This window comes from Lysobacter capsici (assembly GCF_018732085.1).
Classification (GTDB): Bacteria; Pseudomonadota; Gammaproteobacteria; order Xanthomonadales; family Xanthomonadaceae; genus Lysobacter; species Lysobacter capsici_A.
Genome location: NZ_CP076103.1, coordinates 5,448,569 through 5,506,239, shown reverse-complemented (window position 1 = coordinate 5,506,239; position 57,671 = coordinate 5,448,569). Strand labels below are relative to the sequence as shown.

The window sequence follows — 57,671 nt, the reverse complement described above, 5'->3', positions numbered from 1 at the left end:
GCGACTTGACGGCCGCAAGGCGGCATGTGGAGGTCGCCTTGCAGTACGACGGAGAGAGCCATTTCGCGGACAGGTTCGAATATTTGCGAACCCGCGTCATCGGCGCGGAGATTTTTGCACTCGGTGGCGATACCGCTCGGGCGCACGCCTTGCTGGCTCAGGCGATCCCGGCATTGGAGCGCGGTGCATTGCCGACCGAATCCACCCTGGTCCACGCACGCGCCCTGATGGCCCGGCTCAATCATGAAAAGGTCGCGACAAGCGGCGCGGCACGGCGTTGATGCGCAATGGGCGGCCGTGCCTGGCAACGGGAATGACCGGCATCGGCCGACCACCGGTCGACACGAGCATGGTTTCGATCTGTCGGAACGTTCGATCCTCCATGGTTTGGAAAAGTGCCGCAGAATACAAGCGGCAAGCGCCGTGGCGGGCGCGCGGGGTGCGTCCAACCGATGGCTGGGCGGCGGTGAACGGGGATGTGCTGGTCGGGGCGCCGATCGTTGCGCGAGAGCGGCCACCGTTTCGCCGCAGGACGGGCGCGACTCGGCGACGCGCCGGTTCATCGCGCTGCTTGCCCGGTTACAGTGCCGATCGAATCCAAACCAGTTCAACCACAGGACGACCCACGTGACAGATGCACCCGCCGAGGCGACACGCCTGGAAACACCGCGCTCGACCGGCGAGTCGCCGCGCCTGCCCGGACTCGATCTGCTGCGGGCGATCGCCGTGATCTGGGTGATGCTGTTTCATTCCTACCTGGTCGGCGGCCTGGGCGAGGACTACGCCTGGTTATCGCGCTACGGTTGGATGGGGGTCGACCTGTTCTTCGTGCTGAGCGGCTACCTAATCGGCTCGCAGGTGCTGGCGCCGCTCGCGCGCGGCGAGCGCCTGTCCTTCGGCGGCTTCTATCTGCGTCGCGCGTTCCGCATCCTGCCGGCGTTCCTGGCGGTGTTGGCGATCTATCTGTGGGTACCGGGATTCCGCGAAGCGCCGGGCATGGAGCCGGCGTGGACGTTCCTGAGCTTCACCCTCAATCTGCTGATCGACTACGGCCGCAACCAGGCGTTCTCGCATGCCTGGTCGCTATGCGTCGAAGAGCATTTCTATCTGTTGTTCCCGCTGTTGGCATGGTGGTTGACGCGTCGGCCTTCCAAGGCGGCGTTCATCGCGATCTGCATCGGCGTGGTGCTGGCCGGCGTGGCCTTGCGCGCCGGTGTCTGGCTGCACGATGCCTCGGTCGAAGGACCGGTCGGCACGGCGCAGCGCAACTGGTTCGTCGAGGACATTTATTACCCGACCTGGAACCGGCTCGACGGCTTGCTCGCCGGCGTGATGCTGGCGACCCTCAAGGCGTTCCGACCACGCGCCTGGCAGCGCGCGCAGGCGCACGCCAACACCGCGCTGTTGCTCGGACTGGGCGTGGTCGCGCTTGCGTTGTGGCTGTTTCGCGTTCGCACCGGCCTGCTCGGCAATGCGATCGGCTGGCCGGTGCTGTCGGCCGGGCTGGCCTTGCTGGTGTTCGCCGGCGCGAGCCGCGGCGGTTGGATCGGGCGTTGGGCGATTCCCGGCGCCGGTTGGCTGGCGGCCGCCTCGTACAGCCTGTACCTGGTGCACAAGGCGATGTTCCATGTGGTCGACGAGGCGTTCGGCGAAGCGTTGGCCGGGCGCGGCGTCGTCGCGTTCGCCGTCTATGGCGCCGCCGCATTGGCCGCCGCCGCGATGCTGCACTACGGCGTGGAGCGGCCGTTCCTGCGGCTGCGCGATCGCATGCTTGCCGGCAAGCGCATGCGAACGGGCAGCGATCGGCATGGCGATCAAGCGACTTCAGTGATGGCCGCCCCGGGTTGCGCGCCGGATCGTACGCTGTAATTCTGGCCGCGGGCCTGGATGCGTCGTTGTCGAAGCCACGGATCGGCGGCAACGAAGCGAACGATCCGCCCTGCTGGCGATCGACATCCGCCCATTCGGAGTGATGGCATGACGACAGACACCGATCACGACGCGGCGGCTGCCGCCCACACTCAGGCCAAGTCGGCCGCTTATCGCAATGACCGGGCGCATGTCTTCCATTCGTGGTCGGCGCAGGCGTCACTGGACCCGCTCGTGGTGGCGGGCGCGAGCGGCTCGTACTTCTGGGACGAAAGCGGCAAGCGCTGGCTGGATTTCTCCAGCCAACTGGTCAACGTCAATCTGGGCCATCAACATCCGCGCTTGATCGAGGCGATCAAGGCGCAGGCCGACAAGCTGTGTACCGTCGCGCCGTATCACGCCAACGAGGCCACCGCCGAAGCCGCGCGCCTGATCGCGCAGGTCGCGCCCGGCGATCTCAACAAGGTGTTCTTCACCAACGGCGGCGCCGAGGCGGTCGAGAACGCCGTGCGCATCGCCCGCCATCACACCGGCCGGCACAAGCTGCTGTCGACCTACCGCAGTTATCACGGCGCGACCGCCGGCGCGATTTCCCTGACCGGAGATCCGCGTCGATGGGGCGCCGAACCGGGCATTTCCGGCGCGATCAAATTCTGGGGGCCGTACCCGTACCGATCGGCCTTCCACTCGTCTTCGCCCGAACAGGAATGCGAACGCGCGCTGGCGCATCTGGTCGATGTGTTGATGGTCGAAGGTCCGCACACCGTGGCGGCCATCGTGCTCGAGAGCGTCGTCGGCGGCAACGGCATCGTGGTGCCGCCCGACGGTTATCTGCGCGGCGTGCGCGAGTTGTGCGACCGATATGGCATCGTCATGGTCGCCGACGAGGTGATGGCCGGTTTCGGCCGCTGCGGCGAATGGTTCGCGATCGACCGCTGGCGCGTGGTGCCCGATCTCATCACCTTCGCCAAAGGCGTCAACTGCGGCTACGTGCCGCTCGGCGGGGTGATCATCAGCGAGCGCATCGCCGAGAGTTTCGCCAGCAAGGTCTTCCCCGGCGGACTGACCTACTCCGGGCACCCGCTGGCCTGCGCGGCCGCGGTGGCCTGCATCCAGGTCTACCGGGACGAAGCCATCATCGAACGCGTCCGGCGGATCGGCGACGAACTCATCGCGCCCGCGCTGGAGGCGATCAAGCAACGGCATCCCTCGGTCGGCGACGTGCGCGGCGTCGGCATGTTCTGGGCGATCGAACTGGTCCGCGATCGCGCCAGCCGCGAACCGCTGGTGCCGTACAACGCCGCAGGTGCCGACAACCGGCCGATGGCCGAGTTCGCCGCCGCATGCAAGGACGCCGGCCTGTGGCCGTTCACCCATTTCAATCGGACCCATGTCGTGCCGCCGCTGACGATCAGCGAAGACGACCTGCGCAAGGGGCTGGCCATCATCGATGAGGCGTTGACGATGACCGATCGCTACGCCACGGCGTAGCCGGGCGAGACGCATGCCCGCGAACGGCGTCGTTGCGATCGATACGGGGCGCGACGCCCTGCGCGGAGACAATCCGATCGCCGAGGCGCCGCACAAGCCGGCGCTTGGGACTATCTGTCGCAAGTACGATTTAAAGCCTCGGCGGCAGAAACAAAGAGGCCCCGACATGCTCGGGGCCTCTTCGATCAATCCGGTCCTCTCGGCGTCAAGCGGCCGCCGCGGCCTTCTCCACCAGCGAATCCAGCCCGAAGATGTCGCGGGTGCTGTTCGAGAAGATCACCGAAAACACCTCGTCGTGATTGCGGAAGGCCTTGAACTCCAGCGAGTTGCCGCTGGGGTCGTTGAGGAACATGGTGGCGTGCTCACCCGGCAGGTCGCGCATGCGCACGTGCGGCGGGTCGATGAAGGCATACTCCTTCGACTTGATCCGCTCGGCCAGCGCACTCCAGTCGCGCCAGTTGAGGTTCATGCCGAAATGCGGGACGCGCACGGTTTCGCCATAAAACGCCGATCCGAAGGCATTGTCCGCGGTGTCCGCATCCTTGGGCGTCTGGTGGATCACCAGGTGATGGCCGTAGAAGTCGAGATCGATCAGGTTCTTGGTCGATCGCCCCTGTTTGGCGCCCAGCACCTCGCAGTAGAACTGCCGCGCCTGCTGCAGATCGTGTACGCCGATCGCGAGATGGAATTGATGGATGGCGGCGTCCGCGTGCCGATCGTCCTTGATCGGGCCAAGAACCAGTTCGCCGACGGCCGAACGCGGGCCCGATGCTTGACCCGCCGGCTTGGTTGCCTCGTCGTGGATGTTCCGCCAGAACGCCGACCACGCGCTCATGCTGTCGCGAAAGCCCGCTGCGAGCGCCGCTACGCTGCCGCTGTCCATGCCGGCGACTTCCTCGCCGATGAGTCTGCGAAGGTTCTCGCGGTGCGCGATGTCGTGCTCGCCGATGTGCAGCTCCCAGAATGTCCAGTCGATGCTCGCCGTGTGTTCGCGGATGTACGGATTCAGGATCAGGTGCTCGTACAGGCGGGCCAGGTAGATCTGGCATACGCACTCACCGCCCATTCCGCGCAGGCCGATGCCGTAGGCGGTGTCGTGGTCCGGGTTGATCAACTTCGCGCGCGCGGATTCGAGCAGGGCGATATTGTCGGCGAGCGCCCTGCGGTCGAGGGGCATCTCGTCGAGCGGGGCGCGTTCGATTCCGAGGCTGGTCAGAAACGCGTCGTACAACTCCGGATGGGCCTGGGTGTGGTCGCCGCCGCCGAGCTCGTCGAGCAGGATATCGGCGAGAAAACTGCGCATGCGGCCGGGTTGCAGGCGGGCGATCAACAGCGCGATATCGGCGATGTAGTAGGCGGTGAAATATCGGTACTGGATCAGCAGCGAAAACAGGCGCTCCGGGCTGGCGGTTTCGACGAAGGCGAACATGTCCTTCGCGTGGCCGACGGTCTGCTCTTGCAGGTCGTCGGCGAGTTTCCAGAAGCGTTCGATATCGAGATCGTTGCGGGGACAGGGCGATTGTGGCGAATCGATCTTCATGTTGGTGGTCCATCCTAGGGTTTGATGGTTGATGGCATCGAGTGCGCTGGCGGCTTCGGCCACCTGTCGACCGCCCATGCCGGAAATCTCCGTCGTCGCGGCCTGGCGGCGGTGGCGTCCGCGCCTGCTCTGCCTTGCAGCGACTGTCGTGCGTTGGTCGTGCGTCGAGGCGCTGGAAGGCCGAAACGACGATAGCGGTCGTCGCGATCAGCGATGCCTGAGTGCGTGTGACCGCGGTCATAACCGTCGACGGACGCGGGAGTGAAATCGTCGGCTTCGGGCGCGCTGCAGCGGAACGACAGTCCGCGAAATTGTTCGTGTTTCCTGCGGTTCAAGTCGCTCGTCGCAGATGGGCCATCAGGGTGTCCCGAACGCGTCGCATCGGCCGCGAATGCGGTTCGACGCGTTGCCCATACGATCGAAAGACGCCGCTGCGCATGCCGCAGTGCCGCATCGCGCAAGCGACATCGCGTTCGTCTGGCTGTTTCAAAGTTGATACCGCAAGGTGCCAGGACAGTCGCGGGCTGTCCTGTGACTTGCATTTACGGCGTTCGCTTAGTCATCGGGCCGCCAAGCGCTGGTCCGTCGCTTCCGGACTATGGCGCGCTTGCGAAAGGAGACGCTTCCCATGCCCCGTCCCGCCGTGTTGATCTTCGCCGCCATCGTGATCGGCGCATCGATCCCTCGCGTCGCGGTTTCCTCGCTGACCGCTCCCACGAGCGTCGACTGCGGGCCGGGCGAGTACGTCGTCGGTTTGACCGGACGAACCGGTGCGTGGATCGATGCGATGGGACCGGTATGCGCACGCTGGGATAACCGGACGTTTCAGTCGGTCCCGGCGCGCGCGAGGCGGCCGGCGGGCGGGCCGGGAGGCGGCGGCAATCAGCAACTGTGTCCAGCCGGCTCGGCGATCGCGGCGTGGCAGTCCGAAAAAATCGTCGCCGACCAGGCCGCCTTCGCCGATCGGGTCAGCGTGCAGTGCCAGACCCTGGCGCCGCCGCGCGATCCCACTCAGGCGCGCGTTTTCGGCGGACAAAACACCTTGCCGCGTGGACGCGGCGGTCCCGCCAAAGGCCGGTGCCCGGACGGACAACTGGCGACCGGCGTCCATGTCTGGCTCAGCCATGACGGTCGTTTCGTCACCGATGCAAGAATGAAATGCGGTCCCGCGCCATCGGTGGCCGGAAGGATGGCGTGGCGGTCGGGCAACGATGGAACGGTGACCTACTACGCTCCAGAGCTGAAAGTCAGAAGCGGCGATCGCATCCAACTGGACTGGTGCCGCCAGTGGGCCAGCGACTGCGGCCAGCCCGCGGCCGACGCGTTTTGCAAGGTGATAGGCCAGGCGCGCGCGGTGCGGTTCGCCGCCAAGTCCAAGGTTGGATTGACCGTCATCGTCTCGGATCGGCGCATCTGCAACGCGCCCGATTGCACCGGTTTCGAACAGGTGGTGTGCGGGCCCTGACGAGCCGATCGAGGCGCGAAGGCAGTGTGTCGGTGTTGCCTGGCGCGAGCGACGCGCGCTGGCACGGGACTGACGCGACGGCAGCGACGGCGTCAGCGAGGATCGACGCGCTCGAGCCGGCGTTCGCCGCCGCGTTCGATCACGCGCCAGCGGCCGTCGCGCGATACGGCGACGGTGCCGTCCGCGGCCGGCTGCGCGGCGTTGCGCAGCTTGGCCGCGCGCGCATCGGCGGCGCCATGCGCTTCGCCCGGATCGGCCGCGCTGTCGGTGACGCCGGCCGGCAACGGCGCGAGGCTGTCGCGACGCATCCGGCATTGCGGATCGAACCAGTATTGATGGCGAATCGGCCCTTGCGCATCGTCGTGGCCATAGCTGGCCATGCGCATGCCGTCGCGGTCGGCACCGAACGCGCGGCTGAGATCGACGCCGTCGCCGCGGCAAGTGCGCCGGCCTTGCAGCCAGCGTTGCGGCGCGCCGGCGGCGAGCCACAGCGCGCCGTCGTCGGCGTAAGCGATATCGGCGATGTCGGCGTCGGCCTGGAAGCGTTCGCTGCGGCCGCTGCCCAGATCCAGGCGAAACCACTCGCGCCCTTGGGCCCAGGCCAGTTCGTCGCGCTGTGGATGAAACGACAGCGGGCCTTGCGAAGGCAATCGAATCGCGCCGGCGTCGGCCGCGGGCGCCGCCGTGCGCGGCGGCGCGGCACAGGCGGCGGTTGCGATCAGGAAGCAGGCGGCTACGGCCAGGCGCAGGCAAGGGTGGCGAAGCGATGAAGCGGTCATGGCGATAGGTTCTCGGCTGGCGCGGACGGCGTCAGTATCGGCGCGAATGCCGCGATGGCCAGAGATCGTCGATGAAGCACGTCAACGTCCGCCGAGCCCGAGGTTGTTCCAGACCTGATCGAGTCCGCCCTGGCGATACGCCGGCAGCATGGTGCGTGCTTCGCCGGCGCCGAGTCCGGGGTGGTACTCGATATGCGGTCGGTCGTTGATCCCGCGCCAGTTGCCGCCCCACTCCAATCCACGCTGCACCGCGATCTCGCCGTAGCGGCTCCAGTTGGCGTTGTCCGGCCAGCTCGGTTGGCCGTTGGCGTTGTTGAACGCCACGTCCACCGCCAGCCCGTAGTTATGCCAGGAACTGCCGCCGGTGGCGTTGGTCACCACTCGGCCCGGCGCGGTCCGGCCTTGCGCGAACAATGCGTTCTGCTCCTCGACGCTGCGGAAATCGCTGACCACGCGCATGTCCATGCCTTCCATGCGCGCGCGCGAGATCACGTCGGTGGCGAGGCGGGCCATTTCGCGGTTGATGTTGGCGTTGTCCAGGCGCGCATTGGGATCGGCGGCGTGCAGGTTGACCAGATCCTGCAACTGCTGGGTCGCATCCATCTCGCGCAACTGCACGCGGGTGTTGATGTCGTCGTAGACGCTGCGCGTGGTGGTCTCGCTGTTGAGTTGCACCTGGCCGTCGTTGCGGATCGTGCCGGCGACCTGGCCATCGGCGCCGATCAGATTGCCGTTCTGGATGCCGTAGGTCTGGCCGTTGAGGGTCAGCGTGCCGGCATCGGGCGTCAGCGAGGTCGGCGTGGCCTGCGGGTTCAAGGTCTGCTCGGCCACGCCTTGCAGATAGGTCGCGGTGGCGAGGTTGGGCGCGGCGTTGAACGCGTCCAGTGCCTGCACCTGCTGTTCGACGCTGAGCTGGGCGTAGTTCGTATTCGCGGTCAGCGCGGACAACGCGGCCACCGCCTGGGGGTTTTCGGCCAAGGCGTCGCGCAGATCCTGTTCGCGGGTCTCGGCCTGGGTCGGCGCGGACTGCGCGCCGAGCGAGGCGGACTGGCTGTCGTGAGTGCCTGAAGTGCCTGCGGTGCCGGAGCTGCCGTTGACGCTGTCCATGAGTCGCTCTCCTGTGCGGTATGCCGCCGATGCGCGGCGGTGATAGCGGTCGCGCCCCATTACAGGTGCGGTGATCGCACGGGACCAGCTAGGGCTTACCCTTGGAAACGATTACAAAGCCGTGGAAAGTGCGGCATCCGTCACGCTCGCGCCGCCGTTGGGTCACTCCATGATCCCGGTCGCCTCGCGGCACCGAACGCGCTGAAGTCTGCTGCGACTCGATCAGGCTCGTGAGTGCGTGTCGCGCATGTCGCCAAACAAAAAGCCCATCGCATGCGGTGGGCCTGGTTCGGGTTCGCGGCGACGAGCGCCGCGGCCGTCGACTTAGTTCGCGCCTTCCGGGCCGCCGCTGCCGCAGGTCACCTTGCGCAGGGTGAAGTAACCCTTCAGGACACCCCAGGAGAAGTTCTCGCCACAGTTGCCGTAGGAGCGCTCGCCGACCACCTGGGTGCGCGCCGCATCGGCGTAATAGGTCTGGATATAGGCTTCGCCCGGGTTGGGATAAGGCAGGGCGGCCGCGGCGAAGGACACCACCACGCCGACAACGAACGGCACCAGCGACAGCTTCTTCTTGGACAACGTCTGCAAACGAAACATCGGAACTCTCCTTAGCGCCTTGGGATTCCGGCCCATGCCGGAACGTCGCTTCTACGCTTTATCCGGCGACGCCGACCAGCACGGCTGCGCAAAATTGTGACGCAGGCAGATTCGGCAAATTTTGTATCGAGACAATCAGAGCCCGCCCGCGCAAGGACAGGCCGGCTTGCCCTTGCCGGGGCCTGAATGGAGCGGCCGGGCCATGCCGCATGCGCGGCGGTTCCAGGCGCCGGGCGCAGCGCCGTGCTGTCGTGCAGCACGGCGCGAGCGAATGCGGGCGCGTAGTAACAACCAGCCCACATCGGGAATGTGAACCCGTCCGCGCAAAAAATCGTCTGGAAAAGACAGCCGTTGACAGCGCTGTCATACGAATCCAGTTTCGACCGCGAACCCGGCGCGCGGCGATTTCGATACGACGTACGCGGGCTCGTCTCCATTCAACGCCGGGACTTGTTCATGGCTCGTCTCACGCGTTGTTTGCGCATGCCGTTCGCTCGATCGTCGGCATCGCTTCGCGATCCCATGCGGAACCGAAGTTGCCGGAGATGGAAGTCAGGCCTCATCGCAACTGGCCGGATGTCGCCGAATGCCTCGCGTCGCAGCGCGCGAGTCGTCGCGTCGTGTCTTGCCGCATCGAGATTCATACACCCCTTCCCAACGAGGATAAGACGTCATGAAGCAGCTCATGAAAGGCATGATTTTCTTCGTCGCCTGCATGTTCGCCGGCGGTGCGTCGGCGCAGAACTGGCAACTGGTCTGGAGCGACGAGTTCAATGGATCGATCGGGCCGAGCTGGGTGTTCGAAACCGGCAACGGCAGCGGCGGCTGGGGCAACAACGAGCTGGAGTATTACCGCCGCGAGAACGCCGGGATCGAGAACAATGCCCTGGTGATCACCGCCCGGCGCCAGGATTTCGGCGGATTTCGCTACACCTCCGCGCGCATGAAGACCCAGGGCATCCGCAACTTCAAGTACGGCAAGATCGAGGCGCGCATGCGGTTGCCGTCGTTCATGGGCGCATGGCCGGCGTTCTGGGCGTTGGGTTCCAACCTGCCGCAAGTGGGCTGGCCCGCCTCCGGCGAGATCGACATCATGGAGCACGTCAACAACGAGAATCGCAGCTACGGCACCATCCACTGGCGCGATCACAACGGCAACTACGCCCAGTACGGCGGCAACACCGCCGTCAGCGTCGCCGACTGGCACGTCTACGCGGTGGAGTGGGACGCGAACGCGATCCGCTGGTACGTCGACGGCAACAAGTTCCATGAAGCCAACATCCAGAACAGCATCAACGGCACCGACGAATTCCATCGCGACTTCTTCCTGCTGCTGAATTTCGCCATCGGCGGCAATTGGCCGGGCTTCAACATCGACGAGAGCAAGTTGCCGGCGAAGATGCACGTGGACTACGTACGCGTGTACCGCCAGCTCTGATCGAGCGCTTGAGGGTTGAAGACTTGAAGGCGACGGCGTGGCGCTGCCTCGGGCGGGGCCACGCTGTCGCGTCGTCCGCTGTCGTGCGGTGTTGCTTAGTGCTTCGGCGGTGAAGGCAAAGAATTGATCCGGGCCGACATCGTTCAATGGCTTGGACCGGTCTCAAGCCAGACGTCGATACGGTCCGGTTTTGTCGACGTTGGTCAGGCGCCTAATGCGCGCTGCGTCTAAATTCAGGCCGGAGCCAAGGTCACCCCGCCGCCGCACCGTGGGCCCTCGGCAGGTTTCGCCAAGTGCTAATCTCAAGCGGCCGAATGAGTCGGCGCCACCCATGGGAAGGATCGTCATGTTCAAGTCTCGCTTGCTGACCCCATTGCTGTTTGGCTCGATCACCGTCGTCGCCGCGCTGTTGCCTGTCTCCAGCGCGTTCGCGGCGTGCAACGATTGCGGCTGGTTGTTCGTGCGGTGCATGAGCCGCGCCGATACGCCGGAAAAGGCCCAGGCCTGCGAAGAATCGCGCGCGCTGTGCGAAGAAACTTTCTGCACCAACCCGTTCGCCGCATCGTTCACCGACCTGCTGCGGCCGATGGTCGAAAATCCGCTGCCGCGACCGATCCAGGTCGCGCAAGTGCAGAGCCTGCCCGCGCAACGCAGCGTGCAATAAGCCTTCTTCGCATCCAGCGGGCTCCGGCGGCGGCCGTTGCAAGTGGCCGCCGCCGGTTCCGTGCCGCAGTACGTTCGCGGCATGATTTGATCGACTGAAGTCTGTTGCGACACTTTCCGATGCGAATCGCCTTTGACATCGACGGCACCTTGACGCCACTGGGCAACGGGCAGTTTCGCTCTTCGCCGCTGCCGTTCCCGATGCGCCTGCTCTTTCGCGAGCCATTGCGCGACGGCACGGTCGCGCTCATGCGCGAATTGCAGGCCGATGGGCATGATCTTTGGATCTACACCTCTTCGCTGAGATCGGAGCGTTACCTGTACCTGTGGCTGTGGTGCGCGGGCATTCGTCTCGGTGGCGTAGTCAATGGAACCACTCATGCGAATGCCCTGCGCGGAAGGTCCATCAGTCCATCGAAATTTCCGCCGGCGTTCGGGATCGATTTGCTGGTCGATGATTCGGCCGGAGTCGAAGTGGAAGGCGACAGGCACGGCTTCCGTGTCGTTGTCATCGACCCAGGCGATCCGCACTGGGCCAGCAAGGTAAAAGCCGCCTGCCAAGTGTCGCCTGAGCGTTCATTCCAGCCCAAGCTCTCCCGTGGCTCGTTCTAGGCCCGTCGTTACCCGCATGGACGCTCGCCGATGAAGACTGCCGAGGCATACGCGCTGCTGCTCAAGGAACTGGAGACCGTCCGGAACCTACCCGAGCCGGACCTCGTCGCCTTGGTGGGGCGCGCCGCCTCGGGGCGAGTCGTTGACGTGGGCGGCGAGCCGATCGAGATCGAGTGGCAGGTCGCCTGGCAAGATCGAACGCATGCTGCCGTTCGCGTTACCGCGCACGCTCGCGGACCGAGCACGTGGCGTCATGAGCATCTGCAAGAAACCATTACCATCGCTGTTTCATCGGACGCGGCGGCCGCTACCCGGCCTGCATAGGCAACAGTGCGCCGGCAAGCCGTTCTTCTTCAGCGGTCGATGTCGACGACCTGCTTCAAGCGAGTCGACCCATGTCCGCCAATGCCACGGCATCGACACCGGCCGGAAAATGCAACCGGGCCGATGCATCGTTGGCCGCGCGCCAGACCGCTTCGGCCACATCGCTCTCGCGGGTGACCGCGCTGTTGTCGGCGAGTCCGGCGAACACGCTGTGCGCGAACGGCGCATAGACCTCGGGGATCAGTCCCTGCATGCGTTGCTGGCCGTTGGAGGTGAAGCGGGTGGACGGGCCGTAACCGGGCTCGATCAGTTTGACCCGCACGTCGAACGCCCGCAGTTCGTGTTGCAGCGAAGCGGTGAATCCCTCGATCGCGGTCTTGCTGGCGGTGTACGCCGCGACCAGTGGAAACGCGGCCAGGGTGGCGCTGGAGGTGATGTTGACGATGGTGCCGGCGCGGCGGGCGCGGAACTGCGGGATGATCGCCTGGCACAGCGCCATCACCGCGAAGGTGTTGGTCTCGAAGACTTCGCGCACGGTCGTCATCGGCGTGGCTTCGAACGCGCCGAACAGGCCGATCCCGGCGTTGTTCACCAGCACGTCGATGGGGCCGGCGAGTTCCAGCGCCTGGGCGATGCTGGCGGGATCGGTAACGTCGAGCGCGAGGATTCGCAGGTGCTCGGACGCGGGCAACACGTCCTCGCGCGGCGTGCGCATGGTGGCGATGACCGTCCAGCCCTGGGCGAGGAAATGGCGGGCGGTTTCCAGGCCGTAGCCCGAGGAACAGCCGGTGATCAGGACGGTCTTCGTTTCGTTCTTCATGGTGTGGCTCCGGTGAAGTGAATGACTCGGAGCGAACGATAGAGGCGCCATGCAGGATGGGCGATAATCAGAAGTCCGAACAAATTCAGCGAGCGTCCAGATGAGCGACCCGCTTACCGAAGTCGTGCGCCTGCTGCAGCCGCGCGCGGCGTTCGCCAACATCATCAGCGGCAAGGGCAACTGGGCGGTGCGCTACGCGCAATACGGCCGGCCGAGCTTCTGCATCGTGCTCGAAGGCGGCGCGTTGCTGGCGGTGGACGGGCATGCGCCGATCAGTGTGCGCGCCGGCGATTTCGTGCTGTTGCCGACGACGCCGGGCTTCACCTTGTCGAGCTTCGTACCGGCGCCGCCGATGTTCATCGATCCCGATCTGGTGCCGGGCGGGCAGGGCGAGCTGCGTCATGGCGATCAGGACGGGCCGCCCGACATGCGCTCGCTCGGAGGCGCGTTCGAGTTCGACGGCGCCGACGCCGGGCTGCTGGTGTCGCTGCTGCCGGCCGTCGTGCATGTGCGCGGATCGCAGCGGCTCGTGCAACTGGTGCAGATGGTCGGCGAGGAATACGAGGATCGCAAACCCGGCAGCGAGTTCATGCTGAGCCGGCTGGTCGAGATGCTGCTGGTCGAAGCGCTGCGTTCCGGCACGGCGGTGACGGCGCCGCCGGGATTGTTGCGCGGCCTGGGCGACGAGCGATTGGCGGTCGCGTTGAAGCAGATGCACGCGCACATCGACCGTTCCTGGACGGTGGCGCAGCTGGCGAAGGAAGCGGCGCTGTCGCGATCGGCGTTTTTCGATCGCTTCACCCGCGCGGTGGGCGTGGCGCCGATGGAGTACCTGCTCGCATGGCGCATGGAAATCGCGAAAGACCTGCTGCGCCGCGACGAGCTGAGCGTAGCGGAAATCGCCGAACGCGTCGGCTACGGTTCGACCAGCGCTTTCAGCATCGCCTTCAGCAGGCAGGTGGGCCGCTCGCCGAGCCGGTATGCGCGAGTCGACCCCGACTAGCCGCGAAACTATCGTCGGTCGGTTCGGTTCGGTCCGGGTCGGGCTACAACGCGGTGGGTTCCGACGCGAGGCGACCGAAGGTCGAACCGATCGCTGGCGAATCGTAGGTTTCCGCCGCATACGCCGCCGCGCCCAGCAGACCCGCGCAGGCATGCACGACCGCCAACGACGGTACGTCGGCCATCGCCAGCGAAAAACGGCCCTTCGCTTCGAACGCTTCGCGAAAGCCGCGTGTCTGCAGCGCATCCAGCAGTTTCGGCACCACGCCGCCGGCGAGGAATACGCCGTCCCAGGCGCCGAGGGTCAATACGAGATCGCCGGCCATCGAGCCGAATGCTGCGCAGAACAGATCCACGGCCTGCTGGCAGTGGGTATCCCCGGCCGCGGCGCGTGTGTTGATCTGCGCGGGCGACAATGGCTCCGCCGTCGCGCCTTCGACTTCGCACACCGACAAATACAGATTGACCAGGCCAGGCCCGGACACCAGCCGCTCGCACGACACGCGTCCATAGCGACGCATCAGGCATTCCAGCGTGCGCAGGTCCTGCGGCCGCGAAGGCGCGAAACCGGCATGGCCGCCTTCGGTTTCCAGCGCAAAGCAGCGCCCGTTGCGAACCAGCAGTCCGCCCACGCCCAATCCCGTGCCCGGTCCGATGACGGCGTAGGTCTGCGTGGTGCTCGTGTCGAAGCCCGGCCAGCCGACCGAACCGATCGCCACCACGTCGTTAGCGTGCAGACGCGAGATCGCCATCGCCTGCGCGGCGAAGTCGTTGATCAGCGCCACCCGCGGCGTGCCCAGCGCGGCGCCGATTTCGGGCGCGCGGATCTGCCAGGGATGGTTGGTGATCTGCGCTTGTTCGAAGCGCACGCGGCCGGCCACCGCGAACACCGCCGCGTCGGCGCGTTCGCCCAGTTCGTCGAGGAAGTGACGCGCGGCATCGGCCGCGGTCGCGAAGTCCGCCGCGGGATATTCGCGCACGCTGTCGTGCAGCAGCGGCGCGCTTCGTGCCAGTTCCGCCATGGCGAAACGCGCGTTGGTGCCGCCTATGTCGCTGACCAGTACCCGCATCAGCGAGCGTCTCCCGAAACCGGCTGCAATTGCAGCGACGCGAGGTCGGGCGTGCCCGAAACCGCCTCGATCACCAGCGTATTGCGGCCGCGCGGCAACGCCACCGGCTGCGATTGATTGACCTCGACCGGTGCCAGTGCCTCGCCGTTGACCTTCGCTCGCACCCGGCCCGATGTGCCGCGTACCGTCAGCGCGTAGTTGCCGGCGGCCTCGACCTCGATCGTGTACCTGAGCCATTCGCCGTTCTGCATCGCGGCCACATGCAGGCCGTCGGCGTTGCCAATCAGGTCCACGCCGTCGTTGCGATACAGCTGCGAGGGATTCCAGTCGCCGCTCGGCTTGCCGCTCTCGTTCGCCGCGGTCAGATCGAAATAGGCCACGCCGTTGCGGCCCATATCGAAATCGACCGCGGCCACCTCGCCGCCGCCGGCAGCGATGGTATTGCGCTTGAACGGCAGGCTGCGGTCGTCGCGCGGCGCGCGCAGCCAGGCATCGACCACGTCGGGATGGCGTGTGTTGTTCTGCAGGCGAATGTCGTGGTTGGCCAGGGTCAACAGCGCCTCGCGCGCCTGTTGACGGCTCGGTCGCGGGCCTTTTCCTTCCCAGTATGCCAGCACGCGCTCATAGCCCGGGTTGGCGATCACCTGCAGCGGGTTGTTGTAGCGCAGTTTCTTCACCGGCCAGTTGGCCCAGCCGATGCCTTCGCCTTCCATGGTTTCGACGGTGCGGGCGAACCAGTCGTTGGAGTTCTCGCCGGTTTCGCCCAGCCACAGCGGGATGTTCCATCGCGCGCGCAGGGCCAGCTGATCCTTGATGCTGTCGCGGCCGGTGCCGTTCCAGTACTTGTGGAAGCTCAGCACGAGGTTGTCGTCCCACAAACCGGCATCGAGCACGCCGCGGTAGTTGTTGCCCCAGCAGTTGCCTTCGATGATGACGATATGGCGTTTGTCGACCTCGCGGATCGCCGCGGTCGTGCGCACCAGCAGCTCGCGCAGCGGCGCGTTGCCGGTTTCCTCGCAACCATGCTTGTCCTTGGCGCTGGCGAAGCCCCAGTTGGGTTCGTTGATGATGTCGTAGCCGGCGACCGCGGGCTCGTCGCGATAACGCTGGGCCAGCTTGCGCCACAGCGCGACCATCTTGTCGCGGTTGGCGGCGTCGTCCCACAGCGAGGCCATGGACGGATCGCGATCGGAGATGTTGAGATCGTTGCCCTGTCCGCCGGGCGCCGCGTGCAGGTCCAGGATGACGTAGGCGTCATTGGCCTTGGCCCAGGCGATTAGTTCGTCGGTGCGGCGAAAGCCGTCTTCCAGCCAGGTTTGCTGGCCGGGCACCGGCTCTTTCGACACCGGCAGGGTGTAGAGCTCGTAATGCATCGGCAGGCGGATGGAATTGAAGCCCCAGGCCGCCAGCGTATCGATGTCGTCCTTGCTCACGTAGTTGTCGAGCCAGGCCTTGTAGAACAACTGCGTGTCCTGCTCGCCGATCAGATCGACGATGCGCTGGCGGATCGTGTGCTGCATGCCCGGGCCGCTGAGTCCAAGCATGTAGCCTTCCTGCAGCATCCAGCCGCCCAGGCCCACGCCGCGCAGGATCACCGGTCGGTTGTTCTCGTCGACGATCTGCTGGCCCTGCGCGCGCAGAAACCCTTCGGCCTGGGCTACTTCCGGCGCGAGCGTCATCGCTGCACACATAGCGGCCGAAGCCAGCGCGGCGCCGAGACCGCGCGCGCTCCCGCAATGAGCGTTCATGCGATCACGCGACATTGGCTGGCACCGTCGCGCGCGGCGCGCTGGGGCAGTACTGGCTGAGGTAGGCCTGATGCGACGGCAGGCTACGCACGGTGGCGTCCACGTGGTTGCGGATGTTGTCGAGGAAGCGCCGCAGATCGGCCTCGCTCATGGTGTCGGCGGTCGGATGATGGGTCTTCGGCACGATGCCTTGGCCCATCATCACTTGTATCCAAGAGTTCTCGGCGAACAGCTCGCCGGGTACGTGGAACACGGTGCCGGTCTCGCGGAACAATTCGATGCGGCGACGCAGTGTCTCGGGCAAGGTCATGTTCGATACGTATTCCCAGTAGGGCGAATCGCGACGCTCGGTGGCGTGGTAGTGCAGCACCACGAAATCGCGGACGTGCTGCAGCTCGTCGGCCATCTGGGTGTTGTATTCGTCGACGCCGGCCTGGCTGATGACCTGCGGGAACGAGCGGATCAGGTGGGTGATGCCGCGCTGGATCAGGTGAATGGTGGTCGATTCCAGCGGTTCGATGAAACTTCCGGCCAGGCCGAGCGCGATGCAGTTATGGCTCCAACACTGCAGGCGCCGCCCCGGGCGGAAGCGCACCGGCCAGGGATTCTTGAGGATCTCGCCGTCGACGCTGTCCAGCAGCGCCTGCTTGGCCTCGTCGTCGCCGACATGCCGGCTGGAATAGACGATGCCGTTGCCGACGCGGTGCTGCAACGCGATCCGCCACTGCCATCCCCATTTTTCGGCGATCGCGCGGGTGTACGGCACCGGATCGCATACCGAGGTGGTCTGCACGGCGATGGCGCTGTCGTTGAGCAGCCAGTGCGACCAATCCTCGAAGCCGACACCCAGGGTTTTATCGATCAACAGCGCGCGGAACCCGGTGCAGTCGATGAACAGGTCGCCTTCGATCACTTCGCCGCGTTCCAGACGCAGCGCGGTGATGAACCCCGAGTCGGGGTCGGTGAGCACTTCGACGATCTTGCCTTCGATGCGCCGGCATCCGTTGCCCTCGCTCATCGTGCGCAGGAACCGCGCGTACAGGCTGGCGTCGAGGTGGTAGGCATAGTTCATCCGGTAATTCTTCAGATGCGCGAACTTGCCCTGCAACGCGGCCTGCAGCTCGACGCAGTAGTCGTCGTAGCTGCCGGCCAGGCCGAGTGCGCGGCCCCTGCGCCAGAAATGCTGGAAGCCGGCGCTCCAGTGATCCTTGCCGGTGCTGCCGAAAGAATGGATATAGCGATGCTGCTCGGTCGTCCAGTTCTCGAACGAGATGCCGAGCTTGATCGCGCCCTGGGTGGCGGCCATGAACTCGCGCTCGTCGATGTCGAGCAAGCGGTGGAACGTGGTCAAGGTCGGGATCGTGGCTTCGCCGACGCCGACGGTGCCGATTTCCTCCGACTCGATCAGGCGGATGTCCAGGGTCCGGCCGAGGATCTTGGAGATTGCCGCCGCGGCCATCCAGCCCGCGGTGCCGCCTCCGGCGATCACCACGCGCTTGATCGGTCTTGCGGCGCTCGCGTTACTACCGGCATCGTCATGCATGGCGTGTCTCAACGGTTCAGGCCTTGTAGCAGGCGCGCGCGCAATTCGCGCGCGCGCAGTTCGTCTATCGGCGCGAGCAGGCCGCGCACCGCTTCGGGAATATGCGCGGCGGTCTGCGCGTCGGCATCGAAGACGTAGTGGCGAAACACTTCGCGCCAGATCTCGCGCTGCTCGGGCGGCAGGTCGCGCACGCTCATGATCGCGAGCAGCAGCGCGTTCATCGGCGTGTCCATCCACTTGGGCGATTGCCGCCACCAGTAGTTGACCAGCACGTTGAACGCATCGAGCGCCTGCATGTGATGCCACCACATGCTCGGGATCAGCACCGCGTCGCCGGGACCCAGCTCGGCGGTGAGCGCGTGGCGCAGCGCCTCGGCGAATCTGGGAAAGCGTTCGTGATCGTGCCGGTAGTCGGGTGCCACGAAATCGACCAGGCTGACCGCTTGCCCGGCCGGCGTGCGGTCGAGTGGACCCATATAGAGGTTCTGCAACTGGTCGGGCGGAAACAGCGTCACCCGACGCCGGCCGGCGACCACGCAGGCGATGTTGTCGGGGACGTCCTGATGCGCGGGGATGCAGGTGCGATTGCCGATCCAGATGCTGGCCAGCGGCTGCATCGCGCCGAATCCGAGGTCGTTGTGTTCGCGAAAGCCCGGCAGCCAAGTGTCGATCGTGGTCGAGCCGACGTAGATGGTGGGCGCCGCCGGATCGTCGAGTTGTTGCAGCAAGCTGTCGAGCACGACCGGCAGCGTCGCCTTCTCCTGCGAGAAGCCGAAGCCGAGCATGTCCTCGCGATAGGAAATCCGTCCGCCGGCCTGCGGCGGCGCCACGCTGACCGTCACCGGCGTGTCGCGCGCGTAGCCCTTGAGATAGGCGATCGCTTCCTGCGCCGACGCGTTGCCGGCGCGGGCGATCGGCCAATGTGCGGCGATGCCGCGCAAGACGTACGGCCGGGTGGGATGCAGCAAGACCTCGGGCAGCGCCGCCGCGTCGATGCCGTGAAGTTCCTCGATGGCTTCAACGATCGGCGGCACGGCGGCGGTTCATTCTTTCGATCAGGTCGCGCAGGTGCGACATCGACGCCATCGCCATGTACGCGGCTTCGAGATATCCGGCTTGCGACAGTTCGTGCAACGCCGTGCCGTCGAGCTCGCGCAGGCGCTGTTCGTAGATGGTGTGGAATCCGGTCAGGCGCAGTTCGGATCGGTCGTCCAGGCGGATGTCGAGCGTGAACGGCTCCAGCAAGCGGTGGCGCAGCAGCGCGGCGATAAAACCCGCGTTGTCGCGCAACCCGTCGTGCAGCGCGCGCAGCATCGAGGCCATGCGTTGCAGGAACGCGGTGGTGCCGCCGTGTTCGAGGAACAAGGGCTCGCCCTCCGCCGCGGCGCCACGGGCGACGCGCGGATGATCCAGGTCGATATGCAGCATCGGCTCGTCGTCGGCGATGCCGATCAGGAACGGCAGGCGCTCGACCGCGATCGGCAGGTAATGCGCGTCCCAGCGCTGGATTTGGTTGCGCCCATCGAGGAATCGCTTGTCGAGAAACAGGTTTTCGTCCGCCCGCAGGCCGAGCAGCGCCATCGGCTGGAAACCGCCTTGCGCGGTCTTCTGGAAGACGATCGGGTAGTACGCCTGCAAGTCGCGGAACTCGCGAAAGAACGTCGGCGCCAGCATCGTGTCGTCGCCGTAGCGAGCGCCGCGGGCGGTGATTACGCGCAGGTCGTGATGGTCGATATTGTTGAGCAGTACGGCCTGGGGCATCGCGGTTTCCAAGATCGGTGCGTGCTCGGTGCGGGCCATGGGTGGCGTGGCGCCCTGGCCCGAATGTCCGCGGAACCAGCCGCCGCGCGTGTCCGCGTGGCGGCGTCCGAGGAGGCTGCACCGACGAGGATGTACCCGCGACGCGCCGAGGGGAAGGCCTGTCGTGTCGTCATGGCGGCAGGCGACGGGCGATGGCCGAGGACGGTGTTCGCCGCGCCGGCCGCTGGCGCCGCACGGGCCTGCCGAAGCAGGACCCGGTGCGCCAACGGCGAGGCGTCGCGGTCGCAGCGATCAGAACTTGTAGCGCACCCCGAACATGTAGCGCGGCCCGGACTGGTCGTAGGAGTACAACTGACGCGTGTTGCGCCCGTGGGTCCGCATGGTCTCGTCGGTGATGTTGATGCCTTCCAGCGACAGCACCAGATTGTCGGTGACCGCGTAGCTGACGTTCATGTCCAACTGTCCGTAGGCTTCCACGTAGATCGGATTGGCGCCCTTGCCGTCGCCCAGCGAGGTCAGGAACTTGTCGCGCCAGTTGTAGGCGGCGCGCGCCTGCCACGGGCCTTTTTCGTAGAACGCGACGAGGTTCGCCGAATCGCTCAGCCCGGTCATCGCGAACTGGGTGCCCAGGCGCCCGTCGTCGTAGGTCAGGCCGGAATTGACGATGGTGTAGTTGGCCGCCAGGCCGAAACCCGAGTCGCCGAACACGTGCTGGAGGTTGAATTCCCAACCGTCGAGCGTATCGGCGCGGTTGTTGACCGGTGCGGTGATGTTGAATGCCAGCACCGGATCGCCGGGCTGGCCGGTGATGGTGCCGGTGGCGATGCCGTTAGCGTCGACGCCGGTTTTGACCACGCCGGGCTGGCCGTTGTAGGTGTTGAGGATGTAGTTGCGGATGCACGGCCGGTCGGTGGCGGCGCAGCCCTGGGCGATGGCCTGGTTCCAGTACGCGCCGCCCGCGGGCGTGTGCAGATCCGGATAAGGAGTCTGGCGGCTGACCTGATCGGCGATGAAGTTGTCGATCTTCTTGCGGAAATAGCCGACCGAGAAATAGCTCGACTCGCCGTAGTACCACTCGTAGGACAGGTCGAAGTTGCGTGATTCCAGCGGCTTGAGCCCGGGATTGCCCGCGCCGCCGCCGCCGCCGTCGTAGCGCGCCTGACCGCCGACGCTCAGCGCCGGATTCAGGCTGCCCCAGTTCGGCCGGCCGATCGATTCGCCGTAGCTGGCGCGCAGCTTCATGCTGTCGGTCAAGTCCACCGACACGTCCAGGCTCGGCAGCCAGTACTTGTAGTCGCCGTCGAGATTGCGGAACTGCGAACCGGAGTAGCGGATGATGAACTCGTTCTCCGACAGCCAGTCGATGCCCGACGGCGCGGGCTGCAGCGCTGAGGCCTTGACCTTGGTGCGCTCGTAGCGCACGCCGGCGGCGAGGTTGACCGGCAGCTTCCACTCGAAGGTATTGCTCCACTGCAGGTAGAAGCTGCTCGACTTCTCGCGCACCTGGCTGTCGCCCACGGTGCGGTTGGCGGTGCTGCCGGGAACCGCGGCGCCGCTGTAGTCGAACGAAGCGCGGTAGTCCTCGCGGCTGCCCTTGCCGGCGGCGACCCACGCGTCCTCGGCCAGTTGGCGCACCTGGTCGAAATCGAACAGGAAGAACGAATCGGTGAACTTCGGATCGCGGCTGCCGCTGGCGCCGTTGAAGAAGTCGCCCATGTGCTGCAACTGCCAGACCGAATCGGGATAGTCATTGACGCTGGTGGCGCCGCCCCAGGTATCGAGCTGGACGTTGGTGAAGGCCGAGCGGTTTTCGTAGTCGGTCGAGGCGACGCCGAAATTGAGCTTGGAGTAGTTCTGGAACTCGAACTCGCCGTTGGCCTGGAACTGCTCGATTTCCGCGCGATGCATATCGTTGCGGAACACCGAGCCGGCCACCAGCATCTGCGCCGGATCGATCGCGGTCATGCCGGCCGGCAGATGCAGGGTCAGCACCGGGAAATCGCGGCTGAAGTCGATGGTGTTGCCGGCGCGGAAGAAGCCGGCGGCGCCCAGCGTATTGCTCGAACCGTACGGACTGTCGGGCGAGGAATCGGCGGTGGAGCGGTGGTAGTCAAGATTCAACTTGAAATTGTCGGCCACGCGCCAGTCGACATTGAGGCCGACCGACTTGTTCTCGCGCTTGACCGCGGTCTTGCTCGCGCCGTTGGCGAAGTCGGAATTGCCGTTGTAGCGCTCGTCGTAATACGTCGGCGAAGAGCCCGAACCCTTGGTCCACGAACTCGTGCCGGGGGTGAAGTTGAGCCACACCGACATGTCGTTGCGCAGCTGCTCGATCTTGTTCTGCGAGTAGGTGTAGTCGAGCGTCGCGGTGAGGTTGTCGGTCGGCGCCCACTGGAAGGTGAGCTGGCTGTTGAGGCGTTCGCGTTTGACCGAGTTGATGCTGTAACCCAGGCTTTGCGGCATCGAATAGACGTCGTTCGGACCGGGGCGGTTGGTGATGTTCCCCGAACCGGGCTGGCCGGGCAGCGGCAGCGCCGAACCCGCGCCTTCGCCGTTGGGCTGCGGGGTATCGATGAACGGACGCCAGCCGTTGCCCGAGGCCACGAACGCCGAAGCCGAGCCCGATTCGCGCTTCAGGTAATTCGCGCTCAGCGCGATGCCGAAGCGGCCGTCGGCCGAGGTGTTGCTGAAGATGCCGGACGCGTCCGGAGTGACCGAGCTGCCTTTGTAGTCGCCCGGCAGATCGTCGTCGGAACCGTCCCAGATGCCCTTGATGCCGGCATTGGCGTGCAGGCCGGGATTGTCCAGCGGACGCGCGGTCTTGATGTTGATCGTCGCGCCGATGCCGCCGGTGGGCGTGGCGGCGCGGCTGGTCTTGTAGACCTCGACCGCCGAGATCGACTCGGCCGCCAGGTCGCTGAATTCAAAAGCGCGGCCGCCGGTGGCGGTCGGCATCTGCCGGCCGTTGAGCAGCACGAGGTTGAAATCGGGACCGACGCCGCGCACGGTCACGCGCGAGCCTTCGCCGTTGCTGCGGTCGATCGACACGCCGCTGATGCGCTGCAGCGCCTCGGCCAGGTTGGTGTCGGGGAACTTGCCGATGTCCTCGGCGGCGATGCCGTCGACGACGCCCTGCGCGTCGCGCTTGAGGTTCATCGACGAGGTCAGGCTTCCCTTGATGCCGGTGACGACGACCGTGTCGAGCGTCCTCGCGTCTCGTTCGGCGTCGGGTTTTGGCTGCGCGTCGGCAGCGGTGCCCGGCGTCGGTGTGGTCGTCTGTGCGTACACCGGCTGGCCGAGCACCAACAACAGTGCGGACGCCAATAGGGTGTGCCGTGGGGCAACACGCGTTTGCTTCATCGAAACTCCTCCCCAGGATCTTGCGATGGATATGCAGGTACATCCTGCATGCCCCGAAAGTGCCGCGGGGCGATTTGACACGCGGACTGACAGCGCTGTCAATAAAATCGGACAAGCCATGCAGCGAACTCGACAGAAAGCGTTTTCTCGGCCGGTTTCTTTGTCGCGGCGCAGCATGGGAATGGCGCGGGATGCCGTCGCTTCGGCATCGGCAGACGAGCCGCATGCGCGTCAGCGTTGGGGTGGAACCGCGTTTGCGTCGACGTAGATCCGTTCGCGCGCTTGTCGTTCGCCGGTACTTTGCGAATGGCTGAAGGCCTTTCAGCGCAGTGGTTTTCGAGGCATCGCCTCGGTCGTTGCCGGCGTGTTCAAGCGGCCCGTTTGATGCGCGGACAAACGCTTATGAATGGGCGACGCGGACACTTCGCGCATTTGCCGTTGAGTCCGATCGGCGATGTCGATGCTGGTGTTGCGGCCTCTCAAAGACCGACGGACAACAATGTTTCAATGGAACCTCGTCACATGTTTTTAGTGCTGGGCCCGGGCGCATCGAAGATCCTGCCGATGAGCGAACGGCGCGATGCCTCCATCGCGCCGTGTCGGCATGCGGCGGCGCAACAACGCACGGCGCGATCAGGCGGTCCGCGCCACCAGTCCGCGCAAGACCGAGTTGATCATCGATCTCATCTTGACGCCAACCCGGGTCATCACGGTCGCTTCGCCCGCTTACCTCAAGACCCGCGGCCGACCGAAGCATCTCAAGGACATCGAGCAGGCCGATTGCATCGACTTCTACGACGCAGTGCTCGGACGGGCCCATGAGTGGGAGATGCGGCGCAAGAACAAAGTGCTGCCGCTGCGGGTCAAAGGACGCCTGCTCACTTCGGATAGGGGCGCCATGCCCGGGGCTTGCGAGGCCGGTGCCAGTATCGATGAGGTACTGGAGATCGGCTGCGAGCACTTGCTGCGCAGCGGCCGCTTGATCGAACTGTGCCCTGAGCGGTCGGACGAGCGCCTTGCGCCGTATGCGATCTGTCCCTCGCGTCATCACCGCGCGGCGAAGGTGCGTGCGTTCATCGACTTCGTGGTGGATGCCCTGAAGATCGAAGTCGGGCAGCGGGGGCTGGCGAAGATCGAAAGATCGCGGCGGCCGCGGAGGCTCGACTCTCAGTCGCCTAGGCCCCGGGGCAGCGCCAGCCCGGACGAGCCCGCCGCGACCTTGCGCACGCTGGAAATCGCCGCCGACGACAGCGAGCGACGCACGAGCATCGCCGGTACGTTGCCGCCGATGTCCGTCAGCGAGGCATACGTCAATCGCGTCCCGGTGCCCGCCGGCGTCAGGACCCACTCGCCGCGCGAGCGCAGCGCGATGCAGTCGGCGGTCGGTTTCCTGCCGACATAGTCGAGGGAGGTGAACTTCACCCGTATCGCCTGGTTGGCGAGCGCATGCCGCTCAAAGCGCATCGAGTAACAGCGCTCGCTGGTGACCGGCGTGCTGAGGACGTCGGACCAGACGGTCAGCTCGCGGCCGCGCTCGATGAAGGTGCGGCGGATGTTCTTGTTCTTTTCGTCGAGATACTTTCCGAACAGGTAATCCGCGACCGCCTCCGGCGAGGCTTTCAGCGACGTAGTGATGCGCAGTTCGTCGAAGCGTTCGCCGGCGATGCGCCGGGTTTCCAGGCGGATGCCGTCTTCATCGCTGACGGTTCGCCATTGCGGGTCCTGGGCGTTGGCAGCCATGGACCATGCCGCCGGCAACAGGGCGAGACACGCCAGGTATCGCCGCATGTCGCGCGAAGCGGATCGTGCCTGGTGTGCGACCCGGTTACGGAACGAAGTCATGGCTCGCCTCCCGGCGCGTGAGCCGTTGCGTGGATTGCATGCCAGTGCCGTGACAGGGTCAAGACAGTTGGCGGTTTTGCCGGCTGTGCCTGGGGTGGAGGTCGGCGGAGTGGCGGGTTCCAGGCGGAAGCGGCACGTCAGACGGTCGCGGTGCCGCGCGTCTTGCGCCTGTGGAAACTGCGTTGCGAGCAGCGGGCGGCGGACTTTTGCATAGAGCGCCGTGCGGTTGCCGGAGCGATCTCGCAGCTTGCAGGTTGCAGCGCGGCGGCATGGGAACCGGACGGCATCCGCTCGATAGCGGCCCGACTTGTAGAGCCGATCACGCATTGCAACTGAGACCGCCGGCCGATCTGGACGATCGCGTACCGCCGGGAACCTGCTTGCTGCGAGGAAAGCGGCCGCGAGTACCAGTAATGGGCTCGGCCGCGTGCTATCGGTTCGCGCGACGGTGGCCGATGTTGCAGCGGCGCCTGGATCGAAAGGACCGTGCTCGGCGGCGAATTCTGCGCGGAGCACTCGACGGCGGAGGAGGTCGCACAGGGGCGCGCCATGGCGAACGACCAGGACGATGGCGAGACGGACGGAGCATCCGCGTATGACGCATCGTCGAGGATTGCGGCGTCGTCCGATGCCGGTGGACTATCGAACGCACGTCAGCGTTTTGCTCAGGTGGCATCGATCGATTCGCAGGCGCGCGCGCGGCACCCGTTTGCCGATTCGGACCATGGGATTCGACGGCAGATCAGCACCGCCGGAATTTCGATCCGTCGCCGAACGATGGCGGAACCGCGAACATGCACCGACATGCCGGTGCAGCGGTCCGACGATCCCTTGTTGTCGGAATCGTCGGCGGCGGCCGTGGCCGTTACGGACTGGCTGCGTTCGCAAGGCGTCGATGTCGGCGGCCGGCCCGACATCCGCCGCTGCGACGGCGGCATGTCGCACCTGACCTATCGCCTGCGTTACGACAGCCACGATCTGGTGCTGCGCCGGCCGTTGCCGGGGCAGGGCGGACTGCAGCGGATGCGGCGGGAGTTCGCCTTGCAGGCCGCGCTGCGGCCGCATTATCCGGTCGCCGACATGGTCCGCCTGTGCGTGGATCAAGGCATCGTCGGAACGCCGTTCTATGTCATGCGCTACGTTCCTGGCCTCGTGCCTCGCCGGCGATCGTTCGCGGGCGTCGCCTTGTCGGCCAATGATGCGCGTCAGGTCTGCATCAACCTGCTGGACAAGATGCTCGCACTGCATCGGATCGACCCGCGTTCGCTGGCATCGAAGGAACTGGTGCTCGCGCCCTCCAGCGCGAGCCATCTGCGCAAGCGGCTGCTTCACTGGTTGAGTCGCCACGCCCGGCTCAAGGCGTGGACCATCTGCGATCTGCGGCCGATCGGCCAATGGTTGATCGATCGCGTGCCCGAGCAACGGCACGCCGCCTTGCTGCACAACGATTGGCGGCTCGACAACATCGTCTTCGATGCGGCGCAGCCGGCGCGGATACGCGCCGTACTGGACTGGGAGTTCGCCGGCGTGGGCGATCCGCTGATGGACCTGGGCATCCTGCTGTCGTACTGGATCGATCCGGGCGACAACTTCGTCGTGCGGCGCTATCAATGGCAGCCGTCGCACCTGCCCGGCATGCTCAGTCGCGATGAGCTTCTGGATCGCTACCTGAGCGCGTCCGCGCGCGATACCCGGGACTGGGCGTTCTACCGGATCTTCGGATTGTTCCGCTACCTGCTGACCTTGCAGGAACTGTACGTCCGCCACGTGGTGCAAGGCGGCGAGGAGAAAGCGTTCTTCAGTGGTATCTGGGTGCTGATGCATTACCTCAACTGGAAATGCCGCGGATTGATGCGACATGCCTAGCCTGATCTGGCACGAGCGGATCATGAGCGATCTGTCCGGTTCGCTGGATCGCCTGGCGTTTCTTCCGCCCAGCTGGCGCTACCGGATCGTATCGGCCGCGCTGGGTAGGCAAAGCCGCTATTTCCGCACGCATGGCTTTCGCATCGTCCATATCGAAGCGGGCAAGGTGTCGATTGCGGCCGGCAATCGTCGTGGTTTGCGCAATCGCGCCGGTGGCATTCATTCGATGGCGGCCAGCCTGGCCGGCGAATACGCCGCCGCGCTGGTGGTCGCGCAGCATCTGGCCTGCAGCGCGAAGTTGGTGGTCAGGCGGGTGCAGGCGGATTTCCGCAAACCGCTGTGCGGCGACATCCAGGCGCATGCGTCCCTTGATCCGGCGCAGGTCGGCGCCGTATCGGGTGCGTGCGACGGCCAGTTGCGCGTCGCGATGCAGGTGGTCGATGCAAGCGGCAAGGTGCCGATCCGCGGGCACGTGGATGTGGTGTGGCGTTCGCCGATGCGCGCGCACGATGTTTCGTAGCCGTTGGCGCAAACATGAGCCGTGCGATCGAAGCTTCAACAACCAATCCCTTGCCAACCTGCCGATAAAAACCAGATGCCAGACCCATCGCCAGCGCCGCCTCGATCCTCCGACCGCCTCCTGCGCGTCACGCTGCTGGCGGCCTGCTTCGGGTTCATGGTGGTCCAGCTCGACATCACCATCGTCAACCTGGCGCTGCCGACGCTGGCGAACGAGCTGGCCACCGATATCCCCGGGCTGCAATGGGTGGTGGACGCCTACACCCTGCTGTTCGCCTCGCTGCTGCTGTCGGCCGGCGCGGTGAGCGATCGGTTCGGCGCAAAACGCAGTTTCCTGATCGGACTGAGCGGATTCCTGTTGGCCTCGGCGGCCTGCGGCCTCGCCCAGAACCTGACCCAGCTGGTGGCGGCGCGCGCGGTTCAAGGGCTGTTCGCCGCGTTGATGGTGCCGTCCTCGTTGGCCTTGCTCAATCATGCGTTCGCGCACGATCCGAAACGGCGCGCGCGCGCGATGGCGTTGTGGACCGCTTCGGGCGCCGCGGCGGCGGCGATGGGTTTGCTGCTGGGCGGCGTGCTGCTGCAGACGCTCGGATGGCGCAGCGTTTTCTTCGTCAACCTGCCGTTGTGCGCGCTCGGTATCGTGCTGGCGTGGCGCATCGCGGAAACGCCGCGCAACGCGGACAGGCGCCTTGATGTTGCCGGGCAGGCGCTGACGATCGCGGGCCTGGGTGGGTTGATCGGCGCGATCATCGAGATGCCCCGGCTGGGATTCGCTCATGGCCTGGTGCTCGGCGGATTCGGCCTGGCGGTGGTGTGCGCGGTCGCTTTCGCTGGCGTGCAGTCGCGGGCCGCCCAGCCGATGCTGCCGCTGACGCTGTTCCGATTGCCCAACTTCAGTATCGCGTTGCTGTCCGCGATCGCGATCAGCCTGGCCTACTACGGCCTGATCTTCGTCATGAGCCTGTACCTGCAACAGGTTGCCGGCTACACGCCGCTGCAGGCCGGCCTGGCCTATGTGCCGCTGACCGTGGCCTTCATCGCCGCCAATCTGCTCAGCGGCCGATGGCTGGCGCGCCATGGCGTTCGCGTCGCGATCGTGGCGGGCCTGGTGCTGTGCGCCTCGGGTTTCGCGTGGCTGGGCCGGCTCGGACACGGCGAAAGCTACGTCTGGATATTGCCCGCGTTCCTGGCGATTCCCGCCGGCATGGGGCTGGCCATGCCCGCCACCACGACGATGATCCTGGCCAGTGTGGAGCGGTCCTGGTCGGGGACGGCCGCGGCGGTGCTCAATGCGGTGCGCCAGACCGGCGCGGCCCTGGGCGTGGCCTTGTGCGGCCTGTTGCTTGCCGATGCCGGACGCATCGATGTCGGCCTGCGGACCGTATGCCTTGTTTGCATGGTCGGGCTGTTGTTTTCGGCGGCTTTGTCGTGGCGTTGTATCCGTGACGGCGGTTCGGCCTGAGCCGGCAAACTTTGGGTCACTATCGGCGGCTTTGTGCGGCGCTTGCGGGCGATGCGGGTATCGCCGACGAAGTGTTTTTCGATGCCTTCATCGAAGCCGTGGGGCCGCCGCCGATCGATCGCTCGAAGCGAATACAGCGTGACCAAAAGTCGTTCGCAGCACTCATTTGACAGTTATCGACATGGCTGTTTAGAGTGCCGAGGCGGTATCTCTTGATGTACGTCACCGAGTCAATTCGGTTCGCGATGAGAGGCCGCAAGGCTCGAAATCGATGTCCGGTGCGACGGAGTTTCGCCACACGCAGCCGCCGTCTGCTGGACGACATTCAGTACTCAAGGAGGATCTGCAATGCAAAGCAACGATATCGTCTCCGCCTGGCTCACCGGCGCCAACAACGTCGGCGGTTACAAGAATCCGGCGGGACCGCTCTACATCGAAGGCGAGATCGCGATGGACGAGGCGATGAAGACCCCGTTGACCCACTCCACTTCGATCTCGACCTGCCCGAGCGGTCGCTGCTACTGCTGCATGTAAGCCGTTCCCGAGGTCGTCGGCGCGCAGCCCAGCCGGGTTGCGCGTCGTCTCGGCACTGATTGCGTACTGCTCATGGGCCGACGGCCCGCTCTCCCAAATCTCAGCCCGGTGGCGCAATGACCGAAAGCCGTATCCACGAGGGCTTCGGTCCGATCATCGATCATTTCACCGCCGCCGCGCGCGACACGTTCGACACCCGCCTTGCGGCCTTGCCCGCCGGCCTCGATGCCGCCGAATCGGAACTGATCCGCGCGGCGCTCGCGCAGGCCTTGTACGAAAACGCGCGGCTCAAGCTCAACCGCGTGCTGCTGCTCGAACTGCACGCGGCGAAGCTCGGCGGCGAACTCACCGCCGAAGACGAACCCGGCCGCTTCGCCCAGTTCGTCGCCAAGGCGCTCAGCCCGGAATTCGCCGAGCAGTTGCGGCATCGCTATCCGCCGCTGCGCGAGCGCTTGCAGCGTGCGCTCGACCAGCAATGCGCGGCGATCGAAACCCTGGTGGCGCGCCTGATCGCCGATCGCGCGGCGCTGGCCGAGTTCCTCGGCAAAGCGCCCGGTCGCCTGATCAAGCTCAGCCTCGGCCAGGGCGACCTGCACGAAGGCGGACAGACCGTGGCCCGGCTCACCTTCGAAGCCGGGCAGGTGATGTACAAGCCGCGCTCGCTGCGCATCGATGCGGTGTTCGATTCGTTTCTCGCCCAGTTGTTCGAAGAAGAACAGCGCATCCGCGTGCCCGCGGTGCTCGATCGCGGCGATTACGGCTGGGCCGCCTTCATCGACCATCGCTATTGCGACGGCGACGACGAACTGCGTCGCTTCTATCGCGGCCTCGGCCATTGGCTGGCGATGCTGCGTCTGCTCGGCGGTACCGACATCCATCTGGAGAATCTGGTGGCCGCCGGTCCGGTGCCGGTCGTGGTCGATGTCGAGAGCCTGTTCGCGGCGGCTCGGCCGGTCGCGTCATCGAATTACGGACAAGCCTACGATCTTGCCCAGACGCTAATCCAAGACTCGGTGCTGCGTACCGGCATCGTGCCGTTCCGTTCGCGCAGCGTGGGTTTCGGCCGCGCGGACTTGTCCGCGGCCGGTTCGTTGCCGGGCGAACAGCCGCAACTGCAAGTCCCGGTCATCGCCGACGACGGCACCACCGCCGCGCGGGTGGAACTGGTCGAAGCGGACATGGACCGCTCGCAGAACCATCCCAGCCCGAATCCGGATGTGTCGCGCTATTGGGACGAAATCACCGAGGCCTTTCTCGATGCCTCGCAGCGACTGCGGCGACTCGACGCAGACGGTCGGCTCGCGCCGTTGCTGGCCGCGTTCGAAGGTTGCCGCGCGCGCGACGTGCGCCGCACCACCCAGGTCTACGTGGAAATCGGCCGCATGCTCTGGCATCCGGCGTCGCTGCACGAAGAAGCCAAGGCGATCGAGCGCGCCCGCGTCTTGTTCTCCAGCGCCGGTGGCGGCGCGCAGCCGTCGCCGGAGGACATCGCCGGCGAAATCCACGCGCTGCGCTACGGCGACATTCCGATCTTCGTGCTGTGGCTGTCGCCCGAGCGCATCGCCGCAACGCTCGCCAACTGGCGCGCGATGCGGATCGAACTCGAAGAAATGACGATCCGCAGTTCGCTGGTCGTCACCCAGCTCAACAGCGGCGTCGATGGGCCGAACCAGCGTGACAGCCGCTCGCACTACGCTCGCCGTCCGCATCGGGACGAGCTCGACGGGCGCAGGCGCCGGCTGGCCGCCGAAACGATGCAGCGTCTGTTGCAGCTCGCCGTGCGCGGCGAAGACGGCTCGGTCACCTGGATCACGCCGGAAAGCTTCGGCAGCCAGGGCTGGCATGTGCAGCCGTTGGGCGCCGACGCGTATTTCGGCCTCGGCGGCGTGGCCGTGACCTTGGCCGGTTATCGGCATGAAGTCGCGCACGGACGCGCCGATCCGGTCGCGGGCGTCGACGAAGCGCTCGAGGGCGCCTTGCTCGCCTTGCAGACCTTCGTCGCGGCGCAGGCGCCGGCGACGGTGGGCGGCTTCACCGGCGACGGCAGCCGCATCTGGGCTTGGCTGGTGCTGCACGATCTGCTGGGGCGGCCGCAATTGCTCGCCAACGCTTGCGCGTGCGCGGCGGCGCTGGAGCAAAAAGGTTTCGAGGACGATCCGAGTCTCGACATCACCGATGGCAGCGGCGGCGCCATCGCGCCGTTGCTGGGGCTCGCCGAGGCGACCGGCGATCCGCGTTGGCTGTCGCTCGCCGCGCGCGCGGCGTCGCATCTGGAATCGCAGGTGCGGGTCGACGAACAAGGCACCTACTGGCTGACGGCGGGGATCGCCGATCCGATCGGCGGTTTCGCCCACGGCGGCTACGGCATCGGCTGGGCCTTGGAGCGTCTGGCGCAATCCGATGCCGGCAGCGAGAGCGACCGGCAACGCTGGAACGCGTTGGCCGATGGCGCCTTCGCCTTCCAGGACTCGCTGTTCGACGCGGCGGTCGGCAACTGGCGCGATGTGCGCATGAAGGACACGGTGAACTTCCCGACCTGGTGCAACGGTGGGGTCGGCATCGGTCTGGCCGCGGCCGATCTGTATGCACGCGGCGGCGATCCGCGCGATCTGCGCGACCTGCGTCGCGCGGTGGCGGCGTCGCGCGGGCAGTGGGGGTTCACCCATACGCTCTGTCACGGCGATTTCTCGCTGTGGGAACTGCTGGTGCGTGCGTCGGCGCTCGATCCGGAGGGTTCGGCTGTCGACTTTGATGAGGCGACTGCCGAAGTGGTTTCGGCGATCGAGGAGCACGGTATCGTCGGGGGGATCACCCGTCAGGCGTTTACGCCTGGCCTGATGACCGGACTGGCTGGTGCGATTCACGCCTTGAATCGGATGCATCCTGATTGCGACCTCGCCTCGCCGTTGTTGCTTGAATGTCGGCGGAGCTCTTCTCGCGTAGGTGCGGAAGCTTTGGAGCTCTCGAGCCTATTAGGCTGAGGGCAAGATCAACGGCTTTCGTCCGCAAGCGGCCGAGTTACTTTCTTTTGTCTAAAGCGAAAAAATTCTGTCTGGATTCCCTTCGGTCAAAAGGTAACCAAAGAAAAACGTTTTTTTGTGGATCGAGTGCCCGCGCGTGCGGCGCTTACGCGGGCATGCGCCACACGGGACATCCTGTCCCGGTGGCGCACGGCGCACATCCATGAGCGCTGCCCTCCGGGTGTGATGTTGCTAACGCGAGTTGCAAGCCTCGCAGCGCTGGAAATGAAACCTGACTTCAGCCTAGAGCCCCATGATCTCTCTATGGGAGCGCGCCGATGACGGGCATGGATGCGCCGGCGTTTTCGTAGGCGTCCGTTCTCGCTCGGTAGCGGATGCTAGATGGCCGTGAACTTTCGGTCCTGTTCACCAGCGTGAGAGCCGAGCATCGGCCCAGAAACGTCAAAGCGCTTCAGGAGCTTCGCACGCTCACCAGATCGCCGTTCGATCCTCGTTCGAACAGGCGATGCTCGCGGGGTTTGTGCGGATTCCAGCCTGCCGCGATCGCGGCATCGATCGCCCAGCGCACCGTTTTTGGCGTGACGGGGGCCAGTTCGAAAAATTCGTGGCGCCGTTCGCTGGGCGCGGTGATGATCGGGCCATAGTTCAGCCACGGATCGTCGAAGCGCATGCGCACTTCGAGCGGGAAATCCTTGCGCCCTCGTTCCCTGGACCAGGCTCTCAGGACGATATGGTTGGGATCGATGGAGCGAACGATCCACACGTACGTAGCCGCTCCAATCGTCATCCGCCGGGGTCTTGCTTTTGTGGGCATGTGGATCTTTCTGGGGTGGTGGCGATCAGTGACGAAACAGTGTGTCCGCTTGCAGCGCATCGCCCGCGGCATTATGGGCCGTTGGCCGCGTGATCGCCCAAGGCGACGCATCCATGGAACGCATCGAAGCATCCGCGATCGATCGGGCGCAAACGCTCTGCGTTAGCATCAGCGGTGTCGAGTCCCCAAGTGGAGCCGTGCTTTGTCGTTCTCAGATCCCCAGGCGGTTGCCCGCTACGCGCAAGGCCCGGTCCGGCAGGTTCCGGGTTTCCATGCCCTGCAGCAGATGACGATGCTGTTGCTGGCCGAGGCCGTTGCGCACGACGGTCGGGTGCTCGTGCTCGGCGCTGGCGGCGGCCTGGAATTGAAGGTTTTCGCCGAGGCGCAGCCCGAATGGCGTTTTGTCGGCGTGGACCCGTCGGCCGAGATGTTGAAACTGGCGAATGACACCTTGGGCCCGCTCGCGTCGCGTGTGGAGCTGTGCGAGGGCTACATCGACACCGCACCGGACGGCCCGTTCGACGGCGCGACCTGTCTGTTGACCTTGCACTTCTTGCCCGCCGACGAGCGCCTGCGGACGCTGATCGAACTCAGGCGACGACTGAAGCCCGGAGCGCCCTTGATCGTGGCTCACCACAGCGTTCCCGACGATGGGAAATTGCGCTGGCTCCAGCGCTATGCCGCGTTCGCGGTGGCGTCCGGCGGCATTCCTGCGGAGAACGCGAGCAAATCGGTCGCCGCGCTCGACAGCCGACTGCCCATGCTCTCGCCCGAACACGACGAGGCGCTGCTGCGCGAAGCCGGGTTCGAGCATGTCGAACTGTTCTATGCCGCGTTCACCTTCAAGGGTTGGGTTGCGTACAACCCATTCTAGAAGCGGCATCCGACGGCTCAGCCGTGCGCAATATCCATGTGGACGCTAAAGCAAGCCCAACTGAGCCGCCTTCAAGGTAGCGGCCGCGCGAGTGGAGCACTCGAGCTTTCGAAATACGCTCTCGATGTGAGTGCGCACCGTGCTGGGGCTGACTCAAGCCAAGAGCCCATTGCCCAGGCGACTTGGATCACCTGCGCCGAAGTTTGCGACAGGTTTGCTGGTCATCTTCGCGTTTGATCAGAGTGTCCTTTTTTTGATGAGCGATGCGAATCGAGCCGGTATCATTGAGGCGGAGTGTTTGCCGCGCGCGTTGAATGGCCGACTTGTATCGGCGGGACGATTCAATTTCCGGGTCGGCTATATTTGAAAGAGGATCGCCCGCATGTCGACCGGAAACCTGTTCGTCGATGCCGATGCGCCCGCCCAGGGCGAACGCTTCGAGACTTTGCTCACGCACAACAACCTCGTCGTCGAGCGGATCGTCAGTTCGGCTGCGACGATTCCGGTGGAGTACGTGCAGACCCAGGACGAGTGGGTCGCGTTGCTGCAAGGCGAGGCAACCTTGGAGGTTGCGGGTGAATCGATGGAACTGGTTTGCGGCGGTTATGTCTTCTTGCCCGCAGGCACGCCCCACACCGTGCGGCGGGTTTCGCAGGGCGCCGTCTGGCTGGCGATTCATCTGCATCCGGCGGCGGCACCGAACGATTGAGGCGGGGCGCGCCGATCCTGTCGCTCGCTGGACCAGGCGTGGGATTGTTCATTCAAGTTTGAATGCCCGACGTTCTTGCCGGCCGATGCAGGCAAGGGCGCATAGGCGAAGCCGCCACCGATCCGTCATGCGCCAGATATGACATATGCGGCTTGCGTTACGCCTGGCGGGTGGCGATCTTGTCGGCTTCGTCGACATCCGGCTCGGACAAGCGATACAGGTGCTTGTCCGTCTTGCGACGCCGACACTGCTGCCGCAGGTGTCGAACCCCGATGCAGGCGGTTCGCTCGAAATGTTTCTTTACGATCAATGGAGGACTCCGTGAAAGCCGGCATCTTCGTTTCGATAGCGGCGAGCCTGTCGATCGGCTGCGCCACCGCGGCTGCGAACGCGGCGAAGGACGGCGCGGGCTCGCTGAGCTCCCGTCTGGTAGGCACGTGGCAGGTCGTGGAGATGGTCGACACCGATGCCGCCGGTACGACCCGACATCCGTATGGCGAGCACCCGACCGGATACATCGTGTACGACGCGACCGGGCATATGCATGTGCAGGTCATGCGCACGCCCGCGACGCCGCCGTTTGCCGCGGGCGACCAGAAGGGCAGCGAGCGCGAAGTCCGGGCCGCCTACGACGGTTATGTCGCGTACTTCGGTACCTACCGAGTCGATGAAGCGCAGGGCCGGGTGATCCATCAGGTGCAAGGCAGCCTGATGCCGAGCTACACCGGCACCGATCAGCCACGGCCGATCAAGCTGGTCGGCGATGAATTGATCATCGAAGGCAGCACGCCCGATGGCGGTTTCTATCGGCGCCTGCGAAGGGTGAACTAGCCGGCGTTCGCCGGTTCCGGGCCGGCGACGACACGATGCGTTTGCCGAACTCGGGTCCGCGGGCTGCTCGGCCACGCGTTCATTGGGTATGCTGAGTCATAGACCAAGGACAAGCAACCCGTGAAGATTTGGCTTTCGACCATTTGCCTGATGTCCGCGGCCTTGCTCGGCGGGCCGGCCCATGCTTTGGACTGCCGCAAAGCGTCGACTGGACTTGAACACAGGCTGTGCGCGGACCCGGGTTTGCGCAAGGCCGATGCCGCGATGGGCAAGGCTTATTTCGATCTGCTGGGTCTCGCCACGGATCCGGAGGTGCGCGCGGCCTTGATCAACAGCCAGCGCCGCTGGATCGCCGCGCGCGAGAAGGATCTCGGCGGGCTCGGTGAGGGCGAGGACGCGCCGAACGCCGACGAGCAACGCGCGATCCTGCTCGATGCCACGGCACAGCGCACGAAGTACCTGAGCGAGCGTGTCGGCGGAACGCCGAAGCTCATCGCCGATGCGATGAAGCAACGCGCGCGCGTCGCGGCCTACAGCGGCGGTTCGTTCGCGGGCTACCGCGCCAACTGCGCGTTCATCCCGGATCGGCAGGACCGCGCTGTCTATTCGTACAACTGCTTCGGCGTGATGAACGTGCAGAACGGCGATCGCATCTGCAGCGTCAGCGAGGATTTCGCCAGCCATTACGTGGTGATGCAGCGGGCCGTCGCCGATGTCGTGGGCGGAAAGCCGCGTGTGATCGCCGCCTGCGTCGACAGCCAATGCCCCGGTGTGTCCGTCACCGGACAGGCCGCGGGCTGGAACTTCGATCCCACTCCGGAGCAGGCCGACATCGTCGAAAGCTTCGGCCCGTTGAACAAGCTCGATCCGGATATCGCCGTATTGAGCGATGACGACGACTGGCTGGCGCTTCCCGGCCTGCGCGCCGATCAGGGGTGGCTCAATGCCTGTCTGACCGACAAGTCCTTTCCGAAGCGCGGCCGGGTTTCGGACGGACACGGCCGCAAGTGAGGCGATGCAAGGTCGCGCGCTTCGTGGTGGTTGTCGCTCGGATCGGTTGACGCTTGCAGCATCGAACCACAGCGGGACATGGATGCACACGGAGAGCGTCGGCGCGGTGCGATGAGCGCCGCTGATTTCGGCCGCGCACGACAGGCAAGTCGTCGCGCCCTGGACCGAGAAGTGGCGCCGATCCGAAAGCGCCATTGAACGCCGGCCACTCGACCCAACCGAAGCCGCGCTGCGGTTCGGCTGGGTCAAGACGGACGGACCGTCGTCTACCCGGCCCCCGATGGCTCAGTGTTCATGGCCCTTGCCGTTACCCTTGCCGTTGCCGTTGCCATGGCCCTTGTCCTTGTCTTTGCCGTGGCCCTTGCCGTTCCCGTGCGAATCGCCGCCCTTGGGGCCTTTTCCCTTGCCGTGGCCTTGCGGATACGAATGGCCGGAGTCGTACGACCGGTGATCGGGACCTTTCGACTTGCCGTGCCCCTTGCCGGGCCCATGATCGGCCCAGTTCACATGCACGGATTGATCGACGCGGATCGGATAGCCCCAACGGTCGTAAGTCGTCACCGCGCCGCGCTTGAGCGCATGGAACGCGGGCGACCCGGGCTTGATGCCCATGCGTTTGGCGACCGCGCCCCAACCTTGTCCGGGGTTGCGGTCGTACTCGCGCACGACGTTCTGGCACGGCACGCCGAGCGAATGCGCGAGCGCGCAGGCGTAGTAGACATCGCCCGGCGCCCAGCGCCGGCGTTGCAGCAGCTCTTCGACATACGGCCGCGGCGCACCGTAATAGCCGCTGACTTCATCGACGAAGGGCTCAGGGTAACGCCGCCCGTAATCGTTGATCTCGCCCAGCCGCGTATCGACCCAGACATCGCCGGTGCGGATGTTGTAGCCGACGGTCTGGGCCTGCGCCGACAAGGCCATGGACAAGGTCAGGCCGAGCATCAGGCACTGGGCGGAACGTTTCAGGGATTTCATCGCAGGCACCTCGTCGTAGTGCATCGGGGCAGGAACGGCGACTGCACGGCAGCCGCCCGCGCGTCGTGGCCAGAGCTTAGCCTCAAAGACCGTCGTCAACGGGACCGCGCCGTAGCCGTTCAGCGGCCAGGCCGGAGACATGACTGGGAGGATGGCTGGAGCCGGGGCCGATCGCGCGTGTTGGCGCCAGGTTCATGGGCAACGCCGGCCCACCGACGTGCCGGATACCGCTCAGTCGGACTCGTGGCCCGGGTCGCCTCGCGATGCATTCATCTCGATCCGCAATTCGGTCAGCGCGCGACGCAGGCCGTGCAACTGATCGACCAGATGCAGCACCACCGCCACGCCTTCTTCGTTGACGCCGAGATCGCCGGTGAGATCGCGGATGAAAATCGCCCGCGCCGCATCGGTTTCCGAAATTTCCACGCGCGCGGTGCCCTGCGACGGGATGATCCAGCGCTGTTCGATCCAACGCTCCAGCGTGTGCAGCTCGATGGTCGATTCGTTGAGGAACTGCGTCATGTCGATGGTGTTCATGCCTTGGCCTCCCCGCGAGGGTCGAACGCCTTGCCGGCGCTCCACTGCGAAACGAATTCGGTCAGCTCCGGATCGCCGCCCTTGGGCAACACGATCGTCAGCCGCACGTACTGGTCGCCGCGTCCGCCGCCGCGACGCGGCGCGCCCATGCCTTTCAGGCGCAGGGTGGTGCCGCTGTTGGATCCGGGTGGGATCGTCATCGTCACCTCGCCGGTCGGCGTGGGCACCCGGACGCGATCGCCGAGCACCGCCTCGGTCAGCGAGACCGGCAATTCCAGGGTGAGATCGTCGCCATCGCGGCTGAAGCGCGGATCGGCGAGGACTTCGATCTCGACCAGCGCATCGCCGGGACCGCCTTGCCCCGCGCTCGCCGCGCCCTTGCCCTTGAGCCGCAGGATCTGTCCGTCGACGACGCCGGCCGGAATGGTCACGTCGATGGTGCTGCCGTCGGGCATCGTCAATCGCCTGGTGCCGGCGTCGATCGATTCGGCTAACGCGATCTGCAACCGATAGTGCAGGTCCTGGCCGCGCCGGTTGGCCCGCGCGCGCGCCTGCCGGCGCAGGAGTTCGGCGAACGGGTCGTCGCCGTCGGCGAAATCGGCGAAGCCGGCGTCGTTCGCGTAGCTGCCGGCCGGTTCGGCGTCGGCGTAATCGCGGTAGTAACGCGGCTGCGGACGCTCGGCGCCGTCGGCGTCGATTTCTCCTGCATCGAAGCGCGCGCGCTTGTCAGGATCGCTGAGCAGGCGGTAGGCGTTGCCGACGTCCTTGAAGCGTTCCTCGCCGGACTTGTCGCCCGGATTGAGGTCCGGATGCAGTTTCCTGGCCAGGCGGCGGTAGGCGCTCTTGATCTCGTCGAGCGACGCGGTCGGCGCCACGCCCAGCGTTTCGTAGGGGCTGTTCATGGTCCGATGCTCCGGTCGTGGCCGTGGTCCGCCGCGCCTTTTGGCGCAGCGGCCTCGGCCTCGACACCGTCCAGGAACGTCGCCGACGGCGCGAAGAACAGGCTGCCGGTCACCGCCGTGCTGAAGTCCAGCAGGCGATCGTAATTGCCGGGAGGATCGCCGATGAACATGTTCTCGAGCATGCGTTCGATCCGGGTCGGCGAACGCGCGTAGCCGATGAAGTAAGTCCCGAATTCGCCCTGGCCGACGCTGCCGAACGGCATGTTGTCGCGGACGATCTTCAGCTCCTCGCCGTTCTCGCTGATGCTGGTCAGCACGTTGTGCGCGTACGGAGCCTTGGCCGCGTCGTCGAGTTCGATGTTCGACAGCTTGCGCCGGCCGACGATGGCTTCCTGCCGTTCGACCGGCAGCGTGTTCCAGGCCGCGAGATCGTGCAGGTACTTCTGCACGATCACATAGCTGCCGCCGACGAACTGCGGGTCTTCGCCGGCGACGATCGCCGCGTCGGCGGCGGCTGTATCGACCGGATTTTCGGTGCCGTCGACGAAACCGATCAGGTCGCGATCGTCGAAGTACTTGAAGCCATGCACCTCGTCCGCGCTCGCCACGGCGCCGCCGATTCTCGACATGATTTCGGTCGCGAGTTCGAAGCACAGGTCCATGCGCGCCGCCCGGATATGCAGCAGCACGTCGCCCGGCGTGGACACCGCGCGATGGCGACCGACGATTTCGCGAAACGGATGCAGTTCCCTGGGCCGGATCGGGCCGAACAGGCGATCCCAGGCATCCGATCCGAAGGCCATGACGCACGACAGGCCGCCTTCGAGATCGCGAAAGCCGACCGCGCGCAGCAGCGAGGCCAGATCGGCGCACAGGGCGCGCACCTGCGTTTCGTGCTCGGCGCCCGGTTTCAGGGTCACGACCAGGAAGATGGCGGCCCGGGTCAGCCGGGAAACCACCGGTTGCGGCGTCGCAGTCTGCATCGATGGCTCCTTGGGGCAGGCCTGCTTTAACTTAACGCCGCGGCGGTGCAAGTCCAAGCGCGGCTCGCGCCAGGGCGATAAACCGCGTTGGCCCCAGACGCAGGCAGCGAGCGGATTTCGCCATCGAAATCCGCTCGCTGCGGTTGATACGACTATCGCTTCGTTGCCAGATCAATGGCTCAGCGTTCGGGCTCCCACACGAAGCTGTCGCCCTGGGCCTTGAACTGGCCCAGGCCGGGGAACGGGAAATGCACGGCGTACACGCGCAGCTTGCCGTCGGCGGCGCGTTGCATCAGCGCGCGCCGGCTGGTCTGGGCCAGCGGTGCGTTCTCGTCGAACTGCACGGTCCACTCCGGGCGCTGCACCGAGATCACCGAGTGATGCGCGCTGTCGCCGATGTAGAGCAGGCGCTGATCGCCCGAGGCGATTTCGTAGGCGCTGTGGCCCGGGGTGTGTCCGTCGACCGCGACCGCGGTCACCACGCCGGGAACGATCGCCGCGCCGGGCTGGAAGGTTTCGACCTTCGGCGCGATCGCGGCGACCAGCGCGGCGGCGGCCTTGTCGTTCTTCATCACCTCCCACTCGGGCGCCGACAGATGGATCTTGGCGTTGGCGAAGGCGAGCGTGCCGTCCTTGTCCAGCAGGCCGCCGACGTGATCGGGATGGTGATGCGAGAGGAAGATGTCGGTGACCTGCGAGGGCTCGACGCCGGCCGCGCGCAGCGACGCCGGCAGGCGTCCGGCGCGCGCGAACGAGGCATCGCCGGCGCCGGTATCGAACAGCAGGACCTGTGCGCCGCTGCGGACCAGCAGCGGTTGAATGCTCAGGTGCAAGGTATCGGTCGGTTGGCCCGCGGCGGTCAGCAGCGCGTTCACCGCATCGACCGGCTGGCCGACGGCGAAGGTCTTGCCGTCGTTGGCGGCGTCGATGTCGCCGTCTTTCAGTGCCATCGCATCGAGCGCGCCGATTTTGAATCGGAACACATCGGCGTTCGCCGGCTGCGGCGCAGGGGGCGCAGGCGCGGACGCAGCGGGCGTAGTCGCCGCGGGCGTGTCGGTCGCGGCGGACTTGGGTTGCGAACATGCGGACAGCAACGCGCCGGCGACGAGCGCGGCGGCCAAGGCGGACACAGGAGTGCGAGTCATGAGGTGCTCTCAAGGGGGAGAGGGATGCGGCGACGTTCGTCGATGCCAGGCGTCGTGGCGTGGCGTGGCGAGCTTATACGCGGCGATCGGTCCCAACAAGGCGCCCTGTCCGACTGCTCCGGTTCTCCCGGACCACGCGAACGCGGCCCGGGAGATGTGTGCGCGTTACGAAAATATCGTCGCCTTATTGGCAGACATACTCTCGCGCTTGCTCGGTCGTTTCGACATCCAGTTCTTCGTACTGGATGACGATCGTCTCCTTGCGTCCCCATGAGGCCACCGCGCGCGTGCCGACCGTGCAGTTGGCCGGAAGGCCGCCGCGGACGGCCTGGCCGTTGACCGCATACGCCTGGGTGTCGCACGAGGAGCCGGGGGAGTGCGGGTCGAAGTTGCAGATGTTGAGATCGCTGCTCGACAGGTCGAACGAGGCGGTGAAGTTGCTGTTCCAGCCGCTCGCGCCGTCGTTCGGGCACGATCCCGGGAAACCGGCGAAATCCGGGCCGCCGACGCTGCAGGTGTGGCTGTCGAAGCTGCCGAAGAAACTGTTCTTGTAGTAGGCGGTGCGGCCGCTTTCGACCCAGCCGCCCGCGACGGCGTCGTGCGCGACCGCCGAAAATCCGCTCAGGCAGATCGCCACGGCGAGAAACTTTCCGAGTGCATCCTTTTGTTTCAGCATTCCTTGCTCCTTGTGGTCTTGATCGTGCTTCGATGGAACCCATTGGGCCTTCGACAATGACGGCCCAGGCGTGCGATGCCGTCGGTAGCGCTCTATTCCGGGGCACCGCGGGCATTCTCGGACCCGATCAAGAGCGGGGCAACGCAATCCCCGCGGTGCAAGTCGCCGCTGCTTCGCAATGCGGACGGTTACGAAAATACCTCGGCCTTCACGGTGGCGATCACGCTTGCCGGTCGGGCCTTGCGGCATACACATTGGCCACCGTGACCGAGCCGTCCGGCGCATGCACCGGTACCAGGATGCGCAGGTACTCGTCGCCTTCGAACGCATCCAGTCGCGGCCAGTGCAAGGGCAGGTCGTCGGATGCGAACAACTGGACTTCGATCGCCTCGCCCGATTCGGACCAACGCAAGGCCGGATAGCCCATGTCGGCGCCCCATCCCGACTGCTCCAGGCGGCCGGTGACGAAGTGTCCTTGCGTCCAGGCGCCGTCGAGACCGCTGAGGTGATGATGGTTCGGCTTGCCCGGCGCCAGGGTTCCGTACACGGCGAAGCGGCGATCGGCCTGGTAACGCTGGGCGAAATGATCTTCCAGCGCCTGCGGGGTGTCGCTGGCCGGTTCGGCGCGCAGGCGGTTGAGTCGCAGCAGCGCGTCGAGCTCGGTGTCGTCGAAGTCCAGCGCGTTCATTGCATTGCTCCCGTCGATCGTTGAAGTCGGATAGTACGAATGCGGCCGTTCGTCGCACAGCAGGCCCGGCGGCAACGGCAGCGCCTGCTTATCGCTCACGCGTCGCTCCGTGTGCATGGTGACGGTCGTCGATCTGGGTCGCCAACACGATACCCGCCACCGCCAGGCTCGCGGTCAACGCGACTTCGCCGCTCCAGCCGCCGTGCTGCCAGGCCCAGCCGCCGATCACGCCGGTCACGCTGGAGCCAAAGTAATAGAACAACAGATACAGCGACGAGGCGTGGCCCTTGTCCGCGCGCGCGAGCCGTCCGACCCAGGCGCTGGCGACCGAATGGGCGACGAAGAAACCGATCGTGATCAGGCAGATGCCGGCCACGATCGCAGGCAGCGAAGCGCTCAGCGTGACCACGGCGCCGGCGGTCATGATCGCGATGCCGCCGATCAACGGCGCGCGTGCGCCGAAGCGGTCGGCCAGGCGGCCGCCGAACGGCGAGGAGAACATGCCGAACACATAGGCCAGGAAGATCAGGCTGATCCCTGCCGGCCCCAGATCGTAGGGAGCGCCGGCGAGCCGGAAGCCGACGTAGTTGAACAGCGCCACGAACACGCTGGTGAGCACGAAGCCGATCGCGAACAAACGCAGCAGCCCCGGGTCGGCCAGATGCGCGCGCCAGGCGTCGAGGTGATGGCGCAATACGAAACCGCGGCGCGGCACGAAACGGCGCGACGGCGGCAGCAGCGCGGCGAAACCGATCGCCGCGATCAGCCCGAACGCGCCGATCGCCGCCATCGCCGAACGCCAGGAGCCGATCTCGACCAGCAAGCCCATGCCGACGCGCCCCATCATCCCGCCGAACGCGGTGCCGGCGACGTACAGGCCCATCGCGCCGCTCAGATGGCGCGGGTCCATTTCCTCGGCCAGGTAGGCCATCGCCACCGCCGGCACGCCGCCCAGCATCGCGCCTTCGATGGTTCGCGCCAGCAACAGCAAGGTCCAGTCCGGCGCGATCGCGGCCAGCAGGTTGCAGGCCGCGGCCAGCGCCATCGAGGCGAACATCAGGCGTCGACGCGACACCTGCTGCGACAGTGCGCCGGCGATGAAGATCGCCAGCGCCAACGCCGCGGTGGTCAGCGACAACGCGAGCGAGCTGACCGCCGGAGCGAGAGCGAAGTCGTGCGCGAACTCCGGCAGCAACGGCTGCACGCAGTACAGCAGCGAGAAGGTCGAACAGCCGGCCAGGAACAGGGCGACATTGGCGCGGCGATAGGCGGTGGTGCCGCGTTCGATCGGCGCGGCGAGGGCGGATATCGGCAGGGGCGTCGTACTCATGCGGCCAGGATGGCGCCGGGTACTTCATTCGTCCAATATATGAAAGTTACTTGCTCCATATGTTTTGGAGATACCGATGGAACTGCGCCACATCCGCTATTTCCTCGCCGTCGCCGGGGAGCGCAACTTCACCCGCGCCGCGGAACGGCTCGGCATCGGCCAACCGCCGTTGAGTCAACAAATCCGCGACCTGGAAACCCAGGTCGGCGCGCGCCTGTTCCACCGCGTACCGCACGGCGCCGAACTCACCGACGCCGGCCGCGCCTTTCTCGAACGCGTGCGCACCCTGCCCGAACAAGCCGCCGCGGCGGTGCGCCAGGCGCAGCGCGCCGCGCGCGGCGAGACCGGCGCGCTGCGGCTTGGCTTCACCTCGTCGGCGATCCTCGCGCCGCTGACGACCCAGGCGATCCGCGATTTCCGCCGCCGCTACGCCGACGTCGAACTCACCTTGGAGGAAGGCAACAGCGCCCACCTGTCGGCGAAGCTGCGCGACGGTTCGCTGGATCTGGCGTTCCTGCGCCCGGACGGCTCGGAGAACGACGACATGCGCCTGTATCCGCTGCTCGACGAAGCGATGATCGCCGCGCTTCCGAGCGCGCACCCCGCCGCGCGCGACGGCCGGCGCAAATCGATCCACCTGACCGAACTGCGCGAGGATGCGTTGATCCTGACCCCGCGCACCGTCGGCCCGACCCTGCACGACGCCATCGTCGGCGCCTGCCGTCAAGCCGGGTTCGAACCGCGCCTGGGCCAGCATGCGCCGCAACTCGCCTCGTCGCTGGCGCTGGTCGCGGCCGAACTGGGCGTGTCGATCGTGCCCGAGGCGATGCGCCGGTTCGCGCTGCCCGGCATCGTCTATCGCGATATCGCCGGCCTGCAGCCGATCGCGCGCCTGGCGCTGGCGCATCTGCTCGACCAAGCGTCGGCGCAGACGAAAAATTTCGTCGCGCTGACTTGCGCGGCCCACCCGACCGAGAAAAGCGAAGGCGCGCGTTCGCAGGCTGTCATGAAGAAGCGTCGGGCGCCGTCGAAGTGAATGCGGTAACGGGCAGGTAACGGACAACACAGCGTCGCGCTTGCCCGTGAGTGGTATCCGCATCGGCGCGGCGGCCATCGTGGCGGCAAGATGCGTTCCGGCCCGCGACATGCCGCACGCAAGCCTGCGCAAAACCGGGCGCGCAGTCGCCCAGGCGCTCATCCATCCACGCAAGCGCATGGGGGAACGCGTGCGCCAACTCGTCATGTCCGGCACGGTCGATTCGCGTTGCGACGATCCATCCGCTGTCGCCGCAGCGGCATGCATCGGCGTGGCGGTCGGGCGTTGTGATATTGATCACGAAAGCGGTTTCGTTATCGCGCTATCGAAGAACACGATGCTACTTTGATCCCCGCGTGGAAAGCGGAACAAGCGCGCGCGTGTTTCCGCAAAGCGGGTTCGGGTTTCCTTGGGGGAAGTAATGATGGACGCTCGCTTGATGGACGCCGCGCGCCGGCTGCCCACGCTTGCGGTGGTGGAAGACGACCGGACGTTCCGCGAAGACGTGCTCTTGCCGGTGTTGACCCATTCGGGATTCTCGGTCGTCGGGATGACCGGGGCGCTGGAGCTGTACCGATCGATGACGCTTCGCTCCTACGATCTCGTGCTGCTCGACATCGGCCTGCCCGACGAAGACGGCTTCAGCATCGCCGCGCACCTGCGCCGGTTGTCGGCGCGCGTCGGGATCGTCATGTTGACCGGATACGATTCCGGCCCGGACCGGATGCGCGGCCTGCGCGCGGGCGCGGACGCCTATCTGCCCAAGCCGGTGGATATGGAAGAGGTGGTGACGACCTTGCACAATCTGGCGCGATGGGTCGTGCCGGATGCGAATCCGGTGCAAACGCGCAGTCAGTGGCGGCTGGATGAGCGAGGCTGGTGCATCCTGGCCCCGAGCGGTGTCGAGATCGAGATGAACCTCGCCGAGCGTCAGGTCATGGCGATGCTGGCCGCGGCGGCCGGCGTTCCGGTGCAGCGCGAGACCTTGATCGCGCGCCTGGTCAAGAACGCCTACGACTTCGATCCGCATCGGCTGGAGATGCTGGTCCACCGTCTGCGCAAGAAGTGTCAGCGACTGGCGGAAGAGGAACTTCCCCTGCGCGCGGTGCGCGGCATCGGTTATGTACTCAACTGGTAGTCGATCGCGTCGGCACCGCGCCGGCGTCGGAGTAGCAACGCGGTGAGGTGCATCGAGATCTGGCTGCGGCGGGCGCTGTGGGCCGCCGTGGTGTTCGTCCTGGCCGATGCGGCGTCGGCTTCAACCTCGGCGTCGACCTCGGCCAAGGTGCAGCCCGAGCATCGGGTGGGCTTGCGCGCCTTCAGCGGCGACGACGGGCTGCCGCAATCGGGCGTCAATGCCGTGGTCCAGGCCCGCGACGGCTATCTGTGGATCGGCACGTTCGGCGGCCTCGCGCGATTCGACGGGCTGACGTTCAAGGTGTTCAGAAGCAATGCCTCGCCGGGGCCGCCGCAGTCGCAGGACCGAGCGCAGGCCGGGCCTGCGAGCGATCGCATCGTGGCGCTGCACGAGGACGACCGGCGCTGGCTCTGGATCGGCACGCAGGACGCCGGATTGAGCGTCTACCGGGAGGGCGCGTTCCATCACTTGCCGGTCTGCGGAGGGACGTGTCAGATCAACGACATTCTGCAGACGCCGGACCGGACGGTGTGGATCGCCACCACCGTCGGCTTGCTCAGTCTGGATCCGGTGCATCAGCGCGAGACATGGGTCGATTACGGAAGCGTGGGCCATACGCGCCTGGCTCGCGACGGCAAGGGGGCTTTGTATGCCGGCGGCGACGACGGGCTTTTCGTCATGGCCGACGGACAGCTTCGGCGTATCGCGATGCCCGACGGCAACGACCGAGTGAATGTGCTCAAGCCCGACGGCGACGATTTGCTCGTCGGCACCGCGCACGCGCTCTATCGCTACGATCCCGATCCCAACCCGGACAGCGTCGATCCCGAACACGGGCAATGGCGAGCGCTGGGCGTGGCGAGCCCCATCGCGGCGGTGAAGGACGCGGACGGCCGATGGTGGGTCGCGACCGTCTCGGGACGGTTGCTCCAGGAAGACGGCGCCGGCGGCTGGCGCGACATTCCCGAGTTGTTCGGCAAGGGCGTCACCAGCCTGGCGCGGGACGACGAAGGCAATGTCTGGATCGGCAGCGGCAGCAAGGGGTTGCTGCGCGTGCGCAAGCCGCTGTTCGGTTTGATCCGCGCGCCCAAGGCGGGCGTGAACATGGCCGGCCGCGCGGTGATCGCCGATGGCGAAGGCGGGCTGTGGTTCGGATCGGCCTGCGCGGGACTGCGGCATTGGCGGCGCGACGGCGGCATGGTGTCGCAATCGATTCTGCAAACCTCCGACGAGGAATGTGTCACCACCTTGTCGCTGGACCCCGCAGGCGCGTTGTGGGTGGGGCTGGCGCAGGGGCGCCTGGTCCGTGTCGTCGGCGGCAAGCCGCAGCGCATTGGCGCCTGGGAAGCCGGGGTACCGATCAATGTCTGGCAGTACGGCGACGGCCGTCTTCTCATCGCATCGGGGCGCTCCACGTTCGTGGTCGCGATCGACGCGGAAGGACGCATCGGCGAGCAGCACCGCATCGATGCCTTGCAGGGCATGAGCATCAACAACGTCGTCGCGGCCGCGCGCGGCGGCCATTGGTTCGTCGGCGATCGCGGTGTGTGGCGCTTGCTCGACGAACGCGTCGTCGAACGATGGACGCCCGAGCAGGGACTGTCCTCGCGATTCGCGCGGACCGTGTACGAAGACCCGGCCACCGCGACGCTGTGGGTGGGGACCTATGGCGGCGGGCTCAATCGCATCCATCGCGGCCAGGTGCGCCGCTACGACAGCCAGAACGGGCTGTTCGACGATACCGTGTCGTGCATCCTGCCCGACGGACAGGGACGTTTGTGGCTGGGAGGCAATCGCGGCGTGACCTTGTTGCCGACGCCGCGGGCGGACACGGCCCAGATCGAGTCCGTCGGTTACACGGCGAGCGATGGATTGATTCCGGCCGAAGTCAACGGAGGCCATTCGAGCTCCTGCCATCGCGATGCGCAGGGCCGGCTGTGGTTTTCCTTGGTGGAGGGATTCGCGGTCATCGATCCGGCGGCTGTGACCGATGTGCAGCCGGTGCCGCTCAGGCCGCATATCGAAGAGGTGGCGATCGCCGGACGCAGCCAGAAGATCGCCGGATCGTCCCTGGCCTTGCAGCCTTTCGCGCGCAGTCTGGAAATCCACTACAGCGCGATCAACCTCAGCCGGCCCTGGGAAACCCGCTACCGTTTCCGTCTTCTGGGTTTCGACCACGATTGGGTGGAGGCGGGGCAGAACCGCAGCATCCTGTATACGTCGATCCCGTGGGGCGAGCATCTGTTCGAAGTGCAGGCGCGCAGCCAAGGAGGGCGATGGTCGCCGGCCTCGGCCAGCCTGCGGATTGTCAATCCGCAGCCCTGGTATCTGCGACCGTGGATCCTGATCCTGGCGACATCGCTGGGTCTGCTGGCGCTGGTCGGCGGCACCCAGTTCGGCGCAAGCCAGGAAGGAGCGTGGGTGCGAAGGAACCCCGATTGAGCAAGACCGATCGGGGAGCGCGGGTCGAGTCGCGCCGATCGGGAAGTGCCGACCGATTGCGGAAACCTGTCGCCGCCTCGCTCAGGAACCGGCCACGCGACAAGCGATGATCGCCGGTTCAGCGGGGCCGCACGGTGCGTTTTCATGATCGCCAGCGTCCGCACGGGTGCGCGGAATCTCCGCGCCGACGCCGTCCGCGTATCCGTGTTCGCGTCCCGGCAACGCCAGCGGCAATCGGATGCGGATGCGCGTGCCCTGGCCGGGGGCGCTGTCGGCATGGATGTCGCCGCCGTGGTCGGTCACGAAGCGATGCACGGTCGCCATGCCGATGCCGGTTCCCTTGTCTTTCGGCTTGGTGGTGAAGAACGGCTCGAACAGGCGCGAGAGCACCTCGGGCGCCATGCCGGTCCCGGTGTCTTCCAGTCGCAGCAACGCATGCTCCGCGTCGGCTTCGACGGTCAGCGCGAAGCGGCCGCCGCGCGGCATGGCATCGCAGGCGTTGCTGGCGATGTTCAACAGCGCCAGCACCAGTTCGTCGCGGTCCGCGCTGATCAGCGGGCCGGGGATGGAGGTGTCCAGCGATACCTCGATGCCGCGGGGGAACATCGGCAGGATCAACGGCCGCACTTCGTCGACGGCCTGGGCGAGATCGAAGGTGGATATCTCCCGGACATGCGTCCGGCTGAAGCTGAGCAGGCGCCGGGTGAGCGTGGCGCCGCGCCGCGCCGCCTGCCGAATCCCCGGAAGCACCGCGTCGATGGAACCGCCGCGCCTGTCCACGGAGGTCGCATGGCCCAGGATCACGCTGAGGATGGCGTTGAAGTCGTGGGCGATGCCGGTCGAGAGCCGACCGATGGTTTCCATCTTCTGGGTTTGCAGCAGGCGTTCGTAGGCGCGTTCCTTCTCTTCGACCTGGTGCTGGAGTTCCAGGCACAGTTCGTTGAGTTCTTCGCTGCGATTGATCGCGCGTTGCGAGGACAGGATCAGCCGATCGAGGATCGTCGCCAGCACCAGAAAATTCATGCCGGCCAGCAGCAGATTGGTCAGGGCGTCGGAGGCCTGCAGGGAATCGGTCGCCAGTTGCAGGTCGGTATGCGCGCCTATCGCCAGCGTCGCCGCGTTGGCCAGGGCGGTCCACCAGGCGGCGGCCCGGCCCAGGAACAATCCCGAACACAGCAGCGGCAGCAACTGGGTGATCTGCAGCCCGGACTGCGCGCGCAATCCGTAGGCGTGATAGCTCATGCCCATCAGGACCAGGCCGCCGATGACGGTGAGGCTGGTCGAGAGCCGGAACAATCCATTGCGCAGCAGGCAGAAACACAGCCACGCGTAGGCGCTGACGATCAGCATCAAGCCGTTGTCGGCGACGCCGGTCGTATCGGTCATGGCGCTGCACGATGCGATCGCCATGACCAGCGTGGCGGCGGCGATGACCGCGAGTATCGCTTGCAGCGTCACTGCGTTGCGTCGGTCGCGCGCCGCGCGGGTGGGCACGCGTTTCATCCAGTCGATGAAGCCATGCCAGAGGGACGGGTACGATTCGCGGACGGTCATCGCTGCGGTTGATACCAGGACGCGGTTGATGGCTGCGAGGCGGGCGCGCTGGACGGCGGGCGGGCCGGACAGCGGCGGACACCCTGTTGTGATGCTCGTGCCCGATGGCGCGGCGCGACGGCCTCATTCCTTGGATGACCATCGATGGACAGCCTAGCACCGCGTTGCGATACGGCAACGTGGAACTCCTTGCCTCGACAAGAAATCGCGATGAAGGTCGCTCTTTTTCGCGGTTTATCGGCACGAACACGCCGCGCCGCTCGCGTCGATTGGATTTCTCACCTGTGGTGAGGAAGGGAAATCATCGAGCGCATGCGCCTGGACGCGCTCGGCCGGCGAACCGACGAATCGGGCCGATGGCTTCGCTGGCGGGCATCGCGGCGGTGAAGATCGCGGCCGCCATCGTCATCGCGACGACACGATCGCGTCGCGATCGCGCGCGGCCGCGTGCGGTCGAACACAGCGCAAGCGGTCATCGTTCACGGCGAGTCGGTCGGACGTCTCGTTGCCGGCGATCGCAGCGCGCGTCGCCGGAAATTATTCGTGAATCCTTGTGCGTGTAATCACGAGTTTCGCTCGCTAGTGTTCGCCACGACCGATCAGATGCGCGGCTTCGAACAACACCGGACGCGCGCTTGGGACCGCCAACGCAACGGACCGCGCATGCAGCATTCAATCGACGTGCGCAGCGCGATGCGTCGGCACGCAGCGTGGATCGAGGATTTGTCGCGGTATGCGGCGCAGCCGACATCCGGAGCGACGCAGGCGCCCGCGCCGGCCGGCGCCGACGGTGTCGATGGGTACGGGTCGCGAGCGGGCGATCCCGGGCGCGCCGACACCGCGATCCGTCCGAATCGACGCGGTTCCGGCGAGGCCGTCGTCCGGCCCGCGCAGCGCCCGGGCCGACGGCGAAACCCACCGCGTGACCGGCGTCGCGCTGGATCGATCGTGGTCAACGGCAAGGACCGATCGTCGCGGTCGTCGTCGCAAGGGCTCACGGGCAACGCCATATCACCTTCATCCCACAGGCCGTCGCATCGGCTTGTCACTGGGGAAACAAGCAATGAACAAAATCTATAGCGTTGTATGGAGCCGCTCGCTCGACCGGTTGGTGGTCGCGTCGGAATTGGCCGCGGGCGGCGGCAAGGCATCGCGCGGGCGGCGCAAGGCCGCGCGATCGGCGGCGAGCCTGAGCGCGGCCGTCATGACCGCGCTGCTGGCGATGGGCGCGACCGGATGGTCCCCGTCGGCGCAGGCGCAGGCGGTGGATTGCAGCGTGGCGCCGTTCAACGCTTACAACGGTACCGCCTCGTGCATGGGCCTGAGTTCCAGGGCGTCGGGGATCGGCGCGACCGCGCTGGGTTCGCTGGCGACCTCCGACGTGCTCGGCGGGCTCGCGGTGGGCTATGCCGCTCACAGCGCCGCGCAGAATTCCATCTCGCTCGGATTCCAGGCCTATTCCGCCGGCACCAATGCCATCTATCTGGGCGCGCGCAGCGCCGGCGCGACGGGCGCGTTGGGCGCGGGCGCCATCGGAATCGGCACCGACGTGACCGCCGCGACCGACAACTCCCTCGCCATCGGCACCCAGACCCGGGCGATGGGTGGCCTGTCCATCGCGATCGGCACCAGTGCGGTGACGGCCGACAGCTTCGGCGTCGCGATCGGCACCAGCGCGAATGCCGGCGCCAACAGCAGCACCGCGGTCGGATACGCGTCGGTCGCCGCCGGGGTCAACGCGTCCGCGTTCGGCCGCAGCGCCAACGCGACCGGCTTGCGCAGCGTGGCGGTAGGCTTCCAGGCCAACGCGGCGGTGCTCGATGCGATCGCGCAAGGCACCAGCGCCGCCGCGGGCGGCCAGAACGCCATCGCCATCGGCTTCCAGTCGATCGCGACGCCGTTGAATTCGATCTATCTCGGCTCGCGCACGGCCGCCGGAACCGGCGCCACCGGGATCGGTTCGATCGCCATCGGCACGGACGTCACCGCGACCCAGCAATACGCGATCGCGATGGGACGCCTGAGCCGGGCGACGGCAACCGATGCCGTCGCCGTGGGGCCGAGCGCGGTGTCGAGCGCACAAAGCGCGATCGCGATCGGACGCAACAGCACCTCCGGCGCGGTCAATGCGATAGCGCTGGGCGCCGACACCAGTGCGACCGGCGTCAATGCCTTGGCGATATCGGCGCTGGCCCAGGCCACCGGGCAGAACGCGCTCGCGATCGGCACCGGGGCCAACGCGACCGCCAACAACGCGATCGCGATGGGCAACGTCACGATCGCCGACGCGGCCGACGCCGTGGCGATCGGCAACGGTTCGCGCGCCACCGGCGGCCGCGCGGTCGCCATCGGCGCCGGCAACTTCGCCAGCGGCAACGGCGCGGTGGCGATCGGCGATCCCAACACCGCCAGCGGCAACGGCGCGGTGGCGCAGGGCCTGGACAACACCGCCACCGGCAACGGCTCGATCGGCATCGGCAACACCAACATGGTCGGCGGCGGCGGCCAGGCGGTCGGCGTGGCCGGCACGGCGGCGCAGGGCGCGGTCGGCATCGGTTTCCAGAACACCGTGGTCGGCCAGGGCAGCGTCGCCATCGGCAGCACCAGCCGCGCGCTGGCGGCGGGCGCGGTCGCTTTCGGCGACACCGCCGTGGCCAACAACGCACGCGACGTGGCGCTGGGTTCGGGTTCGACGACGGCGGCCGCGGTTGCGACGCCCGGCATCGTCATCGGCGGCACGACCTACAACTTCGCCGGCATCGCGCCGACCAGCACGGTCAGCGTGGGCGCGCTCGGCAACGAGCGCACCATCACCAACGTGGCGGCGGGCCGGATTTCCGATACCTCCACCGATGCGATCAACGGTTCGCAGCTGTACGCGACCAACCGGGCGATCGATGCCATCGCGGCCAGCACGCCGCTGCACTACTACAGCGTCAACGACGGCGGCACGCACGGCGCGAACTACCTCAACGACGGCGCGACCGGCGCCAATTCGATGGCCGCCGGCATCGCCGCCACGGCCTCGGGCGATCAGGCCGTGGCGCAGGGCTATCAGGCCAACGCATCGGGCGGCGATGCGGTCGCGCTCGGCACCGGCACCGCGGCCTCGGCGGTCAGCAGCGTCGCGATCGGCGTCAACGCTTCGGCATCGGGAGTCAGCGGGTCCACGGCCGTCGGCGCCTTCGCCAATGCCAGCGCCACCAACAGCCTGGCGCTCGGCGAGTTCGCCAGCGCATCCGGCGAGGGAGCGTCGGCGATCGGCCCCGGCGCGAGCGCCACCGCGGCGCGCGCGACCGCGATCGGCGCGTCCACGCGGGCGCTGGCGGCCTCGACCGTGGCGCTGGGCGACACCAACACGGTGACGGCGGCGGCCGGTCCGGGTTCGGTCGCGATCGGTCGCAACTCGCAGGTGCTCGGCGGTACCGGCGCGGTGGCGATCGGCGAGAGCCAGAGCGTCAACGGCGATGGCGCCGTGGCGATCGGCGATCCGAACACCGTCAGCGGCACCGGCGCGGTGGGCGTGGGCGCGAACAACACCGCCACCGGCAACGGCGCGGTGGCGCTCGGCAACACTAACCTCGCCAATGGCCTCGGCGCGGTGGCGCTGGGCAACACCGCCAACGCCACCGGCGCCAGCGCGCTTGCCTTCGGCACCTCCGCGGCCGCCGGCGCGGACAACGCCATCGCGCTCGGCGCCAACAGCGCCGCGGCGCAGGCGGGCGCTGTCGCGCTGGGTTCGGGTTCGGTAACGGCGGCGGCGGTGGCGACGCCAGGCACGACGATCAACGGCACGACCTACAACTTCGCCGGCGTCGCGCCGACCAGCACGGTCAGCGTCGGCGCTGTCGGCGCGGAGCGCACGATCACCAACGTCGCCGCCGGCCGGATCTCCGATGCCTCGACCGATGCAATCAACGGTTCGCAGTTGTACGCGACCAACCAGGCGATCGAACAGGTCGCGACCACGGCCAACGCGGGCTGGAACGTCAGCGCGCAGGGCGGCAACGCCAGCAACGTGGCGCCGGGCGAAGCGGTCGATCTCAACAACACCGACGGCAATATCGTGGTCAGCAAGACCGCGGCCAGCGATAACGTCAGCTTCGACCTGGCCGACGACATCACCGTCAACAGCGTCACTGCCGGCAACACGGTGTTGAACAACAACGGGTTGACCATCACCGGCGGGCCGAGCGTCACCACCTCCGGCATCAATGCCGGCGGCCTGGTCATCAGCAACGTCGCGCCGGGCGTGGCCGGCACTGACGCGGTCAACGTCAGCCAGCTGACCGACGCCACCGACGCGGTGCGCACGCATTACTACAGCGTCAACGACAACGGCGTCGCCGGCGGCAACTACAACAACGACGGCGCGAGCGGGGTCAACGCGTTGGCCGCGGGCGTGGGCGCGACCGCCGCCACCGACGGCGCGACCGCGGTAGGCTTCGGTGCGACCGCCGCGACCCAGGTGGGCGACGTGGCGCTGGGCTCGGGTTCGGTCACCGGCACGGTCGTGGCGACGACCGGCGATACCATCGCCGGGACCGCGTACAACTACGCGGGTATCGCGCCGACCAGCACGGTCAGCGTCGGCGCCGTCGGCGCGGAGCGAACGATCACCAACGTCGCCGCCGGACGGGTGTCGGGCGGCTCGACCGATGCGATCAACGGTTCGCAGTTGTACGCGACCAACCAGGCGGTCGAACAGGTCGCGACCACGGCCAACGCGGGCTGGAATGTCAGCGCGCAGGGCGCCAACGCCAGCAACGTGGCGCCGGGCGAAGCGGTCGATCTCAACAACACCGACGGCAATATCGTGGTCAGCAAGACCGCGGCCAGCGATAACGTCAGCTTCGACCTGGCCGACGACATCACCGTCAACAGCGTCACCGCCGGCAGCACGGTGCTGAACCACAACGGGTTGACCATCACCGGCGGGCCGAGTATCACCACAACGGGCATCAACGCCGGCGGCCTGGTCATCAACAACGTCGCGCCGGGCGTGGCGGGCACCGACGCGGTCAATGTCAGCCAGCTGACCGACGCCACCGACGCGGTGCGCACGCATTACTACAGCGTCAACGACAACGGCGTCGCCGGCGGCAACTACAACAACGACGGCGCGAGCGGCGTCAACGCGTTGGCCGCGGGCGTGGGCGCCAGCGCGACGGTCGCCGGCGGCACCGCCGTGGGCAACGGCGCGGTCGCCGGCGCGCAGGCCGGCGATGTGGCGCTAGGCTCGGGTTCGGTCACCGGTACCGTCGTGGCGACGAGCAGCGACACCATCGACGCGGTGACCTACAACTACGCCGGAACCACGCCGACCAGCACGGTCAGCGTCGGTGCGATCGGCGCCGAACGCACCATCACCAATGTCGCCGCGGGGCGCGTGTCAGGCGGTTCCACCGATGCGATCAACGGTTCCCAGTTGTTCTCCACCAATCAGGCGGTGAGCGCGCTGGGCGTCAACCTGGATCAGTTGGGCAACAGCACCGCCGCTTCGCTGGGCGGTACTTCGGTCTACGATCCGACCACGCACACGCTGACCGCGGGGCTGGCGGTGGGCGGCAACAGCTACACCAACGTCCAGGACGCGCTGACCCAGGTCAACAACAACGCCACCGCCGGCTGGAACATCACCGCCGGTGCCAACAGCGGCAATATCGCGCCCAACGAAACCTTGACCGTCGCCGCCGGCAGCAACGCCACGGTCGCCTACGACGACGCCTCCGGCACCTTGACGGTCGGCGTGGTCCCCGACCCGAGTTTCAACAGCGTGGTGGTCGGCAATACCACGATCACCACCAACGGCCTGACCATCGCCGGCGGCCCCAGCATCACCAATGTCGGCATCAATGCCGGCGGCACCACCATCACCAACGTGGCCGCCGGCGTCAACGGCAGCGACGCGGTGAACCTGGATCAGTTGAATCAGGCGGTTTCCTCCGGTACCGCGCATTACTACAGCGTCAACGACGGCGGCGTGCAGGGCGGCAACTACGCCAACAACGGCGCCACCGCGACCGGCGCGATCGCTTCGGGCGTGAACGCCAGCGCCACCGCCGCCGACGCGGTGGCGATCGGCACCGGCGCCACCGCGGGCGACGCCAACAGCGTCGCGTTGGGCGCGGGTTCCACCACCGGCGCGGCGGTGGGCACCGCCAGCGCCACCATCGCCGGCACCACGTACAACTTCGCCGGCGCCGCGCCGGTGGGAACGGTGAGCGTGGGCGGCGTGGGCGCCGAACGCACCATCACCAATGTCGCCGCGGGACGCTTGTCGGACACCTCGACCGATGCGGTCAACGGCTCGCAGCTGCACGCGACCAACCAGGCGGTCAACGCGCTGGACGGACGCGTGACCAACGTCGAGGGCGATATCGCCAACCTCAGCGGCACCGTCAACAGCTTCGATGGCCGCATCACCCAGGTCGAAGGCAACGTCGCCAACCTCACCACCACCGTCAACAGCTTCGACGGCCGCATCAGCAGCGTGCAGAACGGTTCCGACGGCATGTTCCAGGTCAGCCAGGAAGGCAACCTCGTCAAGCCGCAACCGACCGGCACCAACTCGTCGGCGGGCGGCAACGGCGCGACGGCCAGCGGCAACAACGCCCTGGCGGTGGGCAACCAGAGCACCGCCAGCGGCAACGCCAGCACCGCGCTGGGTACCGGTGCGACCGCGAGCCACGCCAACAGCGTCGCGCTGGGTTCCGGATCGGCGACCACGGTGGGCGCGCAGAGCAATTACAACGCCGCTTACGTCGGCAATAGCACCTCCACCGGCGAGGTCAACGTCGGCGGCCGCACATTGACCGGCGTGTCGCCCGGCATCGCCGGCACCGATGCGGTCAACGTGAGCCAGCTCAACGCCGGGGTGAACCACGCCATCGACCAATCCAAGGCGTATACCGACGCGCGTTTCGAGAAGTTCGACAACGATGTGTGGACCTTGCGCCGCGACTTCCGTGCCGGCACGTCCTCGGCGATGGCCATGGCGGGTCTGCCGCAGGCCTATCTGCCGGGCAAGAGCATGCTCGCGCTGGCGGCCGGCGGCTATCAGGGCGAATACGGCATGGCCGTGGGCCTGTCGGGCATCACCGAGAACGGCCGCTGGGTCTACAAGGCCCAGGCGAGCGGAAACACCGCGCGCGACTGGGGCTTCTCGGTCGGCGCCGGTATCCAGTGGTGACGCCATGCGCGCCCCGTCCTCGGGCGGGGCGCGATCCGCGAAAGCGTTCGATGCCGCTTTGGTCGAACGATCCAAACGAATCAGAACACTGCCCGGCGGCGCGGCTACGCGCGCACCGACCGGCGGCCATCAGTCAAAGCGAGGAATCTCCAATGCAAGCCAACCGGTTCGCTGGCGCAGCGATCGTGTGCAGTATCGCGATAGGACTGTTGTCCGCTTGTGGCACCCGGCACCTGAGTCGCGACATTTCCCCCGATGGAGTGCCGGCCGAAGTGGTGTTTCCGGCGAAGGAGCGAGCGATCCTGAAAGAGGGGACATTCCCCAACCCGAACAGCCTGCGTCAAGTGGCCGCCGGCGTGACCAAGGATCAGCTCTATCACCTGCTGGGGCGCCCGCACTTCCGCGAAGGCTATGCCGGCGTGCGGGAGTGGGACTACCTCT

46 protein-coding genes and 2 pseudogenes (2 of these 48 running past the window's edge) are annotated in these 57,671 nt (G+C 66.5%); 25 read left to right on the top strand and 23 right to left on the bottom strand.

Features of this window, described 5'->3' with window-relative positions; translation table 11 throughout:
* From KME82_RS22935 to KME82_RS22925, 3 genes are all read left to right on the top strand, one after another.
* On the top strand, window positions 1-281 hold the end of the coding sequence (locus KME82_RS22935) for a serine/threonine-protein kinase (RefSeq protein ID WP_215496073.1). The gene continues 2,284 nt to the left of window position 1, outside the view; 281 of the gene's 2,565 nt are visible here — the last part of the coding sequence; the start codon falls outside the window, past its left edge; its stop codon occupies window positions 279-281.
* A gap of 376 nt (window positions 282-657) precedes the next feature.
* Entirely contained in the window at window positions 658-1,869 is a 1,212-nt protein-coding gene (locus tag KME82_RS22930; RefSeq protein ID WP_430538866.1) for an acyltransferase family protein, read from the top strand.
* 108 nt (window positions 1,870-1,977) lie between these two features.
* On the top strand, window positions 1,978-3,360 hold the full coding sequence (locus KME82_RS22925) for an aspartate aminotransferase family protein (RefSeq protein WP_215496071.1): 1,383 nt from the start codon (window positions 1,978-1,980) through the stop codon (window positions 3,358-3,360).
* A gap of 205 nt (window positions 3,361-3,565) precedes the next feature.
* Here KME82_RS22925 and KME82_RS22920 read toward each other — a convergent pair whose 3' ends face one another.
* Window positions 3,566-4,978, bottom strand: coding sequence for an iron-containing redox enzyme family protein (locus KME82_RS22920; RefSeq protein ID WP_215496070.1), 1,413 nt, complete (start codon window positions 4,976-4,978; stop codon window positions 3,566-3,568).
* 565 nt (window positions 4,979-5,543) lie between these two features.
* Between KME82_RS22920 and KME82_RS22915 the strand changes: the two genes are divergently transcribed.
* The gene (locus KME82_RS22915; protein WP_215496069.1) at window positions 5,544-6,365 is read left to right on the top strand and encodes a hypothetical protein; all 822 of its coding nucleotides are present in this window, start codon (window positions 5,544-5,546) and stop codon (window positions 6,363-6,365) included.
* 92 nt (window positions 6,366-6,457) lie between these two features.
* Here KME82_RS22915 and KME82_RS22910 read toward each other — a convergent pair whose 3' ends face one another.
* The 3 genes from KME82_RS22910 to KME82_RS22900 form a co-directional block, all read right to left on the bottom strand.
* Entirely contained in the window at window positions 6,458-7,144 is a 687-nt protein-coding gene (locus tag KME82_RS22910; RefSeq protein WP_215496068.1) for a hypothetical protein, read from the bottom strand.
* A gap of 81 nt (window positions 7,145-7,225) precedes the next feature.
* Entirely contained in the window at window positions 7,226-8,251 is a 1,026-nt protein-coding gene (locus tag KME82_RS22905) for a M15 family metallopeptidase (protein ID WP_215496067.1), read from the bottom strand.
* A gap of 324 nt (window positions 8,252-8,575) precedes the next feature.
* Entirely contained in the window at window positions 8,576-8,848 is a 273-nt protein-coding gene (locus KME82_RS22900) for a hypothetical protein (protein WP_215496066.1), read from the bottom strand.
* Window positions 8,849-9,521: 673 nt separating this feature from the next.
* On the opposite strand from KME82_RS22900, the gene KME82_RS22895 reads away from it, so the two are divergent.
* The 4 genes from KME82_RS22895 (at window position 9,522) to KME82_RS22880 (ending at window position 11,885) form a co-directional block, all read left to right on the top strand.
* Window positions 9,522-10,286 carry a glycoside hydrolase family 16 protein gene (locus tag KME82_RS22895; protein ID WP_215496065.1) on the top strand — a complete coding sequence of 255 codons (765 nt, stop codon included), beginning with the start codon at window positions 9,522-9,524 and terminating at the stop codon, window positions 10,284-10,286.
* Between the two features lie 346 nt (window positions 10,287-10,632).
* Entirely contained in the window at window positions 10,633-10,950 is a 318-nt protein-coding gene (locus KME82_RS22890; RefSeq protein WP_215496064.1) for a hypothetical protein, read from the top strand.
* A gap of 119 nt (window positions 10,951-11,069) precedes the next feature.
* On the top strand, window positions 11,070-11,561 hold the full coding sequence (locus KME82_RS22885; protein ID WP_215496063.1) for a hypothetical protein: 492 nt from the start codon (window positions 11,070-11,072) through the stop codon (window positions 11,559-11,561).
* Between the two features lie 30 nt (window positions 11,562-11,591).
* The gene (locus tag KME82_RS22880; RefSeq protein ID WP_215496062.1) at window positions 11,592-11,885 is read left to right on the top strand and encodes a hypothetical protein; all 294 of its coding nucleotides are present in this window, start codon (window positions 11,592-11,594) and stop codon (window positions 11,883-11,885) included.
* A 55-nt stretch (window positions 11,886-11,940) separates the two neighbouring features.
* Here the strand turns inward: KME82_RS22880 and KME82_RS22875 are convergent, their stop codons facing one another.
* On the bottom strand, window positions 11,941-12,705 hold the full coding sequence (locus tag KME82_RS22875; RefSeq protein ID WP_215496061.1) for an SDR family oxidoreductase: 765 nt from the start codon (window positions 12,703-12,705) through the stop codon (window positions 11,941-11,943).
* A gap of 100 nt (window positions 12,706-12,805) precedes the next feature.
* Between KME82_RS22875 and KME82_RS22870 the strand changes: the two genes are divergently transcribed.
* Entirely contained in the window at window positions 12,806-13,708 is a 903-nt protein-coding gene (locus KME82_RS22870; RefSeq protein ID WP_215496060.1) for an AraC family transcriptional regulator, read from the top strand.
* Window positions 13,709-13,751: 43 nt separating this feature from the next.
* On the opposite strand, the gene glk is transcribed toward KME82_RS22870, so the two are convergent.
* The 6 genes from glk to KME82_RS22840 form a co-directional block, all read right to left on the bottom strand.
* Window positions 13,752-14,777 (bottom strand): glucokinase, encoded by a 1,026-nt coding sequence (gene glk, locus KME82_RS22865; protein WP_215496059.1) that lies wholly within the window; start codon window positions 14,775-14,777, stop codon window positions 13,752-13,754.
* Window positions 14,777-16,456 carry a cellulase family glycosylhydrolase gene (locus tag KME82_RS22860; RefSeq protein ID WP_215496058.1) on the bottom strand — a complete coding sequence of 560 codons (1,680 nt, stop codon included), beginning with the start codon at window positions 16,454-16,456 and terminating at the stop codon, window positions 14,777-14,779. Before KME82_RS22860 ends, glk begins: the two co-directional genes overlap by 1 nt.
* A gap of 73 nt (window positions 16,457-16,529) precedes the next feature.
* On the bottom strand, window positions 16,530-18,068 hold the full coding sequence (locus tag KME82_RS22855; RefSeq protein ID WP_215496057.1) for a tryptophan halogenase family protein: 1,539 nt from the start codon (window positions 18,066-18,068) through the stop codon (window positions 16,530-16,532).
* Window positions 18,069-18,076: 8 nt separating this feature from the next.
* The gene (locus KME82_RS22850; RefSeq protein ID WP_215496056.1) at window positions 18,077-19,102 is read right to left on the bottom strand and encodes a cupin-like domain-containing protein; all 1,026 of its coding nucleotides are present in this window, start codon (window positions 19,100-19,102) and stop codon (window positions 18,077-18,079) included.
* Complete coding sequence (locus KME82_RS22845) at window positions 19,086-19,829, bottom strand: SapC family protein (RefSeq protein WP_215496055.1); 744 nt, start codon at window positions 19,827-19,829, stop codon at window positions 19,086-19,088. The genes KME82_RS22850 and KME82_RS22845 overlap by 17 nt, the downstream gene beginning before the upstream one ends.
* A gap of 291 nt (window positions 19,830-20,120) precedes the next feature.
* Window positions 20,121-23,189, bottom strand: coding sequence for a TonB-dependent receptor (locus KME82_RS22840; RefSeq protein WP_215496054.1), 3,069 nt, complete (start codon window positions 23,187-23,189; stop codon window positions 20,121-20,123).
* Window positions 23,190-23,769: 580 nt separating this feature from the next.
* Between KME82_RS22840 and KME82_RS27265 the strand changes: the two are divergent.
* Window positions 23,770-24,276: pseudogene (locus KME82_RS27265) on the top strand (LysR substrate-binding domain-containing protein); the annotation flags it as partial.
* An 80-nt stretch (window positions 24,277-24,356) separates the two neighbouring features.
* Here KME82_RS27265 and KME82_RS26720 read toward each other — a convergent pair.
* Window positions 24,357-25,358 (bottom strand): hypothetical protein, encoded by a 1,002-nt coding sequence (locus KME82_RS26720; RefSeq protein WP_252255485.1) that lies wholly within the window; start codon window positions 25,356-25,358, stop codon window positions 24,357-24,359.
* Window positions 25,359-25,517: 159 nt separating this feature from the next.
* Between KME82_RS26720 and KME82_RS22830 the strand changes: the two genes are divergently transcribed.
* From KME82_RS22830 to KME82_RS22810, 5 genes are all read left to right on the top strand, one after another.
* The gene (locus KME82_RS22830) at window positions 25,518-26,897 is read left to right on the top strand and encodes a phosphotransferase family protein (protein WP_215496052.1); all 1,380 of its coding nucleotides are present in this window, start codon (window positions 25,518-25,520) and stop codon (window positions 26,895-26,897) included.
* A 22-nt stretch (window positions 26,898-26,919) separates the two neighbouring features.
* Window positions 26,920-27,417, top strand: coding sequence for a DUF4442 domain-containing protein (locus KME82_RS22825; RefSeq protein ID WP_215496051.1), 498 nt, complete (start codon window positions 26,920-26,922; stop codon window positions 27,415-27,417).
* A gap of 156 nt (window positions 27,418-27,573) precedes the next feature.
* Window positions 27,574-28,878, top strand: coding sequence for an MFS transporter (locus KME82_RS22820; protein WP_215496050.1), 1,305 nt, complete (start codon window positions 27,574-27,576; stop codon window positions 28,876-28,878).
* Window positions 28,879-29,226: 348 nt separating this feature from the next.
* Window positions 29,227-29,412 carry a DUF6229 family protein gene (locus tag KME82_RS22815; protein ID WP_056106709.1) on the top strand — a complete coding sequence of 62 codons (186 nt, stop codon included), beginning with the start codon at window positions 29,227-29,229 and terminating at the stop codon, window positions 29,410-29,412.
* Between the two features lie 116 nt (window positions 29,413-29,528).
* Window positions 29,529-32,393, top strand: coding sequence for a type 2 lanthipeptide synthetase LanM family protein (locus tag KME82_RS22810; RefSeq protein WP_215496049.1), 2,865 nt, complete (start codon window positions 29,529-29,531; stop codon window positions 32,391-32,393).
* Window positions 32,394-32,844: 451 nt separating this feature from the next.
* On the opposite strand, the gene KME82_RS22805 is transcribed toward KME82_RS22810, so the two are convergent.
* On the bottom strand, window positions 32,845-33,156 hold the full coding sequence (locus tag KME82_RS22805) for a hypothetical protein (protein ID WP_215496048.1): 312 nt from the start codon (window positions 33,154-33,156) through the stop codon (window positions 32,845-32,847).
* A gap of 253 nt (window positions 33,157-33,409) precedes the next feature.
* Between KME82_RS22805 and KME82_RS22800 the strand changes: the two genes are divergently transcribed.
* Window positions 33,410-34,081 carry a class I SAM-dependent methyltransferase gene (locus KME82_RS22800; RefSeq protein WP_252255483.1) on the top strand — a complete coding sequence of 224 codons (672 nt, stop codon included), beginning with the start codon at window positions 33,410-33,412 and terminating at the stop codon, window positions 34,079-34,081.
* Window positions 34,082-34,126: 45 nt separating this feature from the next.
* Here the strand turns inward: KME82_RS22800 and KME82_RS26855 are convergent.
* Window positions 34,127-34,222, bottom strand: a pseudogene (locus KME82_RS26855) (hypothetical protein); the annotation flags it as partial.
* Window positions 34,223-34,463: 241 nt separating this feature from the next.
* On the opposite strand from KME82_RS26855, the gene KME82_RS22795 reads away from it, so the two are divergent.
* The 3 genes from KME82_RS22795 to KME82_RS22785 all read left to right on the top strand — a co-directional run bounded on the left by KME82_RS22795 (window position 34,464) and on the right by KME82_RS22785 (window position 36,632).
* Window positions 34,464-34,790 carry a cupin domain-containing protein gene (locus tag KME82_RS22795; protein ID WP_215496047.1) on the top strand — a complete coding sequence of 109 codons (327 nt, stop codon included), beginning with the start codon at window positions 34,464-34,466 and terminating at the stop codon, window positions 34,788-34,790.
* Between the two features lie 321 nt (window positions 34,791-35,111).
* Entirely contained in the window at window positions 35,112-35,621 is a 510-nt protein-coding gene (locus tag KME82_RS22790; protein ID WP_215496046.1) for a lipocalin-like domain-containing protein, read from the top strand.
* 150 nt (window positions 35,622-35,771) lie between these two features.
* Window positions 35,772-36,632: a lysozyme inhibitor LprI family protein gene (locus tag KME82_RS22785; protein ID WP_286673224.1), complete on the top strand. Its 861-nt coding sequence runs from the start codon at window positions 35,772-35,774 to the stop codon at window positions 36,630-36,632.
* Window positions 36,633-36,917: 285 nt separating this feature from the next.
* Here KME82_RS22785 and KME82_RS22780 read toward each other — a convergent pair whose 3' ends face one another.
* From KME82_RS22780 to KME82_RS22745, 8 genes are all read right to left on the bottom strand, one after another.
* Window positions 36,918-37,607, bottom strand: coding sequence for a hypothetical protein (locus tag KME82_RS22780; RefSeq protein WP_215496044.1), 690 nt, complete (start codon window positions 37,605-37,607; stop codon window positions 36,918-36,920).
* Between the two features lie 231 nt (window positions 37,608-37,838).
* Window positions 37,839-38,144, bottom strand: coding sequence for a chaperone modulator CbpM (locus KME82_RS22775; RefSeq protein WP_215496043.1), 306 nt, complete (start codon window positions 38,142-38,144; stop codon window positions 37,839-37,841).
* Window positions 38,141-39,046 (bottom strand): DnaJ C-terminal domain-containing protein, encoded by a 906-nt coding sequence (locus KME82_RS22770; protein ID WP_215496042.1) that lies wholly within the window; start codon window positions 39,044-39,046, stop codon window positions 38,141-38,143. The genes KME82_RS22775 and KME82_RS22770 overlap by 4 nt, the downstream gene beginning before the upstream one ends.
* The gene (locus KME82_RS22765) at window positions 39,043-40,029 is read right to left on the bottom strand and encodes a Dyp-type peroxidase (RefSeq protein WP_215496041.1); all 987 of its coding nucleotides are present in this window, start codon (window positions 40,027-40,029) and stop codon (window positions 39,043-39,045) included. The genes KME82_RS22770 and KME82_RS22765 overlap by 4 nt, the downstream gene beginning before the upstream one ends.
* 179 nt (window positions 40,030-40,208) lie before the next feature.
* Window positions 40,209-41,174: an MBL fold metallo-hydrolase gene (locus KME82_RS22760; protein WP_215496040.1), complete on the bottom strand. Its 966-nt coding sequence runs from the start codon at window positions 41,172-41,174 to the stop codon at window positions 40,209-40,211.
* Window positions 41,175-41,358: 184 nt separating this feature from the next.
* Window positions 41,359-41,850, bottom strand: coding sequence for a hypothetical protein (locus KME82_RS22755; protein WP_215496039.1), 492 nt, complete (start codon window positions 41,848-41,850; stop codon window positions 41,359-41,361).
* Window positions 41,851-42,070: 220 nt separating this feature from the next.
* On the bottom strand, window positions 42,071-42,637 hold the full coding sequence (locus tag KME82_RS22750; RefSeq protein ID WP_215496038.1) for a gamma-glutamylcyclotransferase family protein: 567 nt from the start codon (window positions 42,635-42,637) through the stop codon (window positions 42,071-42,073).
* Window positions 42,627-43,868 carry an MFS transporter gene (locus KME82_RS22745; protein WP_215496037.1) on the bottom strand — a complete coding sequence of 414 codons (1,242 nt, stop codon included), beginning with the start codon at window positions 43,866-43,868 and terminating at the stop codon, window positions 42,627-42,629. Before KME82_RS22745 ends, KME82_RS22750 begins: the two co-directional genes overlap by 11 nt.
* A gap of 76 nt (window positions 43,869-43,944) precedes the next feature.
* Here KME82_RS22745 and KME82_RS22740 point away from each other — a divergent pair, with 76 nt between their 5' ends.
* From KME82_RS22740 to KME82_RS22725, 4 genes are all read left to right on the top strand, one after another.
* Window positions 43,945-44,904, top strand: coding sequence for a LysR family transcriptional regulator (locus tag KME82_RS22740; protein ID WP_215496036.1), 960 nt, complete (start codon window positions 43,945-43,947; stop codon window positions 44,902-44,904).
* 46 nt (window positions 44,905-44,950) lie between these two features.
* Window positions 44,951-45,253, top strand: a complete 303-nt coding sequence (locus KME82_RS22735) for a hypothetical protein (protein WP_215496035.1) — start codon at window positions 44,951-44,953, stop codon at window positions 45,251-45,253.
* Window positions 45,254-45,343: 90 nt separating this feature from the next.
* Complete coding sequence (locus tag KME82_RS22730) at window positions 45,344-46,042, top strand: response regulator transcription factor (RefSeq protein ID WP_215496034.1); 699 nt, start codon at window positions 45,344-45,346, stop codon at window positions 46,040-46,042.
* Window positions 46,043-46,084: 42 nt separating this feature from the next.
* Window positions 46,085-48,484 (top strand): ligand-binding sensor domain-containing protein, encoded by a 2,400-nt coding sequence (locus KME82_RS22725; protein ID WP_215496033.1) that lies wholly within the window; start codon window positions 46,085-46,087, stop codon window positions 48,482-48,484.
* An 81-nt stretch (window positions 48,485-48,565) separates the two neighbouring features.
* Here the strand turns inward: KME82_RS22725 and KME82_RS22720 are convergent, their stop codons facing one another.
* A complete protein-coding gene (locus KME82_RS22720; protein WP_215496032.1) occupies window positions 48,566-49,987 on the bottom strand; it encodes a sensor histidine kinase in 1,422 nt (473 codons plus the stop codon).
* Between the two features lie 1,114 nt (window positions 49,988-51,101).
* Here KME82_RS22720 and KME82_RS22715 point away from each other — a divergent pair.
* Complete coding sequence (locus tag KME82_RS22715; RefSeq protein ID WP_215496031.1) at window positions 51,102-57,230, top strand: YadA-like family protein; 6,129 nt, start codon at window positions 51,102-51,104, stop codon at window positions 57,228-57,230.
* Window positions 57,231-57,382: 152 nt separating this feature from the next.
* Window positions 57,383-57,671, top strand: partial view of an OmpA family protein gene (locus KME82_RS22710; protein ID WP_215496030.1) — the 5' portion only. It continues 551 nt past the right edge of the window; the window shows 289 of its 840 coding nt (coding positions 1-289); its start codon is at window positions 57,383-57,385; the stop codon falls past the right edge of the window.

What these genes read in the sequence shown, in the direction of transcription:
- KME82_RS26720 (WP_252255485.1), bottom strand. Translation starts at nt 25,358, where the DNA reads ATGCGTGATCGGCTCTACAAGTCGGGCCGCTATCGAGCGGATGCCGTC.
- KME82_RS22715 (WP_215496031.1), top strand. Translation starts at nt 51,102, where the DNA reads ATGAACAAAATCTATAGCGTTGTATGGAGCCGCTCGCTCGACCGGTTG.
- KME82_RS22775 (WP_215496043.1), bottom strand. Translation starts at nt 38,144, where the DNA reads ATGAACACCATCGACATGACGCAGTTCCTCAACGAATCGACCATCGAG.
- KME82_RS22815 (WP_056106709.1), top strand. Translation starts at nt 29,227, where the DNA reads ATGCAAAGCAACGATATCGTCTCCGCCTGGCTCACCGGCGCCAACAAC.
- KME82_RS22780 (WP_215496044.1), bottom strand. Translation starts at nt 37,607, where the DNA reads ATGAAATCCCTGAAACGTTCCGCCCAGTGCCTGATGCTCGGCCTGACC.
- KME82_RS22920 (WP_215496070.1), bottom strand. Translation starts at nt 4,978, where the DNA reads ATGGGCGGTCGACAGGTGGCCGAAGCCGCCAGCGCACTCGATGCCATC.
- KME82_RS22855 (WP_215496057.1), bottom strand. Translation starts at nt 18,068, where the DNA reads ATGCATGACGATGCCGGTAGTAACGCGAGCGCCGCAAGACCGATCAAG.
- KME82_RS22845 (WP_215496055.1), bottom strand. Translation starts at nt 19,829, where the DNA reads ATGCCCCAGGCCGTACTGCTCAACAATATCGACCATCACGACCTGCGC.
- KME82_RS22785 (WP_286673224.1), top strand. Translation starts at nt 35,772, where the DNA reads ATGTCCGCGGCCTTGCTCGGCGGGCCGGCCCATGCTTTGGACTGCCGC.
- KME82_RS22900 (WP_215496066.1), bottom strand. Translation starts at nt 8,848, where the DNA reads ATGTTTCGTTTGCAGACGTTGTCCAAGAAGAAGCTGTCGCTGGTGCCG.
- KME82_RS22810 (WP_215496049.1), top strand. Translation starts at nt 29,529, where the DNA reads ATGACCGAAAGCCGTATCCACGAGGGCTTCGGTCCGATCATCGATCAT.
- KME82_RS22885 (WP_215496063.1), top strand. Translation starts at nt 11,070, where the DNA reads ATGCGAATCGCCTTTGACATCGACGGCACCTTGACGCCACTGGGCAAC.
- KME82_RS22870 (WP_215496060.1), top strand. Translation starts at nt 12,806, where the DNA reads ATGAGCGACCCGCTTACCGAAGTCGTGCGCCTGCTGCAGCCGCGCGCG.
- KME82_RS22910 (WP_215496068.1), bottom strand. Translation starts at nt 7,144, where the DNA reads ATGACCGCTTCATCGCTTCGCCACCCTTGCCTGCGCCTGGCCGTAGCC.
- KME82_RS22895 (WP_215496065.1), top strand. Translation starts at nt 9,522, where the DNA reads ATGAAGCAGCTCATGAAAGGCATGATTTTCTTCGTCGCCTGCATGTTC.
- KME82_RS22740 (WP_215496036.1), top strand. Translation starts at nt 43,945, where the DNA reads ATGGAACTGCGCCACATCCGCTATTTCCTCGCCGTCGCCGGGGAGCGC.
- KME82_RS22820 (WP_215496050.1), top strand. Translation starts at nt 27,574, where the DNA reads ATGGTGGTCCAGCTCGACATCACCATCGTCAACCTGGCGCTGCCGACG.
- KME82_RS22875 (WP_215496061.1), bottom strand. Translation starts at nt 12,705, where the DNA reads ATGAAGAACGAAACGAAGACCGTCCTGATCACCGGCTGTTCCTCGGGC.
- glk (WP_215496059.1), bottom strand. Translation starts at nt 14,777, where the DNA reads ATGCGGGTACTGGTCAGCGACATAGGCGGCACCAACGCGCGTTTCGCC.
- KME82_RS22760 (WP_215496040.1), bottom strand. Translation starts at nt 41,174, where the DNA reads ATGACTCGCACTCCTGTGTCCGCCTTGGCCGCCGCGCTCGTCGCCGGC.
- KME82_RS22880 (WP_215496062.1), top strand. Translation starts at nt 11,592, where the DNA reads ATGAAGACTGCCGAGGCATACGCGCTGCTGCTCAAGGAACTGGAGACC.
- KME82_RS22840 (WP_215496054.1), bottom strand. Translation starts at nt 23,189, where the DNA reads ATGAAGCAAACGCGTGTTGCCCCACGGCACACCCTATTGGCGTCCGCA.
- KME82_RS22730 (WP_215496034.1), top strand. Translation starts at nt 45,344, where the DNA reads ATGGACGCCGCGCGCCGGCTGCCCACGCTTGCGGTGGTGGAAGACGAC.
- KME82_RS22905 (WP_215496067.1), bottom strand. Translation starts at nt 8,251, where the DNA reads ATGGACAGCGTCAACGGCAGCTCCGGCACCGCAGGCACTTCAGGCACT.
- KME82_RS22755 (WP_215496039.1), bottom strand. Translation starts at nt 41,850, where the DNA reads ATGCTGAAACAAAAGGATGCACTCGGAAAGTTTCTCGCCGTGGCGATC.
- KME82_RS22770 (WP_215496042.1), bottom strand. Translation starts at nt 39,046, where the DNA reads ATGAACAGCCCCTACGAAACGCTGGGCGTGGCGCCGACCGCGTCGCTC.
- KME82_RS22765 (WP_215496041.1), bottom strand. Translation starts at nt 40,029, where the DNA reads ATGCAGACTGCGACGCCGCAACCGGTGGTTTCCCGGCTGACCCGGGCC.
- KME82_RS22860 (WP_215496058.1), bottom strand. Translation starts at nt 16,456, where the DNA reads ATGACGCTCGCGCCGGAAGTAGCCCAGGCCGAAGGGTTTCTGCGCGCG.
- KME82_RS22795 (WP_215496047.1), top strand. Translation starts at nt 34,464, where the DNA reads ATGTCGACCGGAAACCTGTTCGTCGATGCCGATGCGCCCGCCCAGGGC.
- KME82_RS22720 (WP_215496032.1), bottom strand. Translation starts at nt 49,987, where the DNA reads ATGAAACGCGTGCCCACCCGCGCGGCGCGCGACCGACGCAACGCAGTG.
- KME82_RS22925 (WP_215496071.1), top strand. Translation starts at nt 1,978, where the DNA reads ATGACGACAGACACCGATCACGACGCGGCGGCTGCCGCCCACACTCAG.
- KME82_RS22890 (WP_215496064.1), top strand. Translation starts at nt 10,633, where the DNA reads ATGTTCAAGTCTCGCTTGCTGACCCCATTGCTGTTTGGCTCGATCACC.
- KME82_RS22745 (WP_215496037.1), bottom strand. Translation starts at nt 43,868, where the DNA reads ATGAGTACGACGCCCCTGCCGATATCCGCCCTCGCCGCGCCGATCGAA.
- KME82_RS22825 (WP_215496051.1), top strand. Translation starts at nt 26,920, where the DNA reads ATGAGCGATCTGTCCGGTTCGCTGGATCGCCTGGCGTTTCTTCCGCCC.